The sequence below is a fragment of the Actinoplanes sp. GCM10030250 genome (assembly GCF_042666575.1).
Classification (GTDB): domain Bacteria; phylum Actinomycetota; class Actinomycetes; order Mycobacteriales; family Micromonosporaceae; genus Actinoplanes.
Map to the genome: position 1 here is coordinate 283,891 of NZ_JBHTDO010000002.1, position 57,671 is coordinate 341,561.

At 70.2% G+C, this 57,671-nt stretch carries 46 protein-coding genes and 1 pseudogene (1 of these 47 running past the window's edge); 21 read left to right on the plus strand and 26 right to left on the minus strand.

What is annotated here, in order from left to right:
* Positions 1-325 precede the first annotated feature (325 nt).
* The 3 genes from ACFQV6_RS04485 to ACFQV6_RS04495 all read right to left on the minus strand — a co-directional run bounded on the left by ACFQV6_RS04485 (position 326) and on the right by ACFQV6_RS04495 (position 4,126).
* The gene (locus ACFQV6_RS04485) at positions 326-1,096 is read right to left on the minus strand and encodes an isoprenyl transferase (RefSeq protein WP_378026017.1); all 771 of its coding nucleotides are present in this window, start codon (positions 1,094-1,096) and stop codon (positions 326-328) included.
* A gap of 32 nt (positions 1,097-1,128) precedes the next feature.
* The gene (locus ACFQV6_RS04490; protein ID WP_378026018.1) at positions 1,129-2,256 is read right to left on the minus strand and encodes a geranylgeranyl reductase family protein; all 1,128 of its coding nucleotides are present in this window, start codon (positions 2,254-2,256) and stop codon (positions 1,129-1,131) included.
* Positions 2,257-2,320: 64 nt separating this feature from the next.
* Entirely contained in the window at positions 2,321-4,126 is a 1,806-nt protein-coding gene (locus ACFQV6_RS04495) for a phosphoenolpyruvate carboxykinase (GTP) (protein ID WP_378026019.1), read from the minus strand.
* 309 nt (positions 4,127-4,435) lie between these two features.
* Here ACFQV6_RS04495 and ACFQV6_RS04500 point away from each other — a divergent pair, with 309 nt between their 5' ends.
* Genes ACFQV6_RS04500 through ACFQV6_RS04510 form a run of 3 tightly spaced genes read left to right on the plus strand, consistent with a single transcriptional unit; the run spans position 4,436 to position 6,393 of the window.
* Positions 4,436-5,200: a sigma-70 family RNA polymerase sigma factor gene (locus tag ACFQV6_RS04500; RefSeq protein WP_378026020.1), complete on the plus strand. Its 765-nt coding sequence runs from the start codon at positions 4,436-4,438 to the stop codon at positions 5,198-5,200.
* 25 nt (positions 5,201-5,225) lie between these two features.
* Positions 5,226-5,789 carry a GtrA family protein gene (locus ACFQV6_RS04505; protein ID WP_378026021.1) on the plus strand — a complete coding sequence of 188 codons (564 nt, stop codon included), beginning with the start codon at positions 5,226-5,228 and terminating at the stop codon, positions 5,787-5,789.
* Between the two features lie 37 nt (positions 5,790-5,826).
* Positions 5,827-6,393: a GtrA family protein gene (locus ACFQV6_RS04510; RefSeq protein ID WP_378026022.1), complete on the plus strand. Its 567-nt coding sequence runs from the start codon at positions 5,827-5,829 to the stop codon at positions 6,391-6,393.
* On the opposite strand, the gene ACFQV6_RS04515 is transcribed toward ACFQV6_RS04510, so the two are convergent.
* The 3 genes from ACFQV6_RS04515 to ACFQV6_RS04525 are packed head-to-tail and all read right to left on the minus strand — an operon-like array spanning position 6,383 to position 8,890.
* Complete coding sequence (locus ACFQV6_RS04515) at positions 6,383-6,937, minus strand: PH domain-containing protein (RefSeq protein WP_378026023.1); 555 nt, start codon at positions 6,935-6,937, stop codon at positions 6,383-6,385. The two genes, ACFQV6_RS04510 and ACFQV6_RS04515, sit on opposite strands and share 11 nt — an antisense overlap.
* A gap of 4 nt (positions 6,938-6,941) precedes the next feature.
* Complete coding sequence (locus ACFQV6_RS04520) at positions 6,942-7,850, minus strand: biotin--[acetyl-CoA-carboxylase] ligase (RefSeq protein WP_378026024.1); 909 nt, start codon at positions 7,848-7,850, stop codon at positions 6,942-6,944.
* Positions 7,851-7,876: 26 nt separating this feature from the next.
* Entirely contained in the window at positions 7,877-8,890 is a 1,014-nt protein-coding gene (locus ACFQV6_RS04525; protein WP_378026025.1) for a hypothetical protein, read from the minus strand.
* Between the two features lie 115 nt (positions 8,891-9,005).
* Between ACFQV6_RS04525 and ACFQV6_RS04530 the strand changes: the two genes are divergently transcribed.
* Positions 9,006-10,577 (plus strand): acyl-CoA carboxylase subunit beta, encoded by a 1,572-nt coding sequence (locus ACFQV6_RS04530; protein ID WP_378026026.1) that lies wholly within the window; start codon positions 9,006-9,008, stop codon positions 10,575-10,577.
* 128 nt (positions 10,578-10,705) lie between these two features.
* Here the strand turns inward: ACFQV6_RS04530 and ACFQV6_RS04535 are convergent, their stop codons facing one another.
* The 3 genes and pseudogenes from ACFQV6_RS04535 to ACFQV6_RS04545 all read right to left on the minus strand — a co-directional run.
* Positions 10,706-11,446, minus strand: a complete 741-nt coding sequence (locus ACFQV6_RS04535; protein ID WP_378026027.1) for a M50 family metallopeptidase — start codon at positions 11,444-11,446, stop codon at positions 10,706-10,708.
* 23 nt (positions 11,447-11,469) lie between these two features.
* Positions 11,470-11,685 carry a hypothetical protein gene (locus ACFQV6_RS04540; RefSeq protein ID WP_378026028.1) on the minus strand — a complete coding sequence of 72 codons (216 nt, stop codon included), beginning with the start codon at positions 11,683-11,685 and terminating at the stop codon, positions 11,470-11,472.
* Between the two features lie 2,109 nt (positions 11,686-13,794).
* A pseudogene (locus tag ACFQV6_RS04545) lies at positions 13,795-14,671 on the minus strand (serine/threonine-protein kinase); the annotation flags it as partial.
* A gap of 101 nt (positions 14,672-14,772) precedes the next feature.
* Between ACFQV6_RS04545 and ACFQV6_RS04550 the strand changes: the two are divergent.
* The 5 genes from ACFQV6_RS04550 (at position 14,773) to ACFQV6_RS04570 (ending at position 18,581) form a co-directional block, all read left to right on the plus strand.
* A complete protein-coding gene (locus ACFQV6_RS04550; RefSeq protein WP_378026029.1) occupies positions 14,773-14,970 on the plus strand; it encodes an acyl-CoA carboxylase subunit epsilon in 198 nt (65 codons plus the stop codon).
* 86 nt (positions 14,971-15,056) lie between these two features.
* Positions 15,057-15,479, plus strand: a complete 423-nt coding sequence (locus ACFQV6_RS04555; RefSeq protein WP_378026030.1) for a hypothetical protein — start codon at positions 15,057-15,059, stop codon at positions 15,477-15,479.
* Entirely contained in the window at positions 15,479-16,696 is a 1,218-nt protein-coding gene (locus ACFQV6_RS04560; protein WP_378026031.1) for a hypothetical protein, read from the plus strand. The genes ACFQV6_RS04555 and ACFQV6_RS04560 overlap by 1 nt, the downstream gene beginning before the upstream one ends.
* A complete protein-coding gene (locus ACFQV6_RS04565; protein WP_378026032.1) occupies positions 16,690-17,811 on the plus strand; it encodes a S8 family serine peptidase in 1,122 nt (373 codons plus the stop codon). The genes ACFQV6_RS04560 and ACFQV6_RS04565 overlap by 7 nt, the downstream gene beginning before the upstream one ends.
* A 155-nt stretch (positions 17,812-17,966) precedes the next feature.
* Positions 17,967-18,581 (plus strand): Maf family protein, encoded by a 615-nt coding sequence (locus ACFQV6_RS04570; protein WP_378026033.1) that lies wholly within the window; start codon positions 17,967-17,969, stop codon positions 18,579-18,581.
* 30 nt (positions 18,582-18,611) lie between these two features.
* Here the strand turns inward: ACFQV6_RS04570 and ACFQV6_RS04575 are convergent, their stop codons facing one another.
* The 3 genes from ACFQV6_RS04575 to ACFQV6_RS04585 form a co-directional block, all read right to left on the minus strand.
* Positions 18,612-19,400 (minus strand): ArsR/SmtB family transcription factor, encoded by a 789-nt coding sequence (locus tag ACFQV6_RS04575; protein WP_378026034.1) that lies wholly within the window; start codon positions 19,398-19,400, stop codon positions 18,612-18,614.
* 122 nt (positions 19,401-19,522) lie between these two features.
* Positions 19,523-20,278, minus strand: coding sequence for an ABC transporter permease (locus ACFQV6_RS04580; RefSeq protein WP_378026035.1), 756 nt, complete (start codon positions 20,276-20,278; stop codon positions 19,523-19,525).
* Positions 20,275-21,216 carry an ATP-binding cassette domain-containing protein gene (locus ACFQV6_RS04585; protein WP_378026036.1) on the minus strand — a complete coding sequence of 314 codons (942 nt, stop codon included), beginning with the start codon at positions 21,214-21,216 and terminating at the stop codon, positions 20,275-20,277. Before ACFQV6_RS04585 ends, ACFQV6_RS04580 begins: the two co-directional genes overlap by 4 nt.
* 104 nt (positions 21,217-21,320) lie before the next feature.
* Between ACFQV6_RS04585 and ACFQV6_RS04590 the strand changes: the two genes are divergently transcribed.
* Positions 21,321-23,075, plus strand: a complete 1,755-nt coding sequence (locus ACFQV6_RS04590; RefSeq protein WP_378026037.1) for an acetyl/propionyl/methylcrotonyl-CoA carboxylase subunit alpha — start codon at positions 21,321-21,323, stop codon at positions 23,073-23,075.
* 433 nt (positions 23,076-23,508) lie between these two features.
* A complete protein-coding gene (locus ACFQV6_RS04595) occupies positions 23,509-24,168 on the plus strand; it encodes a DedA family protein (protein ID WP_378026038.1) in 660 nt (219 codons plus the stop codon).
* On the opposite strand, the gene ACFQV6_RS04600 is transcribed toward ACFQV6_RS04595, so the two are convergent.
* On the minus strand, positions 24,146-25,546 hold the full coding sequence (locus ACFQV6_RS04600) for an NAD(P)H-quinone dehydrogenase (protein WP_378026039.1): 1,401 nt from the start codon (positions 25,544-25,546) through the stop codon (positions 24,146-24,148). The two genes, ACFQV6_RS04595 and ACFQV6_RS04600, sit on opposite strands and share 23 nt — an antisense overlap.
* An 85-nt stretch (positions 25,547-25,631) precedes the next feature.
* Between ACFQV6_RS04600 and ACFQV6_RS04605 the strand changes: the two genes are divergently transcribed.
* Positions 25,632-26,093 carry a gamma-glutamylcyclotransferase gene (locus tag ACFQV6_RS04605; RefSeq protein WP_378026040.1) on the plus strand — a complete coding sequence of 154 codons (462 nt, stop codon included), beginning with the start codon at positions 25,632-25,634 and terminating at the stop codon, positions 26,091-26,093.
* A 211-nt stretch (positions 26,094-26,304) separates the two neighbouring features.
* Here the strand turns inward: ACFQV6_RS04605 and ACFQV6_RS04610 are convergent, their stop codons facing one another.
* Both ACFQV6_RS04610 and ACFQV6_RS04615 read right to left on the minus strand, forming a co-directional pair.
* The gene (locus tag ACFQV6_RS04610; RefSeq protein WP_378026041.1) at positions 26,305-27,042 is read right to left on the minus strand and encodes a hypothetical protein; all 738 of its coding nucleotides are present in this window, start codon (positions 27,040-27,042) and stop codon (positions 26,305-26,307) included.
* A 177-nt stretch (positions 27,043-27,219) separates the two neighbouring features.
* Entirely contained in the window at positions 27,220-28,185 is a 966-nt protein-coding gene (locus ACFQV6_RS04615; RefSeq protein ID WP_378026042.1) for a hypothetical protein, read from the minus strand.
* 224 nt (positions 28,186-28,409) lie between these two features.
* Between ACFQV6_RS04615 and ACFQV6_RS04620 the strand changes: the two genes are divergently transcribed.
* Positions 28,410-29,396, plus strand: a complete 987-nt coding sequence (locus ACFQV6_RS04620) for a DUF4349 domain-containing protein (protein WP_378026043.1) — start codon at positions 28,410-28,412, stop codon at positions 29,394-29,396.
* 943 nt (positions 29,397-30,339) lie between these two features.
* Here the strand turns inward: ACFQV6_RS04620 and ACFQV6_RS04625 are convergent.
* Complete coding sequence (locus ACFQV6_RS04625; protein WP_378026044.1) at positions 30,340-31,596, minus strand: amidohydrolase; 1,257 nt, start codon at positions 31,594-31,596, stop codon at positions 30,340-30,342.
* A 261-nt stretch (positions 31,597-31,857) separates the two neighbouring features.
* Positions 31,858-33,423 (minus strand): methylmalonyl-CoA mutase, encoded by a 1,566-nt coding sequence (locus tag ACFQV6_RS04630; protein WP_378026045.1) that lies wholly within the window; start codon positions 33,421-33,423, stop codon positions 31,858-31,860.
* 206 nt (positions 33,424-33,629) lie between these two features.
* Between ACFQV6_RS04630 and ACFQV6_RS04635 the strand changes: the two genes are divergently transcribed.
* Both ACFQV6_RS04635 and ACFQV6_RS04640 read left to right on the plus strand, forming a co-directional pair.
* Positions 33,630-35,534 (plus strand): protein kinase, encoded by a 1,905-nt coding sequence (locus ACFQV6_RS04635; protein WP_378026046.1) that lies wholly within the window; start codon positions 33,630-33,632, stop codon positions 35,532-35,534.
* Positions 35,535-35,558: 24 nt separating this feature from the next.
* Positions 35,559-37,211, plus strand: a complete 1,653-nt coding sequence (locus ACFQV6_RS04640; protein WP_378026047.1) for a phospho-sugar mutase — start codon at positions 35,559-35,561, stop codon at positions 37,209-37,211.
* Between the two features lie 65 nt (positions 37,212-37,276).
* On the opposite strand, the gene ACFQV6_RS04645 is transcribed toward ACFQV6_RS04640, so the two are convergent.
* The 3 genes from ACFQV6_RS04645 to ACFQV6_RS04655 are packed head-to-tail and all read right to left on the minus strand — an operon-like array spanning position 37,277 to position 42,471.
* Complete coding sequence (locus ACFQV6_RS04645; protein WP_378026048.1) at positions 37,277-37,963, minus strand: GPP34 family phosphoprotein; 687 nt, start codon at positions 37,961-37,963, stop codon at positions 37,277-37,279.
* Between the two features lie 49 nt (positions 37,964-38,012).
* A complete protein-coding gene (locus ACFQV6_RS04650) occupies positions 38,013-38,936 on the minus strand; it encodes a GT-D fold domain-containing glycosyltransferase (RefSeq protein WP_378026049.1) in 924 nt (307 codons plus the stop codon).
* A 28-nt stretch (positions 38,937-38,964) separates the two neighbouring features.
* A complete protein-coding gene (locus ACFQV6_RS04655; RefSeq protein WP_378026050.1) occupies positions 38,965-42,471 on the minus strand; it encodes a CDP-glycerol glycerophosphotransferase family protein in 3,507 nt (1,168 codons plus the stop codon).
* 187 nt (positions 42,472-42,658) lie between these two features.
* On the opposite strand from ACFQV6_RS04655, the gene ACFQV6_RS04660 reads away from it, so the two are divergent.
* Positions 42,659-43,147 (plus strand): NUDIX domain-containing protein, encoded by a 489-nt coding sequence (locus tag ACFQV6_RS04660; protein WP_378026051.1) that lies wholly within the window; start codon positions 42,659-42,661, stop codon positions 43,145-43,147.
* A 541-nt stretch (positions 43,148-43,688) separates the two neighbouring features.
* On the opposite strand, the gene upp is transcribed toward ACFQV6_RS04660, so the two are convergent.
* On the minus strand, positions 43,689-44,321 hold the full coding sequence (upp, locus tag ACFQV6_RS04665) for a uracil phosphoribosyltransferase (protein WP_378026052.1): 633 nt from the start codon (positions 44,319-44,321) through the stop codon (positions 43,689-43,691).
* 59 nt (positions 44,322-44,380) lie between these two features.
* Here upp and deoC point away from each other — a divergent pair, with 59 nt between their 5' ends.
* The 5 genes from deoC (at position 44,381) to ACFQV6_RS04690 (ending at position 50,914) form a co-directional block, all read left to right on the plus strand.
* The gene (gene deoC / locus ACFQV6_RS04670) at positions 44,381-45,367 is read left to right on the plus strand and encodes a deoxyribose-phosphate aldolase (protein WP_378026053.1); all 987 of its coding nucleotides are present in this window, start codon (positions 44,381-44,383) and stop codon (positions 45,365-45,367) included.
* Positions 45,368-45,373: 6 nt separating this feature from the next.
* Positions 45,374-46,798, plus strand: coding sequence for an aldehyde dehydrogenase family protein (locus ACFQV6_RS04675; protein WP_378026054.1), 1,425 nt, complete (start codon positions 45,374-45,376; stop codon positions 46,796-46,798).
* The gene (locus tag ACFQV6_RS04680; protein WP_378026055.1) at positions 46,791-47,627 is read left to right on the plus strand and encodes an aldehyde dehydrogenase family protein; all 837 of its coding nucleotides are present in this window, start codon (positions 46,791-46,793) and stop codon (positions 47,625-47,627) included. The genes ACFQV6_RS04675 and ACFQV6_RS04680 overlap by 8 nt, the downstream gene beginning before the upstream one ends.
* Before the next feature lie 121 nt (positions 47,628-47,748).
* On the plus strand, positions 47,749-48,627 hold the full coding sequence (locus ACFQV6_RS04685; RefSeq protein WP_378026056.1) for a DNA primase: 879 nt from the start codon (positions 47,749-47,751) through the stop codon (positions 48,625-48,627).
* Between the two features lie 67 nt (positions 48,628-48,694).
* A complete protein-coding gene (locus ACFQV6_RS04690) occupies positions 48,695-50,914 on the plus strand; it encodes a transposase (protein WP_378026057.1) in 2,220 nt (739 codons plus the stop codon).
* Between the two features lie 453 nt (positions 50,915-51,367).
* On the opposite strand, the gene ACFQV6_RS04695 is transcribed toward ACFQV6_RS04690, so the two are convergent.
* The 5 genes from ACFQV6_RS04695 to ACFQV6_RS04715 all read right to left on the minus strand — a co-directional run.
* Positions 51,368-51,955 carry an ATP/GTP-binding protein gene (locus ACFQV6_RS04695; RefSeq protein ID WP_378026264.1) on the minus strand — a complete coding sequence of 196 codons (588 nt, stop codon included), beginning with the start codon at positions 51,953-51,955 and terminating at the stop codon, positions 51,368-51,370.
* Between the two features lies 1 nt (position 51,956).
* Positions 51,957-52,337, minus strand: coding sequence for a DUF742 domain-containing protein (locus ACFQV6_RS04700; protein WP_378026265.1), 381 nt, complete (start codon positions 52,335-52,337; stop codon positions 51,957-51,959).
* 131 nt (positions 52,338-52,468) lie between these two features.
* Positions 52,469-52,873: a roadblock/LC7 domain-containing protein gene (locus ACFQV6_RS04705; protein WP_067706828.1), complete on the minus strand. Its 405-nt coding sequence runs from the start codon at positions 52,871-52,873 to the stop codon at positions 52,469-52,471.
* The gene (locus tag ACFQV6_RS04710; RefSeq protein WP_378026058.1) at positions 52,870-56,397 is read right to left on the minus strand and encodes a nitrate- and nitrite sensing domain-containing protein; all 3,528 of its coding nucleotides are present in this window, start codon (positions 56,395-56,397) and stop codon (positions 52,870-52,872) included. The genes ACFQV6_RS04705 and ACFQV6_RS04710 overlap by 4 nt, the downstream gene beginning before the upstream one ends.
* A 449-nt stretch (positions 56,398-56,846) precedes the next feature.
* Positions 56,847-57,671: the 3' portion of an adenosine deaminase gene (locus ACFQV6_RS04715; protein ID WP_378026059.1), read on the minus strand. The gene runs 297 nt beyond the window's last position; only the last 825 of its 1,122 coding nucleotides appear in the window; the start codon falls outside the window, past its right edge — the gene reads right to left on this strand; its stop codon occupies positions 56,847-56,849.

Genomic DNA, 57,671 nt, shown 5'->3' on the forward strand with positions numbered 1-57,671 from the left:
GACCACCCGAGCAGCGCGACCACCCGAGCAGCGCGACCACCCGAGCAGCGCGACCACCCGAGCAGCGCGACCACCCGAGCAGCGCGACCACCCGCGATCTTGTGGAGGTGCACAGCAACGGGGCGCACCAAGTTCACAAGATCGCGGGAGCAACGCACGGCCGCCAGCAAGCAGCACGCGCGGACGCGAGGCTGGGCGGCGCGGAAGCAACGCACGGCCGCCAGCGAGCAGCACGCGCGGACGCGAGGCTGGGCAGCGCGGAAGCAACGCACGGCCGCCAGCAAGCAGCACGCGCGGACGCGGGGCTGGGGCGGCGGTCGAGCCGTCAGGCGCCGTAGCGGCGCTGGCGGGTGGCGTAGGAGCGGAGGGCGCGCAGGAAGTCGATGCGGCGGAAGTCGGGCCAGTTCGCGTCGTGGAAGTAGAACTCGGAGTGCGCCGACTGCCACAGCAGGAACCCGGACAACCGCTGCTCCCCGCTGGTGCGGATGACCAGGTCCGGGTCGGGTTGACCGCGCGTGTACAGATGTTCCGCGATGTGCTCCACGTCCAGGATCTCGGCGAGCTCCTCGAGGGTCCCCCCGGAAGCCGCGTGCTCGTAGAGCAGGGAGCGCACCGCGTCGGTGATCTCGCGCCGTCCCCCGTACCCGACAGCCATGTTGACCTCGACGCCGCCGCTGCGCTCCCGGGTACGTTCCTGGGCGGCCTTCAGGGTCGCCGACGTCGGGGCGGGCAGCAGGTCGAGCGCGCCGACCATGCGCAGCCGCCACGGGTTGCCGTCCTCGGACAGTTCCGTCGCGAGATCTTCGATGATCTTGACGAGCGGGTCGAGTTCGGCGGCCGGGCGGCGCAGGTTGTCGGTGGCCAGCAGGTAGAGGGTGACGTGTTCGATGCCGGCCTGGTCGCACCAGGTGAGCAGCTCCTTGACCCGGCTCGCGCCGACCCGGTGGCCGTCGTTGGGGTCGACGAAGCCCATCTCGCGGGCCCAGCGCCGGTTGCCGTCGCACATCACGCCGACGTGCCGGGGCACGGGCTTACCGGCCAGCTTGCCCGCCAGCCGCCGCTCGTAGAAGGAATAGACCAGGGAGCGCAGAGTCATCACCGCAAAGCGTAACCATCCCTGCCGCACGCTCAAGCGCCGACGGTCCGCCACGGCACCAACCGCGACGCGATGCGCCCGATCGTGCGAGCGTCGAGCAACCCGTCCGCGAGACCGAGATCCACCATCCGGGCGAAGACGTGTGGGTCGGCGGCGGCCGCGCCGACCGCGGCGTCGGCGACGCGTGGCCAGGTGGTGAGCCGGGCCGCGGCGGCGGAGTGCCGCAGGTGCCGTCCGAGGCGCCGGTGCAGCGCGTCGCGGTAGCGCCGGGCGACGTCGTGCGGGCCGCGGGCGGCGGCGGCGCCGGCCAGCGATCCGGAGAGCACGGCGTAGAAGATTCCCTCACCGGTGCACGGGTTGATCAGGGAGAGGGCGTCGCCGGCGAGCAGCAGGCGACCGCGGCCCGGCACCGGGCGGTGGGTGGACAACGGCAGGTGGTGCCCGCGCAGGCCGGTCGGTTCGGCGCCGGGCAGCAGATTTCGCAACCTCTCCATCAGGTACGACCGTGACAGCGCTGTCCCCCGGAGGAGTTCTCCGTACCCGACGTTGGCGGTGCCGTCGCCGATCGGGAACTCCCAGGCGTACGCCGGCCAGCGCTGCCGCGTGGTGATGATGACCTGTTCGCCGGTGTTGGTGGTGGGACGGTAGCCGCGGATCGCGATCGCCAGGTGCCCGGGCGGGTTGGCCTCTTCGCCGAGTGAGCGCCGCACCACCGATCCGGCACCGTCGGCCCCGATCACCACGTGGGCCCGGTAGGTGCCATCGATCACGACGGTGTGCTCCTCGCGTACCTCCCGGGTGGTGTGTCTGTGAAAAACGGCGCCGGCGGCGACGGCAGCCCGAACGAGACGCTCGTCGAAGACCCGGCGCGGCACGGTGTGTGCCGCCCGGGGCAACCGCCGGGCCGCCGCCGAACCGCCCGGCGCGACCAGCCGCAGGCGCTCGACCGGCGGATAGCCGGCGGTGACGTCCGGCACGCCGAGCGCGGTGAGTACGTCGACGGCCTCCGCCGCGATGCCGTCGCCGCACGTCTTGTCACGCGGGAAGTCCGCGCGGTCCAGCAGCAGCACCCGGGCGCCGGCCCGGCAGGCGGTTATCGCCGCCGCCGAACCGGCCGGTCCCGCACCGATCACCGCCACGTCGTAGGCATCGACTCCCATCAGAGAATCGTGCCTTACGGCGTGCTCGTCCCCTCTGCCGCGGGAGACGTGCCGGCGGAAGACGTCACGCCTTCTCGAGGCGGGCGCGCAGGGCGTCGAGTTCGGCCCACAGCACCGCCGGGAGCTTGTCGCCGAACTTCTCGAACCACTCGGTGACCTGCGGGATCTCCGCCAGCCACTCCTCGGTGTCGACCTTCAGCACGGCTTCGAGGTCGGCCGGGTCCAGGTCGAGGCCGGTGAGGTCGAGCGACTCCGGGGTGGGCACGTGCCCGATCGGGGTCTCCACCGCGTCGGCCTTGCCGTCGAGGCGCTCGGCGACCCATTTGAGCACCCGGCTGTTCTCGCCGAAGCCGGGCCAGAGGAAGCCGCCGTCGTCGCCGCGGCGGAACCAGTTGACGTAGAAGACCTTGGGCAGCTTGTCGGCGTCGCCCGAGGCTCCCTTGGCCATGTCGATCCAGTGCTGGAAGTAGTCGCCGGCGTGGTAGCCGATGAACGGCAGCATCGCCATCGGGTCGCGGCGCACCACGCCGACCTGCCCGACCGCGGCCGCGGTGGTCTCACTGGACAGGGTGGCACCGAGGTAGACGCCGTGTACCCAGTCGCGGGCCTCGCTGACCAGCGGGATCGTGGTCTTGCGCCGGCCGCCGAACAGGATCGCGTCGATCGGTACGCCGCGCGGGTCGTGATATTCGTCGGCGAGGATCGGGCACTGCTCGATCGGGGTGCAGAACCGGCTGTTCGGGTGGCTGGAGACGGCCTCGGAATCGGGCGTCCAGTCGTTGCCCTTCCAGTCGGTGAGGTGCGCGGGCGGCTCGCCCATGCCCTCCCACCAGATGTCGCCGTCGTCGGTCAGCGCCACGTTGGTGAAGACCGAGTTGCCCTTGGCCAGGGTGCGCATGGCGTTCGGGTTGGTGTGGAAGTCGGTGCCGGGCGCGACGCCGAAGAGCCCGAACTCGGGGTTGGTGGCCCAGAGCCGGCCGTCCTCGCCGAAACGCATCCAGGCGATGTCGTCGCCGACGGTCTCGACCTTCCACCCGGGCAGGGTGGGCTCGAGCATGGCGAGGTTGGTCTTGCCGCAGGCCGACGGGAAGGCGCCGGCGATGTAGCGGACCCGTCCCTCCGGCGATGTCAGCTTCATGATCAGCATGTGCTCGGCGAGCCAGCCCTCGTCGCGGGCGGCCACGCTGGCGATCCGCAGCGCGTAGCACTTCTTGCCGAGCAGCGAGTTGCCGCCGTAACCGGAGCCGAAGGACCAGATCTCCCGGGTCTCGGGGAAGTGCGAGATGTACTTGGTCTCGTTGCACGGCCACGCGACATCGCTCTGGCCGGGTTCGAGGGGTGCGCCGATCGAATGCAGCGCCGGCACGAAGTCGGCGTCGTCGCCCATCGCCTTCAGGACCCCGGCCCCCATCCGGGTCATGATGCGCATGCTGGCCACGACGTACGGGCTGTCGGTGAGCTCGACGCCGAACATCGGCTCGGGCGCGTCGAGCGGGCCCATGCAGAACGGGACGACGTACATCGTCCGGCCCTTCATGCAGCCCCGGTAGAGCCCGGTCATGAGCTGCTTCATCTCGGCCGGCGCCATCCAGTTGTTGGTGGGTCCGGCGTCGGCCTCGTCGACCGAGCAGATGAAGGTGCGTTCCTCGACCCGCGCCACGTCCGACGGGTCGGTGTGCGCCCAGAACGAGTTGGGTTTCTTCTTCTCATCAAGACGGACCAGCGCGCCGGACGCGACGAGCTCGTCGGTGAGGCCGGTCCACTCCTGCTCGGAACCGTCGCACCAGACGATCCGGTCGGGCGTTGTCAGGGCGGCGACCTCGTCGATCCACGCCAGCAGGCGGGGATGCGAGGTAGGGGGCTGAGACAAGATGAAGCTCCTTCGGTCGGCACTGACCAATGACGGATAGGCCGGAAGTCCGGCGTCTGTCATGGGAGTCACATCAGCGTAAGCCTGAGTGTGCGTTGAGTTCATCGGCCAAACCTGTGGACAACCGCACAATCTTTGGCTGCTTTGCGCGCAGACGATCGATTCTTCGTTGCTTGGTGCACGAGTGCGCACAGTCGCCGGATCCGGCCGCGCCGCACCGGCTGACACGACAACTTTCACAAAAGGGACTTAAGCCTTAAGCTTTCACCTAATCGGGCTTTCCTCGCAGTTCCGGCCACAGGAGGCGGAATGACGATCCCGGGCAACGACGCGGACTCGGACAACGACCTGCTGGGGGCCGTCCGGGCCGGCGACACCGCCGCTTTCGGGACGCTCTACGAGCGCCACCACGCGGCCGCTCGCCAGTTCGCGTACGGGCTGACCCGCGATCCCGCCGACGTCGACGACCTGGTCGCCGAGACGTTCGCCAAGGTGTTCGCGACCCTGCGCGCCGGGCGGGGGCCACTCGTGGCGTTCCGGGCGTACCTGCACACCACGATGCGCCACGTCTGCTACCACCGGGCCCGGCTGGACCGCCGCCTGGAGTTCACCGACGACCTGACCCGGTACGACCCGGGCGAGCCGTTCACCGACCCGGCACTGGACCGGCTGGAGCGCAGTTTCGCCGCGGCCGCGTTCCGGCAGCTGCCACCGCGCTGGCGCGACGTGCTCTGGCAGACCGAGGTCGAGGGCAGCACGCCCGCCGAGCTGGCACCGCGGATGGGCCTGACGCCGAACGCGGTCGCCGTACTGGCCCACCGCGCCCGGGAAGGGCTGCGCAGTCTCTATCTTCAGCAGCACGTGACCGCTGCCGATCACCCCGAGTGCCGCTGGGCGGGCGAACGGCTCGGCGGTCAGGTCCGCGGCCGGCTCGCACCGCGCGACTCCCATCGCATGGGTACACACCTCGCATGGTGCGGAGACTGCCGCAGCCGGCTCGCCGAGATCCGCGAGGTCGACGGCTTCCGTAACGCTCCGTACCGACAGCGTCACCATGTTGAGACGTCCGGTTAAGACTCGGCGGCGAAGGCCGCCGCCCGTGACCACCGCCGGTACCCTCGGACGCGTGCCGAACCCATCGCAGCCGACCGGCCTGCGCACACGGATCCGGGCGCTCGCCCGCGAGGTGGGCAAGTTCGGGCTGGTCGGCGGGATCGCGTTCGCGGTCGACCTGGCGATCTTCAACTACCTGCTGCAGTCGGGCAGCGAGACGCTCACGGCGAAGACCGCCTCGACAGTGGTGGCGACCACGCTCGCCTTTCTCGGCAACCGGTTCTGGACCTGGCGCGACGGTGATCACACCAACATGGCCCGTCAGTACACGATGTTCTTCGTGCTGAACGCGATCGGCCTCGGGATCGCCCTGACCTGCCTGGCGATCAGCCACTACGGTCTCGGGCAGATCTGGCCGGCACTCAAGAGCCCGGTCGCCGACAACATCGCGGGGCAGCTCGTCGGGACCGCTATGGGTACCATGTTCCGCTTCTGGTCATACCGCCGGTTTGTGTTCCGGGTCACCGACGCCCCGGGTAAGAACGACCCGGTGGCGGCCGGGCCGCACCGTACCGGGAGTATGACGTCGCCGTCATCCGCCTCCCCGTGACTCGGCGTAACAGCCCCCGTTCCCGTAAGGTTGCCCAATGCCCTCAGCCAGCTCGCTGACGGATCGCCTCCGCCGTCTCGCCCCGGAAGCCATTGCCTTCGGCATCATCGGCGCCGGCAACACCGCGCTCTACCTCGCCATCACCTGGGTCCTGCTGCCGATCGGCGCGGTCAAGGCGAGCATCGTGGGCACGCTGATCACGACGACCCTGGCCTACCTGGCGAATCGATACTGGACATACCGCCACCACACCCGGACGGCGATGCGCCGGGAGTACACGATGTTCTTCGGGTTCAACCTCGTCGGCATGGTGATCCAGTCCGGGACGATCGCGGTCGGCAAGTACGGGTTCGGCCTCACCGAGGAGCACGACGCGCTGCTCTTCATGAGCGTCACGGTGCTGGGCATCGGGATCGCGACGATCTTCCGGTTCTGGGCGTACCGCACGTTCGTCTTCCTCAAGCCGCCGGTCGACGGGCACGAGGGCGCCATCACCGAGATGGACGCCACCGCCGGTCTCGCCGAGCTGAGCGCGGCCGACCACCCGGGCAGCGCCGCGCGGCTGGACCTGCACCCGGAGCTGGACCCGCGCCCTAGTTCCTGAAGAGACGGCGGCGGGGAGCGGGTTCCTCCACCGCTTCCTCCTCTTCGTCCTCGTCGTCCGCCGGGGCGCGCTCGATCAGCTCGTAGAGCAGGGTCTGCACCTGCTGGGCGGCCGGCACACCGGCGAGCTTCGCGCTCTGCTCACCGATCGAGTCGACGGTGAGCGTGCCGCTGCCGAGGATCCGGTCCAGCAGCGACTGGGCCAGCGAGTGGTCGTTGACGCGGTTGAGCGGGAGGTCACGGCGCTCCCGGGTGAGGACACCCTGCTGCACCAGGATCCGCTCGTCGGTCAGCACGTAGTGGGTGCAGCGCCAGGCCACCAGCGGGGTGACGCCGTTGCGTACCGCGTACCAGAGCATGATCGTGGCGACCATCAGCAGCCCGATCCGGCCGCCCTCGGTCTCCGGCAGCATCACCCAGGCCAGGATGAACCCGGCCAGCGTCAGCAGCAGCACCAGGACCGGTGCGACCGCCGCCTTCCAATGCGGACGCAGGTGGAGGACCAGCTCCTCCTCGTCCGCGAGCACGTCGTCGGGGAACGCCACGCGCTCAGCGTACGTGCAGCACGTCACCGGCCGAGACCTGATGCCGGGCGCCGTCCTCCGTACGGATCACCAGCTGCCCGTCCCGGTCCACGGTGACCGCCTCGCCGGTCAGCTCGCCGCCACCCGGCAGCAGCACCCGGACCGTGCGGCCGATCGTGGCGCAGTGACGCTGGTACTCACCGAGCAGCCCGCACATCTCGGCGTCCCCGCCCGCCTCGCGCCAGCCGCCGTACCACCGGTCCAGGCCGCGCAGCAGCGCCCGCAACAGCGGATCCCGGTCGGTGTTCTCGGCGCCCGCAACGCGCAGCGAGGTAGCAGGCGCTCCGGTCGTCTCGGGCAGCTCCTCGGCGCGGGTGCTCACGTTCAGGCCGATCCCGATCACCACCGCGTCGCCGGTCACCTCGGCCAGGATCCCGGCGCACTTGCCCTTGCCTCCGGCCGTGCCCTCGCTCTCGCTGCCGGCCTTGCTCTCGCTTCCGGCCGTGCCTACCAGCAGATCGTTCGGCCACTTCAGAGCGGTTTCCACCTCGGCCACCCGGGCCACCGCCGCACGCAGTGCCACCCCGGCGAGCAGCGGCAGCCAGCCGAGGCTGCCGGACGGCACCGGCTTCCAGTCACGTTCCGGATCCGCGGCACCCGGGCGCAGCAGGACGCTGAGGGTCAGCCCGGCACGCGGCGGCGAGACCCACTGCCGGTCCCGGCGCCCCCGCCCGGCCACCTGGCTCTCGGCGACCACGACCAGGCCCTCCGGTGCTCCCTGCCGGGCCGCCTCGGCCGCGTCCGCGTTCGTCGAGCCGGTCTCGGTACGCACGTCGAGCCGCGACCACAGCCCACCGGGCACGACCAGGGCCCGGGTCAGCGCGCGGGCGGACAGCGGCGGGCGGTCGAGGTCGGAGTACGACGAAGGAGCCACCCCGGAAGCCTAGAGCGTGTCCCGAGTCAGCCGTGCGGACCCGCGGAGTGCCGGCTGACGTAGCCGGAGCCCGGCTCGGACCGCTCGACGGGCCTCGGCCGTGGCCGTGGCCGGGCCCGGTCGCCACGGCCGTGACGCGGTCCGGCCTCCGCCCTCTCGTCCCGGCCCGACCAGGATCGGGGCAGCCGGATGCGGCGGGCCTCCTCGTCCGGCGTCCAGGCAGTCACGAGCGCCGTCGGCTCCGCGGCCTGTACGGGTGTCAGGTCGAACCCGGTCGCCGGCTCGTAGTCGGGCACCGGTGGCAGCCGCTCCACCGGAACCGGCCAGCCGTAGGCACGGGCCGACGGCTCCGGGTCGGTGTAGAGGTCGTCCGGGACCGGGGTCCAGTAGTCACCGGCCGGCGGGCGGTCGTCCAGGTCCCGGTAGCTGGGGCGGACCCAGTCCTCGACCCGGTCGCCGTAGCCGCGGTCCGAGCGGTCGACCACCGGCCTCGGCTGCGGGAATCGGCCCTCGGCCCACGGGTCTTCGGCCGGCCGGGACTCGGCCGGCAGAGGCTCGGCCGGTGCGGGCCCGGCGGTCCTGCGGGCTTCCACATACGGCTCGTCGTAGCCGATGTCGTCGTCGTACTCGGGATCCTCCCGTTCACGCTCGCCGCTCTCGTCCGGCTCCTGGTCCTCGTACGCGAGCCGCACCCCGTCCGGCTCCTCCTCGTCGTCGGCGGCGAACCCGATCGAGGCCAGCCCACTGCGTTCGATCTCAGGGACGGCGGGCCCTCCGGTGAAGGCGCCGGCCTCGGGTTCGTGCAGGTCGAACTCCGCCGAGGGGAACTCGGCGGACTCCGGTTCCCGGATCGCGCGTACCGGCGGAGCGGTTTCGGGCGGTGCGGAGGTGATGGCCTTCGGTCGCCGGCGCCGGGCGGAGACGCCGGTCCGGGATGCGCGACGTGCCCCACCGCCGAAGATCACAGCACGAAAGCTGATCAGCGTGGCGAGGCCGCCTGCGATGAAGGCGAGCCCGGCCGCGGTCATCCAGTTCGTCACGAGGAGTGTAACGAATGGGGCATTGCGCGCGAAACGCACTCGTAGCGTCGCCCTCCCTGTGCGACGTCTACGATCGTCGCGAGTGCATCGAAGCCCTCCGAGCGTGGAGACCACCGTGACAACGCAGCCCGACATCCACACCACCGCCGGCAAGCTCGCCGATCTCACCCGCCGGACGGACGAGGCGGTGCACGCCGGTTCCGCACGCGCCATCGAGAAGCAGCACGCCCGCGGCAAGAAGACCGCCCGGGAGCGCATCGAGCTGCTGCTCGACAAGGACTCCTTCGTGGAGCTCGACGAGCTCGCCCGGCACCGGTCCACCGCCTTCGGGCTGGAGAAGAACCGGCCGTACGGCGACGGCGTCGTCACCGGCCACGGAACCGTCGACGGCCGGCAGGTGTGCGTCTTCTCCCAGGACTTCACGGTCTTCGGCGGCTCGCTCGGCGAGGTGTTCGGCGAGAAGATCGTCAAGGTGCTCGACCTGGCCATGAAGATCGGCTGCCCGATCATCGGGATCAACGACTCCGGCGGCGCCCGCATCCAGGAGGGCGTGGTCGCGCTCGGCCTCTACGCCGACATCTTCTTCCGCAACGTCCGGGCCAGCGGTGTCATCCCGCAGATCTCGCTGATCATGGGACCGTGCGCGGGCGGGGCGGTCTACTCCCCCGCGATCACCGACTTCACGGTCATGGTCGACCAGACCTCGCACATGTTCATCACCGGGCCGGACGTCATCAAGACGGTCACCGGTGAGGAGGTCGGGTTCGAGGAGCTGGGCGGCGCGCGGACGCACAACACCCGCAGCGGCAACGCGCACTACCTCGCGAGCGACGAGGAGGACGCGATCGACTACGTCCGGGCGCTCCTGTCGTACCTGCCCAGCAACAACCTCGACGAGCCGGTCCTCTACGACGCCGCGACGGACCTCGAGAGGACCGACGAGGACCGGGCGCTCGACACCCTGATCCCGGACTCGCCCAACCAGCCGTACGACATCAAGAAGGTCGTCGAGACCGTCGTCGACGAGTTCCTCGAGGTCCAGCCGCTCTACGCGCAGAACATCGTGGTCGGCTTCGGCCGGGTCGAGGGCCGGCCGGTGGGCGTGGTCGCCAACCAGCCGATCAGCCTGGCCGGGACGCTGGACATCGCGGCATCGGAGAAGGCGGCGCGCTTCGTGCGTACCTGTGACGCCTTCAATGTTCCGGTCCTGACCTTCGTCGACGTGCCGGGCTTCCTGCCGGGCACCGGGCAGGAGTGGGACGGCATCATCCGGCGCGGCGCCAAGCTGATCTACGCCTACGCGGAGGCCACCGTCCCCAAGGTCACGGTGATCACCCGCAAGGCGTACGGCGGGGCCTACGACGTGATGGGCTCCAAGCACCTCGGCGCCGATGTCAACTTCGCCTGGCCGACCGCGCAGATCGCGGTGATGGGTGCCCAGGGCGCGGTCAACATCCTGCACCGGGGTGAGCTCGCTGCGGCATCGGATCCGGTCCAGCGCCGGACGGAACTCATTCAGGAGTACGAGGACACGCTGGCGAACCCGTACATCGCGGCCGAGCGGGGTTACGTGGACGCGGTCATCCAGCCGTCACAGACCCGGGCGCAGGTCACCCGGGCGCTGCGGATGCTGCGCACCAAACGGGAGACCCTGCCGCCCAAGAAACACGGCAACATACCTCTGTGACATGGCTCCGCTTCGCTCCGCGGCAAAACGCCTTTTGAGCCGGTGAGCTGGCAGGCGATTTCCCGCCGTCCGCAAATCCCGCGGCCGTCGGCAAATCGCTTGCCAGCTCACCGGCGGCGTTTTGCGTGCTACGGGGTGCTGAGAGTGGGCAGCCACTGGCCGGCGAGGAGGAAGGCGCCGGCCAGCAGGGCGACCAGGTTCACCACGAGGAAGACGCCGACCCAGAACAGGGCGGGCAGGTGGGTGAGCCGGGCGAGCTGATCGGCGTCCGAGTCACGCATCCGGCCGCGCTTGCGCAGCGTCTGCAACTCGAAGACCGGACGAACACCACCGAAGAGCAAGAACCAGACTCCGGCGTACGCGAAAGCCGCCTGCACTTCCGGAGAGGCGTACCAGGACACCACGAAGACGATCGCGCCCGTGATCAGCAGCGAGATCACGCCGAACAGGTTCCTGATGTTGATCAGCATGAGTAGCAGCAGCGCCACCGCGAGCCAGAGCAGCAGCGTGATGCGGTTCCCGCCGAGCAGCCACGCACCGAGCACGCCGACCAGCGACGGCGCGATGTAGCCGCCGAGCAGGGTCAGGATCATGCCCGGACCGGTCGGGCGGCCCGCCGAGAGGGTGAGCCCGGACGTGTCGAACTCGAGCCGGATACCCCGCAGCTTGCGGCCGGTCAGCAGCGCGAACAGCGCGTGACCGCCCTCGTGCGCGATCGTGACGGCGTTACGGGCCACCCGCCAGATGGGGCGGACAACCACCGCTACGACACCCGCGACCGCGGTGAGCAGCACCAGCAGGCCGGGCGGATCCGGCTCGGCACCCAGAAGCTGGTCCCAGAGGTCAGTCACACCGTCGATCGACAACACGCCGGGGACTGTAGCCGATCACGCTATGCGCGTCGGCGTACCACTGCCTCCGCGGCCTCGGGCTCGCGCCGGGCGAGGGTCCGGGCGGCGAGAAAACCACCGCCCACCACCGTCAGGGTGGCGACAGCGAGCAGAACCATGAGCAGACCACCGGCGGCCACGACCAGCGCCACGTCGGCAACAGCGACGAGCATCCACAGGGCGATCGTGGGCTTACTGCCGTAGCGTCGGCAGTTCATGATGTACCTCCATCCGTGATACTGGATCAATACCCAGCCGTCCGGATCTCACTCCTGGAGGTGCGCCAGAGCCTGTCTCGACGCCCTAGCGCTTGGCAAACCCCTGGTAGATGACGTCGAGGTCCTTCTTCGACTCGTCCCAGACCTCGGGCGAGGTGTACCAGGAAAGCATGTAAGTCGTGCCGTCGATCGCGAAGGCCCGGCGCACCACGTGCTGCTCGTTCCCGCTGCCGGTCTTGTAGGTGAACTCCCAGTCCGCGGCTTTCCCGTGGTAGTCGACAGCGGTCACGCCGATCTTCTGGTAGCTGCGGTAGTGGCCGGTCTGCTGCTGCGCGATGAACTCCACCGGATCGCCGAGCGGGGAGTTGATCACGTCGACGCGGACCATCCGGTTGTCCCAGTTCAGGCTGAGACCGCTGCCGCCACCGCCACCCGAGACGCTGCCCGGTACCGGGAAACTGAAGCCGGACGCCTTGTAGGTACGCCAGCCGTCCGGGATCTTCCCGCTCGCACTGCTCGCCGGCGCCGGGGATTTCGGCTCCCCGCCGGTGTCGCCCTTCGCGGGAGTTGACTTGTCCGGTGCGGGCTTGCCGGTCGCCGCGGCCTTCGTGGTACCGGCGGTCGGCGTGCCCGAGTCGCCGGAGCCGAACGCCTGCACCAGGATGATCCCGACGAGCAGCACGAACGTGAGCACGATGCCGAGGCCGATGGCGGCCTGCCGCTTGGTCAGCGTGGTGCCGAGGATGGTGATCCCGTTGTTCCGGCGGTCGGCCGGGCGCAACTGCATCGGCGTCCAGGCGGGACGGCTCGGCGGGGCGAAGCCGGGACCCTGGCGGATCTCGCCGACCACGCGGGTCTGGTCCTCCGACTGTTGCCGGTTCCGCGGTTGCCTGACCCTGTTCTGGGGCTGCCTGTTCTGGGGCTGCCGCGCCTGCGGCGGGACGATTGCGGTGAGGTCGACGAAGGAGGTCTTGTCGGCGTCCGGTTCCTTCTTCTCCGAGCTCTTGTCGTCAGCTGCGGCCTCCGGCTCGGGCTGCTCGTCCCGAGTTTCCTGGCCGGTCTGAGCCTTTTGCGCTTCCTGATCCGTCGCCTTCTCGGCGTCCGTCCGGGAGTTCTTCGCCTCGGTCTCGGTGTCGGCTTCCGTCGCCTCAGCCTGATCGGGCGTGGACTCTACGGCCTGTTCGGCCTCCGGCTGAGCAGCTTCAGGCTGTTCCTCGGCCTCCGGCTCGTCGGTCTTCGGTGCGGCCTGCTCCGTCTCGGCTTTATCGGTGGCCTGCTCGGCTTTATCGGTGGCCTGCTCGGGCTTGTTGCCTGCCTGCTCCGCAGCCGTTTCGGCAACCTGCGCGGCGGGCTGCTCGGCCGCTTGCTCGGCGACCTTGTCAGCGGACGCTTCGGCGGCCTCGTCAGCGGTCGCCTCGGCGGCCTCGTCAGCGGTCGCCTCGACAGGCTGCTCGGTGGACCGTCCGGCGGGCGGGGCGTCGGGGGGCAGGACCGTGGTGGCGTCGGCGGTCGGCGCGGCGCCGCCAGGCATCACCGTGGTGGCCTCGGCGGTGGGCGCGGCGCCCGCGGGCATCACCGTGGTGGCCTGGGCGGAGTCCTGAGGGGTGGGCACGATCGGGTACGCCCCGGTTGCGGCGGCCAGCGACCGCTCGTGCTCCGGAGCGGCCTTCTTGCGCCGGTTGGCGGCCACGTCGGAAGCCGTGAAGCCGACCCGGGTGGGGCTCGCCGATGTCGCCGGGGGCTGCGCTCCGGGCTGGCGCCGGCTCGACGGCGGGACCTGTGCGGTCGCCCGTCCAGGTGCTCCCGGGTTGTTCGGGGGCGGATAGCCCGTACCGGGAAGATTTTTTGTCTCGTCCGGAACCGGCGGCGTGTCGAGCCGCGTCGCGTCGATGGGTTTGCTGCCCGGGCGCGGAGCGCGCGGCGGGGCGTCCGACGGCGCCGGACCACTGACCGGCGCCTTGCCCTGCGCGAACGTCGGCCGGCCGCCCGGCGGCGGACCCGCCGTGACCGGCGGCCGCGGACCCGGCACGACCGGCGCGGAACCGGTCGCATACCCGGCACCGGGCAGCACCGGCGGCCCGCCCGGACCGCTCGGCAGCGACGGGCGCTCACGGCCGACACCGGGCCGGCGCATGGTCGGGCTCATCGGGAAAGTGATCTTGGCGCGACGCCCGGCGGCACGAGCCAGCAGGCGCTCCGCCTCCTCGGCGTCGATGCGGTGGGCGGGATCCTTGCGCAGCAACCCGTTGAGTACGGCCTTGAGCGGTCCCGCGTTCCGCGACGGCGGTGGGTTCTCGGTCGCGAGCGCGGCCAGGGTGGCGATCGCCGACGGCCGCGCGAACGGTGACTGCCCCTCGACCGCGGCGAACAGGGTGGCGCCGAGCGACCAGAGGTCGGCCGCGGGACCCGCTGTGCCGTCACGCGCCCGCTCCGGAGCGATGTACGCCGGTGAACCCAGCACCAGGCCGGTCCGCGTCACGTTCGGGTCGCCGGGGACCGTCGCGAGACCGAAATCGGTCAGCACCACACGACCGTCGGCGCCCATCAGCACGTTGCCCGGCTTGACGTCGCGGTGCACCACGCCGGCCCGGTGGGCGGCACGCAGCGCGTTGAGCACACCGAGGCCGATCTCGGCGGCGCGGACCGGGTTGAAGGGCCCGTCGGCGGCGAGCGTGTCCTGCAGCGAGCGGGATGCCACGTACTCCATGACGATCCACGGGTCGGCGTCCGTACGCAGCACGTCGAAGACGCGAACCACGTTGACGTTGTTGAGCCGGGCGATCGCGCGAGCCTCACGCAGCGACCGCTCCCGCATCTCCTGCCGCTCGCCCGGGGTCAGCCCCGGCGGCGGCACGAGTTCCTTGATGGCCACGTCCCGGTGCAGGACGACATCGGTCGCCCGCCAGACACGCCCCATCCCGCCCTGACCGAGCGGCGCAACGAGCCGGTACCGATCAGCGACAACGAGTGGGGGAGAAGAAGACATCACGCAGAAAATACCTGGTTCTGTCGAGCGGCCGCGAATTGATCAGCCGAGTGTGGGACACGTGTCACCGGAACTCCGGCCACCCGTCGTACGCTCGGCTGATGAATGCGGAACCGCTGGTCAGCGTCGTACGAGGAAGCCTAGACGATCATGAGCTGGCCGCGCTGGCCGCCATCCTGACATCTCGATCCACATCGGTCAATTCCGGAACTCCTTCGCCGATCACCTCGGACTGGATCCGATCAGCCCGCCCCTCGACCTCCCCGCGCAGCTGGCGCGCCTCGGGCCTGCCCCGCTGAAGCGCTGTCCACAGGGGCCGTTTCCACACGCTGTAACCGGATAATCTCACAGAGGTTATTCAGTCGAGCGTCGATGGGCGGCCCCGATGATCCCTGACGAGGACCTCGGCCCGGCGTGGCTGCGCGATTACGGTCACACCGATTTCGGCGACATAGCCGCCGACATCCTCGCCATGGAGCACTTCGCCGCCAGGCTGAGGGCCGACGTCGAGGGTAACTACGCACCCCGCGCCCGCGCCGTGAGCGACACGCTGCTCACCAGCCTGCCGCCCGCCCATCCCCACTTCGGCGAGCTGGACCAGTTCCTGCGCGCGCACGAGCGGGCCCAGGACGTCGCCCTGCAGAACGTCTACAACTACGCCAACGGCACCTACGGCTTCGCCGCCGCCGCCCGCGAGGTCAGCGACAGATACCGCGGCAGCGACGCCTTCGCCCGCGCCCGGGTCACCGACGTGCACGCCGGCCTGCGCGCCGCGGGCATCCTCCCCACCGCTGAGGAGGACCCCTGATGCGCGCCGTACCCCCGGCCACCAGCTGGCACAACCTCCACGTCGGCGAGATGTGGTCGATGATCGAGACCCATGACGGGGTGGCACACCAGCAGCTGATCTCCGGGTGGAGGAGGTCGTTCGAGCTGGTGCTCCAGCACCTCTCCAGCGTCCAGCGCTACCGCGACAACCTCGCCGCCGCCTGGCCGCCGTCGAGGAGCCCGGCCGCCGCGGCGTACATGGAGCGGCTCGATGTGCTGATCGCCAGCCTCCGGGGCACGTATGAGGCCGCGGTGGAGAACCACCGGGCCCTCTCCGGCGCGACCGGTGCCCTGAACTCGGCGCGGCGCGAGATGGAGCCCATCCAGCGGGAGTGGGCAGCCAACGAGGTGCGGCTCGCCGAGTTCAGGGCGGAGATGCGTCTCCATCACCTGGTGGGCGGCAAGGCCAGAGGAATCCCGCCCCGGTCCCCGATCCCCACCGGCCGCCAGGCCCACCTGGAGGAACGCGCCCGCCGAGTCATGTCGTCGCTCAGCGCGGAGCTGGCGACTGCCCAGGTCTCCCTGGTCACACCGGAGCTCTACAAGGTGCCCCGGAGCACGGACATCGGGAACAGAAGGTTCTCGGCGCCCGCCTTCCCGCTATCGCAGACGGCACCCTCGTTCGCATCGGATGCACGATCGGGAGGGGATCCGCCGCAGGAACGGGCCGGAGCACGGAACAGTTCCGGAGCAGGCCGCGCAACGACGGGCTTCTCGCCCGGTCCCGCCTTGAGTGGAGTCAGCTCTCCCACCGCCATCACACCGCCCGGTCAGTCCGCGCCTGCCGTCGAGCTGCCGGGGATGGGGAGCCTGCCACCCGGTGGTGTCCTGGGCGTTCCTGAGCGGCGTTCGCCGGCTCTCGCTCCAGGAACATCGCGGCTCAACGCGCCACCTTCACCTGTCGCTGAATCGCCGCTCGGCAACCTGATTCCACCCTCCGGTGCCGTCATCGGCGCGATTCCGGCGGCCGGGACATCCCTGAATTCACGGGCACCTCTGCGGGTCAATCCGGTTGGCGGAATCATCGGTCAACCGCCGCCCATTGCACATCCGAGCCGGCGGAGTCCCGGCACCCATCGGGGCCTTGAGCGCGACACCCACTGGGACGTGGCCGGGGGAACGGATCCGGTCATCGAACCTCCTCGGGAGAGGAAGATCGACCCCGGACCGGTAATCGGAATCGGCCAGCCATGCTGAACTCGGTCGCGGTCGCGGGAAAGATCGTCGCTGTCCTGACCATCGCATCGATCAACATCGGCGCTGGTCACCGGGCCGACTCGACCTCCGCCGGCGTACGGTCCGCGCAGTGGTTCCTGTCCTATCTCCACGTCGACGAGGCCCACTCGACGAGCCAGGGCTCGGGGGTGATCGTCGGAATTCCCGACAGCGGCGTCAGCATCCACCCCGACCTGCGGGGAAGCGTGCTGGCCGGCGCCGACATGGTCGACGGCGGCGACGGGAGCGGGCACACCGACCAGATCGGGCACGGCACCCAGATGGCCGGGCTGATCGCCGCGCACGGCAGGAACGGCGACGGGGCGCTCGGCATCGCCCCGTCGGCTCAGCTGCTTCCGATCAAGATTTTCGGCTCGGCGGATCAGGACGTCGACCTGCCCGCCGGCATCACCTGGGCGGCCGAGAACGGCGCGAAAGTCATCAGCGTCTCCTCGGTGGCGGCGCCGTCACGGCAATTGAGCGCCTCCTTGAAGTCGGCACGTGCCCATGACGCACTCGTCGTCGCAGCGGCCGGCAACCGTTCCGAGCACCTTTTCCCGCAACTTCCCGCCGCGGTTCCCGAGGTTCTGGCAGTGGGCGCCGTCAATCGGAGCGGAGCCCATGCGCGCTATTCGGTCACCGGCGGGGAGCTGGACATCTGCGCTCCGGGAACGGAGATTGTGACGACCGGCCTCAGCGAGAGTTATCGCATCACGGACGGGACCTCGGCGGCGGCGGCAATCGTTGCGGGGGCGGCTGCTCTTGTTCGGTCCGAGTTTCCGGAGCTTTCCGCGCAGGAGGTCGTTCATCGGCTGACGGCCACCGCGACGGACATCGGGCCGCCGGGGCGCGATGACGAGTGCGGGTTCGGGGTGCTCAACATCGTCAAAGCGCTCACCGCTGATGTGCCTCCGCTCGCTTCGAGCTCCACACCGGCTTCGGAGACCAACGGCTCGGAGACGACGGGCCCGGCCGCGGCGCCAGATTCGACTCCCGCCCGGGCAACTGCGGCTGCCGTCGTGGGGATAGTCGCGGCAATTGTCGCGATCAGCACTCTCGTCGCTTTCCTCGCAGTGCGCAGGCGCCGCCGGTCCTGATAGGCGATGGGGGCCAGAGGCAAGACCGGAATTGAATACCGGCGGCGCCCACACAGGTCGACGAGCCGGGAGCCCGGGGTTTTGTCCGCGTTCTCGACTGAAACATGGCGCTTGCGGGCACTTTCGCACCCCTGAGGCTTGTAGTCTCCTTTTTCGTGCAGACCGACATCGTGTACCGCTTGATTCTCGCCTCGGCCAGCCCCGCGCGCCGGGCGCTGCTCACCGGGGCCGGGATTGACGCCGAGGTCATCGTCAGCGGGGTGGACGAGAGCGTCGTGGACGCGGACGACGCGTATACGACGAGCCTCGCCCTCGCGCGGATGAAAGCGCGGACGGTGGCGGCCAACCTCCCGGCCGACCCGGGAGCGCTGGTGCTCGGCTGTGACTCGGTGCTCGCCTTCGAGGACGAGGTGTTCGGGAAGCCCGCCAATGCCGACGAGGCGATCAAGCGCTGGATGGCCATGCGCGGCAGGTCGGGGGTGCTGCACACCGGGCATCACCTGACCGGGCTGGTCAGCGGGTTGCAGGCGGAGGCGGTCGGCACCACCGTTGTGCATTTCGCGGATGTGAGCGACGCCGAGATCGAGGCTTACGTGGCCTCGGGTGAGCCGCTACAGGTGGCGGGTGCGTTCACGCTCGACGGGCGGGGCGGGGCGTTCGTGGACCGGATCGAAGGGGATCCGGGCAACGTGATCGGGCTGTCGCTGCCGCTGCTGCGGAACCTTCTCGGTGAGATGGGCGTGCCGATCACGACACTCTGGCGCCGCTGAGGGGAAACGCTGCGACAGCCGCCCGCAGGCTCACACCGGGACGGGAGCAGGCAGCGGCTCCCCGGTCTCCAGCAGCGTCTTCAGGCTCGACAACAGCGGCACCCACCCCTCGGCCAGCCCCTGGAACGCCACGTTCGCCGGGTCGAAGTCGTCATGCGTGACGGTCAGCTTCACCACCGACCCCTGCGGCTCGATGTCGAAGACCACCTTCGACCGGCTTCCCACCGTGGCCGCCGCGAGCCAGTCCGCGTCGAATCCGTGCGCGGCGGCGAACTCCGGCGTGAAGGTGTGCCACGTGTACGCCAACCGCCGCCCCGGATCAGCCTCGAGCACCACCTGCTCCGGGTCCTCGATCGTCACCCCGTTCTCCGTCCAGGTCATCGCCGAGCCGGGCTTCCAGTCGGTGGTGAACTCCGCACCCCAGTACTGCCTGGTGAACGCGGGATCGGTCAGCGCCTCCCACAGCTTCTCCGGCGTCGTCGCGATGTACGTCGTATAGCTGAAACCCATTGTCGAACCCTCCAGCGAGCTCTTGAGGCCGGCGAGCGTCTGCACCCGCGAGCGGTGATAGCGGCTGATCCAGCGGTCGGCGATGGCGTTCACCGGCTCGGCGTTGAGGTAGTGCAACTTCTCCCGCCCCTGCCGGACAGCGGTGACCAGCCCGGCGGCCTCCAGCACCGCCAGGTGCTTGCTCACCGACTGACGGGCCATCCCCATGCCGTCGCAGAGCTCCCGCAGCGTCTGGCCGCTCGTCCGGTTGAGGCTGTCGAGCAGGTGCCGCCGCCCGGGATCCGCGAGCGCCTTGAACACCGCATCCACGACACCAGAATAGGCAGCCAGACGGCTGCCTATCAAGAGGCTCACCTAACGCTGCGAGAAAACGCCCGCCCACCGCGAGAGGGCTCGCCGAACGCTACGAGAAACGCCCGCCGCGAGCGGGCTCAGCGAACGCTGCGAGAAAACTCCCGCGCCGCCCATCCCACCGCCGCCGCGGCCAGCACCGCCGTGATCGCCAGTCCCTGCCAGACCTCCGGCGCACCGAGGTCACCCCGGAACAGCGCCCGCGTCCCGTCCACCGCCCACGAGAACGGGTTCCACTCGGCGACCCGCTGCAGCCATGCCGGCGCGAAGGTCAGCGGCAGCAGGATCCCGGAGAGCAGCAGCAACGGCTGCGCCACCGTGTTCATCAGCGGCGCCAGCGCGTCCTCACTGCGCACCCGCAGCGCCACCCCGTAGCTGAGCGCCGAGGTCATCAGCGCGATCAGGGCGAGCATCACGTACGCGAGGAGGATGTTCCCCAGGAACACCCGCAGGTCGAACAGGACCGCGAGCAGCGTGATGATGACCGCCTGCGCGATGAGCGACACCACGTCCCGCAGCGTCCGGCCGAGCAGCAGCGCGAGCCGGCTGACCGGGGTGACCCGGGAGCGCTCGATGACGCCGGCCCGGAGCTCGGCGATGAGGCCGAAGCCCTGGAAGAGGCCGCCGAAGATGGCGAGCATGACGAGCATGCCGGGCACGAAGATCTCGTACGCCTCGGCGTCGGTGGCCACCTGCAGTGCCGGCCGCAGCAGCGGCGCGAAGAGCAGCAGGTACATCACCGGCTGGAAGATCCCGACCAGCACCCAGACCGGGTTGCGCAGCAGCAGGCGCATCTGGTTCTCGAAGATCAGCCAGGTGTCACGCGCGAACTTCATGCCGCACTCTCCCGCAGGGATCGGCCGGTCTTGGTGAGGAAGACGTCGTCGAGGCTGGGCCGGTGCAACTCGATCCCGGTCAGCGGCACCGAGGCGGCGTCCAGCAGGCGCAGGATGTCGGGGATCGCGGTGGCGCCGTCGTCGACGTGCAGCCGGATGCCGTCCGGGAACGGGTCGGACTTGTAGGCGGACAGCACGGTGGAGGCCGCGGAGACCGAGCCCGGTGGCAGGCCGACGAAGACGACCTCACCGGCGATGGAGCGCTTCAGCTCCGACGGCGTCCCGGAGGCCACGATCTGCCCGTGGTCCATGATGGCGATCCGGTCGCAGAGCGCGTCCGCCTCCTCCAGGTAGTGCGTGGTGATGAAGACCGTCATCCCCTCGTCGCGCAGCCGGCGGATCTCGTCCCACATGTGCGCGCGGCTCTGCGGGTCCAGCCCGGTGGTCGGCTCGTCCAGGAACAGCAGACTCGGCTCGTGGATGATCCCGAGCGCGATGTCGACCCGGCGGCGCTGGCCACCCGAATAGGTCTTCGCCTTGCGATCCGCGTACTCGGAGAGCTGGAAGGCGGAGAGAACCCGGCCGGCGCGGACGCGGGCGTCGGGTCGGGAGACTCCGTAGAGGCGGGCCTGCAGCACCAGCTCCTCGACCGCTGTGGAGTCGTCCCAGGTGGAGCCGCCCTGTGCCACGTAGCCGATGCGGCGGCGCACCTCGCCGGGCTCGCGCAGCAGGTCGGCGCCGGCGATCGTGGCGGTGCCGCCGTCCGGGACGATGAGGGTGGCAAGCATCCGCAGCGTGGTGGTCTTGCCGGCACCGTTCGGACCCAGGAAGCCGAAGATCTCGCCCTTGGCGACGTCCAGGTCGATGCCGCGGACGGCCTCCACCGCGGGACCGCGGCGGGCCTTGAAACTCTTGCGCAATCCGCGAGTCTCAATCATGCCGTCGAACCTAGCCCGCACCGCCGATCCACGTCGTCCCAATAAACGCGCCGTCCTCAAATGCCCAGCACACTGAAAGCCGAACGGCCGTTAGGCTCTTGGTCGTGCGGAAGATATTGATCGCCAACCGTGGCGAGATCGCCGTCCGGGTCATCCGGGCCTGCAAAGACGCCGGCCTCACCAGCGTCGCCGTCTACGCCGACAGCGACCGGGACGCGCCGCACGCGCGCCTGGCCGACGAGGCCTACGCGCTCGACGGCGAGACCGCCGCCGACACCTACCTCCGGATCGACAAGCTGCTCGACGTCGCCGCACGCAGCGGAGCCGACGCGGTGCACCCGGGCTACGGATTCCTGTCCGAGAACGCCGAGTTCGCTTCCGCCGTACAGGAGAAGGGTTTGATCTGGATCGGTCCGTCGCCGCAGGCGATCCGCGATCTCGGTGACAAGGTCACCGCGCGGCACATCGCGCAGCGGGCCGGTGCGCCACTGGTGCCCGGCACATCCGAGCCGGTCGCGGACGCCACCGAGATCGTCGCGTTCGCGCAGGAACACGGCCTGCCGGTGGCGATCAAAGCCGCGTTCGGCGGCGGTGGCCGAGGGTTGAAGGTGGCCCGCACCATCGACGAGATCCCGGCCCTCTTCGAGAGCGCGACCCGGGAAGCAGTGGCCGCTTTCGGTCGTGGCGAGTGCTTCGTCGAGCGCTACCTGGACCGGCCGAGGCACGTCGAGGCGCAGGTCCTGGCCGACACGCACGGCAACGTCGTCGTGGTCGGCACCCGCGACTGCTCGCTGCAGCGCCGCCACCAGAAGCTGGTCGAGGAGGCGCCCGCGCCGTTCCTCAGCGCCGAGCAGCGGCAGAAGATCCACGAGAGCGCGAAGGCGATCTGCCGGGAGGCCGGCTACCACGGCGCCGGCACCGTCGAATACCTGGTCGGCCAGGACGGGACCATCTCGTTCCTCGAGGTCAACACCCGTCTCCAGGTGGAGCACCCGGTCAGCGAGGAAACCACCGGCATCGATCTGGTGCGCGAGCAGTTCCGGATCGCGGCGGGCGAGCCGCTGCCCTTCACCGAGGATCCGGCGCCGCGCGGGCACGCCATCGAATTCCGTGTCAACGGTGAGGACGCGGGCCGCAACTTCCTGCCCGCACCCGGCACGGTCACCGAGCTGACCTGGCCGTCCGGTCCGGGCGTGCGGGTCGACTCCGGCGTCGAGAAGGGCGGCGTGATCGGCGGCAACTTCGACTCGATGCTCGCGAAGATCATCGTGACCGGTGCGACCCGGGCCGAGGCGCTGGAGCGCTCCCGCCGGGTGCTGGACGAGACGGTCATCGAGGGCATCGCCACCGTGCTGCCGTTCCACCGCGCGGTCGTCCGCGACGAGGCGTTCACCGGCGAGCCGTTCACCGTGCACACCCGCTGGATCGAGACCGAGTGGGCGGGCGGCGTCGAGCCGTTCAGCGCCACCGCGGCGGCCGGCGGCGAGGCCGAGGAGCGCGAGACCGTCGTGGTCGAGGTGGGCGGGCGGCGCATCGAGGTGCGTCTTCCCAAGACCCTTTTCTCCGGTACGACCGGGAGCGTGCCCAAACGAGGATCCTCCCGTTCCCGTTCCCGGTCCGGGGCCGGTGCGGCCGCCACGGTCAGCGGCGGCGGACTGACCGCACCGATGCAGGGCACGATCGTCAAGGTCGCCGTGCAGAACGGTGACGAGGTCGCCGAGGGCGACACGATCGTGGTCGTCGAGGCGATGAAGATGGAGCAGCCGCTGCAGGCCCACAAGGCGGGAACCGTCGCCGGTCTCGCCGTCGAGGTCGGCGCCACCATCACGGCCGGCACGGTGATCTGCACCATCGACTGATCCGCTCCCCGGCCGGAGCGGGCGGAGCCGGACCGTGCGCCGGCTTGAGCTGGGCTGTGCGCCGGCTTGAGCTGGGCTGTGCGCCGGCTTGAGCTGGGCTGTGCGCCGGCTTGAGCCGGGCTGTGCGCGGGCTTGAGCCGGGCTGTGCGCCGGCTTGAGCCGGGCTGAGCAGGGGCGGGCCGCCGATACGGGACCTACCGGCGGCCCGCGACCGCGGCGCCGGGGACTCTTCAGGCCCCGGTGGCGCGGGCAGTCTCACGGTACGCCCGAGGGCCCGGCGCCACGAAAAGGAGGCGCGCGCGGGGGACCCGCGCCCGTAGCGTGTCCGGCATCACGGCGGTGACATCCCGGTCGGAGAGCATGCTGAACACAGCGCACTCTCAGCTACGCCCACGGACAATGCCGTGAGTCCCGAAGCGAGGTGACCCCACCGATGACCGAACTGCTGACCGTGCTGGCGACGCCCGCGTGGGCGTACCTGGCCCTGTTCGGATTCCTCGCGGTGGACGCCCTGGTGCCGGTCGTGCCGATCCAGGCCATCATGATCACTTCGGGTGCGCTCACCGTCTACGGCAATCTTGATCTGGCCATGGTCATTGCGGTAGGGGCCATCGGCATGTTCACCGGCGACACGATCGCCTTCGTGCTGGGCCGATCTACCGGAGCCCAGCTCAGCGCCCTGCGTGCCAGGTTCGCCCCGAAGAACGAGGACGGTGACCCGTCCAAGACCCGGCGCGCGGCGGAACGGTTCACCCGCGGTCTGCGCCGGCCCGGCCCGCTGGTGATGCTGCTCTGCCGGTTCGTGCCGGGCGGCCGGATGGCCTCCGGCTACCACGCCGGCCGCACCGGATATCCGGTCAAACTGTTCGTCGCCTACGACGGTCTGGCCTCACTCAGCTGGGCCTGTTACGGCGGGCTGGTCGGGCACCTGGGCGGCACCGCGATCACCCAATCCGCGTGGCGGCTGTTCGCCGTCGCGGCCGCCGCCGCAGTGATATTCGGCACAGCCGGTTGGATCCTGGCCCTCTTCGGCGGGAAATCCGCCGAAGAGGACGCGCAGAGCGAACCCGCTACTGAATCTCGTGCTGCATGAGCTGACGGGCCGCCTCGGCGATCGAGCCCGACAGCGACGGGTAGATCGTGATGGTGTGCGCCAGCTGGTCCACCGTCAGGTTGTTCTCGATCGCCATGGTGATCGGCAGGATCAGCTCGCTGGCCTTCGGCGCCACCACGACACCGCCGATGATCTGGCCGGTCGCCAGCCGGCAGAAGAGCTTGACGAACCCGTCCTGCAGGCCGGCCATCTTCGCCCGGGCGTTGCCGGTCAGCGGGAGCATCACCTGGCGGGCCGGCGTACGCCCGGAGTCCACCTCGTTCTGCGAGACACCGACGGTGGCCAGCTCCGGGTCGGTGAAGACGTTCGCCGAGACGGTCCGCAGCCGCAGCGGCGCCACCGCCTCACCCATGGCGTGCCAGATCGCGATCCGGCCCTGCATCGCGGCGACACTGGCGAGCGGCAGCACACCGGTGCAGTCACCGGCGGCGTAGATGCCCGGCACGTTGGTCCGCGAGACCCGGTCCACTGTCACGTAACCACCGTCGCCGACCGCCACGCCGTACTCAGCGAGGCCCAGGTCGCCGGTGTTCGGGATGGCGCCGACAGCGATCAGCGCGTGTGAGGCGTCGATCACCCGGCCGTCGGAGAGGGTGACCTGCACGCCGTCACCGGTGTTCACCACCGAGTTGCCGCGGGCCTGGCTGAGGATCGTCATGCCGCGGTCCCGGAAGACCCGCTCGATCGCCATCGCGGCGTCGGCGTCCTCGTGCGGCATGACCCGCTCCCGGCTGGAGACGAGGGTCACCTTCACGCCCATGGCGAGGTACGCGCTGGCGAACTCGGCACCCGTCACACCGGAGCCGATGACCACCAGGTGCTCGGGAAGCTCGGTCAGGTCGTACACCTGACGCCAGTCCAGAATCCGCTCACCGTCCGGACGGGCGGTCGGAAGCACCCGGGGGGTGGCTCCGGTAGCGATGAGGACCGTGGTGGCCTCCACCGCGTACTCAGGGCCGTCCTCGGGGGTGATGAGGACCTGGTGCGTGTGGCCGAGCCGGTCCTCGCCGAGCCGAGCCCGGCCGCGGACCACGTCCACCCCGGCCTTGACCAGCTTGGTCTGGATGTCACCCGACTGGGCCAGGGCGAGGCGCTTGACCCGCTCGTTCACCGCCACCGCGTCGACGCTCACACCCTCGAGACCCGCCGACCGGATGCCGAAGCCCTCGTTGTGGCGGTAACCGGTCATCACCTCGGAACTGGCGATGAAGGTTTTGGACGGAACACAGTCGGTCAGGACGCAGGCGCCCCCGGGACCGTCCGCCTCGACGAGCGTGACCTCCGCGCCGAGTTGAGCGGCCACGAGGGCGGCCTCGTACCCACCCGGCCCTCCACCGACGATGACAATCCGGCTCACGACTCAAGACCTCCAAAGAGAGCAACTGTGCCGACACGCACGTCTCATATTCTCACCACCGGCCGCTACGACTATCGTCGTCGCCGTGCGTCACTACGCCGCGTATGGCTCGAACCTGGATCCCGCCCGCATGCGGGCCTACTGTCCGCACTCGCCGATGATCGGCGTGGGGTGGATCGAAGGCTGGCGCCTCACCTTTGCCGGTGAGGGAGAAATGGGCTGGGAGGGAGCGGTCACCACGATTGTCGAATCACCCGGCGATCGGGTCTTCGTCTCCCTCTACGACGTGCATCCGTGGGATGCGTCACAGCTCGACGAGGTTGAGGGGGTGACAGCTGAGGCGTACCAGAAAGTCACCGTGCGTGTATCGACGCTTGACGGTGAAGTGTCCGCCTGGGTGTATGTCTTCACCGGCTACGAGGGGGGCATGCCGACCGCGTGGTACCTCTCGGAGATAGCCACCGCGGCGGAGAAGGCGGGCGCGCCCGACGACTACGTCGAGGAGCTGCGCCGGCGGCCCACCCGTGAAGAGCTTCCGGAGCTCTAGGGCCGTTAGCTGTGCCTCGTCGCTGTGCCTCGTCTCGGTGACGGGGCGCGGTGGAGCGCGTCCATGCCGGCCTTGTCCGTGTCGGCCCTGAAGTAGAGGCGTGCGGGCGTCGGCCGGGTCAGCCGAATCGACGCCCGCCCTCGCGGCGTGGCCCGGCCATCCGCCGGAGCAGGCCCTGGCCGGCCATCCGCCGGAGCAGGCCGTGGGTGGGTCAGCGCGTCAGGCGGTGGCTCAGCGATTCCAGCAGCCCGGCGAACTCCACCCGCTCGGCGCGATCCAGTGCCGCGTACGCCTGCCCCGCCAGCGAATTCGCCACCGCTTCCGCCCACATCAGGCGCCGGACCAGCGGCCCGGCAGGTGGGTAGGGCGGCTGCCACCCGAACGCCACGGCACCCGTCTCCCCGTCCGGGCCGGCGATGATCGCCTCGATCGGGGTCAGCCCACCGGCCCGCACCGCGATCACGTGCACCCCCTGCCGGTGCTCGTGCAGCAGGTGCAGCAGCACGGCCGCCCGCGCACCCGCACCCGGGTCCGGCACCGGCATCGCCCGCCACGCCGCGAACAGCGGCAGCCCCGCCGGGTCCACCGCGTCCGCCACCCGGCCGCCGAGCTCGAGCAGCCGGGCCAGCCGCGGGAAACCGCCGAGCTGCTCGGAACCCCAGGTGCAGAGCTCGTGCTGGTGCCAGGTGGCGACCTCGCCCGGTGCGGAGGTCTTCACCGTGGCCTCCCAGCCGTCGGTCACCGCTTCCGGCGCTATGAAGGCCAGGACGGCGGCGACCGTCTCGGGCCGGACCTCACCGAGCGCTCCGGCCCGTGCCGACACGTGATAGGCCCAGCCGGACAGACCCAGCAGGCGGGCACGGCGCAGCGTCTGCGGTGATTCCGCGAACGCGCCGATGATCGTGGCGAGTCCCGCTTTGGCGTTCGCTGCTGCCTGTTCCGGCGTCACCTGCCCGATTCTGCTCTCCTTGCGCGGTGAAAGAAAACGCTCGCCGGGCGTGACTGTCCGATTTACTCAGTCGGATTCCCCGGCTCCGCTCGGTCAGACTCCCGGCTCTGCCCAGTCCGGCTCCCGGCTCTGCCCAGCCCGGCTCCCGGCTCTGCCCAGTCCGGCTCCCGGCTCTGCTCAGCCGGACTCACCGGCGGCGAGATCATCGAGTGCGGCCTGTACGTCACCGACCTGCCGCCGGGCTGCCGCGGCCTCCCGTTCGGCGGTGCGCCGCGCCAGCTTGCGCCGGGCCACGTCGGCCACCGCCTCGGTACGCCGGCGCTCCAGCTCGGCCAGCTCGGCGTCGAGATCCTCCACCAGGTGACCGGCGTCCCGCTCGGCGGTCTCGGCCCGCACCAGCTGGTCGTCGGCCCGCCGCTCGGCCGCCATCGCGGTGGCCAGCTGACGGTCCAGCTCCCGGCGCTTGCGCTCGGACTCCCGGCGGCGGTGCTCCGACTCGCGGCGGCGCTGCTCAGCCGCTGCCCTGTCCTGCGCGGAACCCTTCCGCGGGCCGTCATCCTGATTCGAGTCATCGTCATCCGAGTCAACCTCGTCCGAGTTGTCCGCATCGGGAGAGGGCAGGACCGGGGAGTCGTCCGTGACCAGGCGCAGCCGTGGCCGCGGCACCTCGCCGAACCCCGCGTACGTCGCCGCCCGGATCAACCGCCCGGTCCGCACCTGCTCGGCGATCTCCGGCTCGGCCAGCGCCGCGGTGAGCGTCGCCTCCACCTCGGCCAGCGGCAGCCGCTCGGACGGCGCACCGGCCGCGACGGCGAGCTTGCGGGCGGCCACGACCATGGCCGACACGAACTGCCGCCGCTGCGTGGACAGCTCCCGCAGCTGGTCTCCGTGCAGGTCGCGCTGTGCGGCGCGGAGTGCGGTGGAGAGCTCGACCAGCTCCCCGATCAGCTCCGGTCGTTTGAGCGCGAGCAGGTTGACCACCCAGGCGGCCACTGTCGGCTTCTTCAGGGCGGCGAGCTGCTTGGCCGTCTCCCGGTCGCCGCCGCGCCGAGCCTCCTCGACGGCGGCCGCCCGGGTGGCCACGAAACCCTCCGGCGGTTCCTCGTAGAGCCGCCGCACGATGCTGTCGGTCCTGCTCGGCACGTCAGTCGAGCACCGGGCCGTGCTGGTCCTCGGCGCCGGATCGGCTCTCCAGGTGCCTGCCGTGCTCAGGGGTGCCGAGCCCCCGTAGGCCGGAATGCGTGAACTTCGTGACGCGCACGGGACCCCTCCGCAGCTGAATCGTGACCGGTCATCTCGCAGTCTGCCGGAACCGGAACGTGTGTGCCGAACGTCCCACCGCTCAAATCCGCGAAGATCGGAGCGTCATGCATAAACGGGGAACCATCAAGCTGATCGCCGCCGCCCTGCTCACCGGAGCACTCCTGGCCGGGTGCGGCGCCGGTGCCGAGGACAACGCCGCCTCACAGGCAGCACCCGAACGGGCCACCGGCGGCGGCATGGCCGACCAGGGTGCTCCAGCCGAGGACAAAGCCGCGCCGGGCGCCGGTCAGGACGCCGGCCAGGGCGTCGATCAGGGCAAGAACGCCACCGCGCAGGCACCGGACCTCCGCGTCGACCAGCGTTCGATCATCTACACCGGCTCGATCACGGTCCGGGTCGACGACGTCACCGCCGCGGCCGCCCAGGCCACCGGCATCGCCTCGGCATCGGGCGGCTTCGTCGGCGCCGACGAGCGGCACACCGGCGCCACCTCGGACACCGCCAACCTCACCCTGCGGATCCCGGCCGCCAAGTTCAACTCCGTCGTCGACCAGCTCGCCAAGCTCGGCAAGGAGGAGCTCCGCGGTATCAACACCGAGGACGTCACCGAGGCGATCGTCGACCTGGACGCCCGGATCTCCGTGCAGAAGGCCCGCGTCGAGAGCGGCAAGCAGCTCCTCAGCAAAGCCGCCAACCTCGACGACCTGGTGATGCTCGAGCGCGAGGTGGCCACCCGCGAGTCGGACCTGGCCTCCCTGGAGGCGAAGAAACGCCGCCTCGCCGACCTGACCGCACTCTCCACGATCACCGTCGTCCTCCTCGACCCGGACGCCACCCAGGCCGCCGACCCCGACGACGAACCGCCCGGCTTCCTGGCCGGCCTCTCCGGCGGCTGGAACGCCCTGACCGCCTCCCTCGCCGTCCTGATGACCGTCCTCGGCGCCCTGCTCCCCTGGCTCATCGCCATCGGCCTCCCGGCCTGGGCCATCCTCTACGCCCTCCGCCGCTACCGCCGCCGCCAGCCCGCCGCCGACTCCTCCCCCCACCCCTTAACCCCCGCCGCCACCGCCGACTCGTCCCCCACCCCTTAACCCCGCCGCCAACGTTTGCCGCTCCACCCAACCGCTCTAAGCCCTGCCGCCTAAGCCCTGCCGCCTAAGCCCTGCCGCCTAAGCCCTGCCGCCTAAGCCCTGCCGCCTCAACCCTCTGCCGGGCGACGCGACCCAAGACGCCAGCCCACTCTCCCCACCAAAATGCCGACGTACGCCCGACGCAAAGCTCTCCACTGTCCACGCGACCACCTGCCCACTCCCGGCCGCAGCGCGCCCGCCGGGCGTGAGCGGGTGGTCGCCCTCACCCCAACCCCAACCCCACTCCCGCCCAGCCCAGCCCCCTGCATCGCCTCCCACACCCAGCCGACCCAACCAGCTGGCACTCAGCGGTGCCCCGAGCGCCGAAACCCCCCGCTGAGCGCCAGCCGACCCGGCCAGCTGGCACTCAGCGGTGCCCCAGGCGCCGAAAACCCCCGCTGAGCGCCAGCCGACCCCACCAGCTGGCACTCAGCGGTGCCCCGAGCGCCGAAAACCCCCGCTCACGCCCAGCTGACCCGGCCAGCTGGCGCTCAGCGGTGCCTCGGACGGCAGGAAGTACCGCTCACGTCCAGCTGGCCGTCGGCGAGGGGGGTGCGGCGGGGCAGGCGAAGAGGGCCTGCTGGCGACGAGAGGGGGCCGGCGGTGCGAGCAAGCGGCTGGCGGCGGGGAGGTGCGGCCAGCGGCGAGGAGGGCGGCCGGCGGCGAGGAGGGCGGCCAGCGGCGAGGAGGGCGGCCGGCGGCGAGGGGGGCGGCCGGCGGCGAGGGGGCGCGGCCGGCGGCGAGGGGGTGGGGAGCGGGAGGAGTGGGGTTGGGGTGAGGGTGAGCGACCGCTCACGCCCGGCGGGCGCGCTGCGGCCGGGAGTGGGCAGGTGGTCGCGTGGGCGGTGGAGAGCTTTGCGTCCGGCGTACGTCTGAAGTTGCAGTTGCCGTTGTGGTTGTGGTTTTAGAAAGCGCCCGTCGAGAGCGCCGCCAGCGCGGTGTGGACCAGGACCCGGACGCCGTAGCCGATGCTGCGTTCGTCGACGTCGAAGTCGCCCTGGTGGAGGTCGTGGCGTACGTCGGAGCCGGGCTGGGCGGTGCCGAGGCGGATCATCGCGCCGGGGACGTGTTCGAGGTAGAAGGAGAAGTCTTCGCCGCCCATGCTGAGTTCGGCTTCGACGACGCGTTCGGGGCCGAGGGCGGCGCCCGCCGCGCCGGCGATGACGGCTGAGGCCATGCGGTCGTTGATGACCGGTGGGACGCCGCGGGTGTAGGTGATGTCGGCTTCGGCGCCGGTTGCGGCGACCACGTCGCGGATCAGCTTGGTGATCAGCTCGGGGGCTTCGCGCCAGGCGTCGCGGTTGAGGATGCGGACGGTGCCGAGGACCTCGCCGGAGCCGGGGATGGCGTTGAACGCCTGGCCGGCGTGGACGGCGCCCCAGACGAGGGAGACGCCGGCGCGCGGGTCGACGCGGCGGTCGAGCAGGGACGGCACGTCGACGATGATCCGGCCGAGGGCGTGCACCAGGTCGGCGGTGAGGTGCGGGCGCGCGGTGTGGCCGCCGGGGCCGCTGAGCGCGACCTTGACGGTGTCGGCGGCGGCGGTGAACGGGCCGGAGCGCACGCCGACCAGGCCGGCGGGCAGCTGCGGGTAGCAGTGCAGCGCGTAGATCGCGGCGACGTCCTTGAGCGCGCCGGCGGCGATCACCTCGGGTGCGCCGGAGGGGATGGCCTCCTCGCCGGGCTGGAAGATCAGCCGGACCCGGCCGGGCAGCTCGCCCTGCTTGTCGAGCTGCGCCAGGGCCAGGGCCAGGCCGAGCACGATCGTGGTGTGCACGTCGTGGCCGCAGGCGTGGGCGAGGTTGTCGACGGTGCTGCGGTACGGCACGTCCTTGAGGTCCTGCAGCGGCAGCGCGTCGATGTCGGCCCGGAAGGCGATGACCCGGTCACCCTCGCCGATGTCGCAGACGACACCGTTGCCGCGGGGCAGCATGCGGGGCGTGAGGCCGGCGACGGTCAGCTCGCGAGCGATCAGAGCGGCGGTCTCGAACTCGGAGTGTGACGGCTCGGGGTGGGCGTGAATGTGCCGACGAATCGTTACCAGCTCGGCACCCCGCGCGGCGAGCCAGCGGTCGAGCTGGCCGGGCAGGGGATCGGCCCCGGGCGGCGGCCCGGGCCATGCCTTCTCGGCGCCCTCGGGCGCCGTCAGAGCTGCAGTCACGTCGACTTCCGTCTTCAATCTCGAGGTTTTGTCGGGTTTCGCAACGCGCGACAGCCTAATCCTATTTCGATTACGCTATGTAACGCTCGGGTTAAGATCCCGCCGAGCCCGCCGTGCGGTGTCGCGGCTGAGGTCAAACGGCCAAGGTCCGGCAGGCACACGGGTCGGGCGGGCACACGGGAGGTCGTCCCGGCCCGCCACCTCCTCAACTGGTAGTGGATCGCGGAGGTGACGCGACACACTACGAGTACGCTCCGCGGTTCAGAAGCGTTCGACCGGGCGGTGGACACCCCAGACGCCGCGCAACGTGTGGCAAACCTCCCCCACGGTCGCACGGAGCCGCAACGCCTCCTTCATCAACGGTAGGACGTTCACACTTCCGGCGGCGCCCTTCGCCAGATCTGCCAGTGCGGACTGCACGGCCGGGTCGTCGCGGCCGGCCCGGAGTTCAGCGAGCCGGCCCACCTGGGCAGCCTCGATCGCCGGGTCGACCCGGAGCGGCTCGTACTTCTCCTCGGACTCGGCGGCGAATCGGTTGACGCCGACGACCACCCGCTCCCCCGCGTCGATCTCGGTGGCGATCCGGTACGCGGACTGCTCGATCTCGCTCTTCTGGAAGCCCTGTTCGATCGCGTCGACCGCCGAGCCGTACTCGAAGACGCGGTCGATCAGCGCGGTCGCTTCCTTCTCCACCTCGTCGGTGAGCGCCTCCACCGCGTACGACCCGGCGAAGGGGTCGACGGTGCCGGTGAGGCCGCTCTCGTACGCGAGCACCTGCTGTGTCCGCAGGGCCAGCCGGGCGGACTTCTCCGTCGGCAGGGCGAGCGCCTCGTCGTACGCGTTGGTGTGCAGCGACTGCGTGCCGCCGGCGATGGCACCCAGCGCCTGGATCGCCACCCGGATGAGGTTGACCTCGGGCTGCTGGGCGGTGAGCTGCACGCCGGCCGTCTGGGTGTGGAACCGCAGCATCATCGACTTCGGGTTCTTCGCGCCGAAGTCGTCGCGCATGATCCGGGCCCACATCCGCCGCGCCGCGCGGAACTTGGCGATCTCCTCCAGCAGGGTGGTCCGCGCCACGAAGAAGAACGAGAGCCGGGGCGCGAAGTCGTCGACCTCGAGACCGGCGGCGATGGCGGCACGCACGTACTCGATGCCGTTGGCGAGGGTGAACGCGATCTCCTGCGCGGGCGACGCACCGGCCTCCGCCATGTGGTAGCCGGAGATCGAGATGGTGTTCCACTTGGGGATCTCGGTACGGCAGTAGGCGAACGTGTCGGCCACCAGCCGCAGCGACGGCTTGGGCGGGAAGATGTACGTACCGCGGGCGATGTACTCCTTCAGGATGTCGTTCTGGATCGTGCCCTGAAGGGCCGCACCGGGCACGCCCTGCTCCTCCGCGACCAGTTGGTAGAGCAGGAGCAGCACCGAGCCCGGCGCGTTGATCGTCATCGACGTGGAGACCTGGTCCAGCGGGATGTCGTGGAAGAGCCGCCGCATGTCGTCGATCGAGTCGATCGCCACACCGACCTTGCCGACCTCGCCGTGCGCGATCGGGTCGTCGGAGTCGTAGCCCATCTGGGTGGGCAGGTCGAACGCGACCGACAGGCCCATCGTCCCGGCGGCGAGCAGCTGGTGATAGCGGGCGTTGGACTCGGCGGCGGTGCCGAAGCCCGCGTACTGCCGCATGGTCCACGGGCGTTTCGTGTACATCGTCGGGTAGACGCCACGGGTGTACGGATATTCGCCGGGCTGATCCGCTCCGGTTTCCGCGGGCACGTCGCCGGGTCCGTAAACCGGCTTGATCTCAAACCCCGACTCTGCGTTCACACGGGTGATCCTAAGGCTCGTTCAAGCCGCCGACAGTGAGGGATTTGGCACCGTGAGTTCCGTCGGGTGCACCCTCGGCCACGTTCCCGCTACCCACTGTCGAAGTGTGATTAACACTCCGGCCGCGACTTTTGTTGTGAGGCCAACAGCGGGCAAGATAGCGGGGTTGGTCGACAGCCCCCTATACCCCCTCGGTGGCATCCTCAGTGACTCAGATTCCGACGTGGAGCGGCGGCAACAGCGCTCCCCCCAGCGGACGTGCAGCCCCGGGCACGCTCATCGGCGGGCGGTACACGCTGCGCGCTGCGGTCGGTCACGGCGGCATGGGCACGGTCTGGCGCGCGGCGGACACGCTGCTGCGCCGCGACGTGGCGATCAAAGAGGTCATCCTCCCGCCCGGCCTCGCGCCGAGTGACCGGGACTCGATGTATGAGCGGACCATGCGCGAGGCCCGCGCCGCCGCCGCCCTCCAGCACCCCGCCGTCGTCCAGGTCTACGACGTGGTCCACGAGAACGGCCGGCCATGGATCGTGATGGAGCTGCTGGACGCCCGCAGCCTCGCCGACATGGTGATCGAGGACGGCCCGGTCTCGCCGCGGGTGGTGGCCAAGATCGGCATCGCCCTGCTCGGCGCGCTCGAGGTGGCCCACGCGCACGGTGTGCTGCACCGCGACGTGAAGCCGGCGAACGTGCTGATCTGTCAGGACGGCCGGTGCGTGCTGACCGACTTCGGCGTCGCCCGGATGCCCACCGACGTGCAGCTGACCACGCCCGGCATGGTGCTCGGCTCGCCGCACTTCATCTCGCCGGAACGAGCGATGGGCCACGAGTTCGGCCCGCCGAGTGACCTCTTCTCGCTCGGCGTCACGCTCTACACCGCGATCGAGGGCCGCCCGCCGTTCGACAAGGGTGACCCGATCGAGACCATGCACGCGGTGGTCGAGGACCCGCCCGCCCCGGTGGTGCGGGCCGGCTCGCTGACCCCGGTGCTGATGGGCCTGCTGGAGAAGAACCCGGCGCAGCGGATGGACGTGCAGACCGCCCGGACCATGCTGCGCCAGCAGCTCGCCGGGCCGCTGGCCAGCAAGAGCCCGCCGCACATGATGACCGACCCCTACTCGGTGGTGTCCGGGCCGCGGCCGGTCAGCCCGGCACCGGCCGAGACCCAGCAGATCCCGCCGCAGCCGAGCGGCCAGATCGGCGGCCGGGCCATGCTCGCGCCCGGCGAGTCGCTCACCGACCACCTGGCCAAGCTGGAGCAGCAGAACGCGCCCGCTCCCGGACGGCGCCGTGCACCGGAACCGCCCGGCTCGGCGGCGTACCCGACCGGCACCCTGCCCGCGCACCAGATCCCCTCGGCGGACCCGACAAGCGTCATCCCGCCGCAGAACTCGTGGAACCCGGCCGGCCGGCCGGGCACGGTCGTGGCCAGCCCGGCGGCCAAGCGCCGCCAGGCGTTCGAGAACGTGACACGGACCGCCCGGGAGACCACCGGGAAGGCGGTCAGCACGTTCAAGTCGTGGCCGCGCAACAAGCAGATGATCTCCGCGGGCGCGGCCGGTGCGGTGGTGCTGATCCTGGTGCTGCTCGTCGCGCTCACCGGCGGCGAGGATCCGAAGACGCCGGAGCCGGTCGCCCAGCCCGAGTCGAGCGCACCGGCGGCCGCCGACTTCGAGACCCAGGACTACAAGGGCAGCGCCGCGGTCAGCGTCAAGGTCCCGGCCGGCTGGACCCGGACCGCCGGTGGCGTCTACGTCGACTACATCGACCCGGACAACAGCCTGCGCAAGGTCCGCGTCCTGGTGGAGAAGGGCAAGATCAGTCCCACCCGGTTCGTCTCCGAGACGGCGCCGGCCGGGCTGAAGAAGGCCAAGAGCTGCCCGGCGCCGTTCAAGTCGATCGCCACCGAGGAGGTGGAGGTCTCCGGCAACCCGGGCGCCCAGCTCGAGTACACGTGCGGCAGCGGCGACGACATGCGGCACGGCATCTGGCGGATGACCACGGTCAACAACAAGATGTACTCGTTCTTCCTCTCCACCCCGGACGGCGAGTTCGAGGAGAGCCGGAAGTACTTCGACGCGATGGCGAACAGCTTCCAGCTGAAGCTGTGAGTGGCCCTGTGCTATCAATCCCTGATGGCACCCGACGTTGACATCGACCTTGAGGCCCGGGCCGAGGCCTGGCTCGCCGACGATCCCGATCCGGCGAGCCGGGCCGAGCTGCGCGAGCTGATCGACGGCCTGCCGGGCACCGCGGCCGAGCTGCGGGACCGGTTCGCCGGCCCGCTCACCTTCGGCACCGCGGGGCTGCGCGGCCGGCTCCGCGCCGGGCCCAACGGCATGAACCTCGCGGTGGTCACCCAGGCGGCGGCCGGTCTGGTCGCCTGGCTCGGCGCGCAGGGCGGGCACGGCCCGCTGGTCATCGGGTACGACGCACGGCACGGTTCCCGCGAGTTCGCCGAGCAGACCGCCCGGGTCGCCACCGGCGCCGGCCGCCCGGCCCTGCTGATGCCGGGCACGCTGCCGACACCCGTCCTGGCCTATGCGGTGCGTGCCCTCGACGCGGTCGCCGGTGTGATGGTCACCGCCAGCCACAACCCGCCCCAGGACAACGGCTACAAGGTCTACCTGGGCCGGCAGCTGGGCGGGCCGGCCGGTGACGGTGCGCAGATCGTGCCGCCGGCGGACACCGGCATCGAGGCCGCGATCCGGGCGGCGGGCAGCCTGGCGGCGGTACCGCTGGGCGATCCCGGCACGCTTCTGGACGAGAAGATCGTCGAGGGGTACGTCCGAAGTGCGGCCGCCGTCCTGTCGGAGGGCAGTTCCCGCGCCCTGAGCGTCGCGTACACGCCGTTGCACGGTGTCGGTGGGTACACGGTGGCCGCCGCGTTCGCCGCGGCCGGATTCGGCGTACCGGCGATGGTGGCGGAGCAGGCAGAGCCGGACCCCGAGTTCCCGACCGTGGCGTTCCCCAACCCGGAGGAGCCCGGCGCCATGGACCTGCTGCTGGCTCTCGCCGAGGCGAGCGGTGCCGATCTGGCCATCGCCAACGACCCGGACGCGGACCGGTGCGCGGTGGCGATCCCCGGGCCGGGCGGCACGTGGCGCCCGCTGCGTGGTGACGAGCTCGGCGTGCTGCTCGCCGATCACCTGATCCGGCGCGGCACCCCCGGCACGTACGCCACCACGATCGTCTCGTCGTCGCTGCTGGGCCGCCTCTGCGCCGCCCGTGGCGTGCCGTACGCGGAAACCCTCACCGGCTTCAAGTGGATCGTCCGGGCCGCGGCGGACCTGGCGTTCGGCTACGAGGAGGCGCTCGGTTACTGCGTCGCCCCGGCGCTGGTCCGCGACAAGGACGGCATCACCGCCGCGCTGACCGTCGCCGAGCTCGCCGCCGGATTGAAGGCCGAGGGCCGCACGCTCGGCGACCGCCTCGACGAGCTGGCGATCGAGTTCGGTGTGCACGCCACCGATCAGCTGTCGGTACGGGTCGACGACCTCGCCGAGATCGGCCGGGCGATGACCCTGGCCCGGCGGAACCCGCCACCGGCCCTGCTCGGCGCACCGGTGACCGAGGTGGCCGACCTGCTGCCGGACAACGACGTGCTCACGTTCCGCACCGCCGGTACCCGCGTGGTGATCCGGCCGTCCGGAACGGAACCGAAGCTCAAGGCGTACCTCGAAGTGGTCGAACCGGTCACTCAGGGTGACCTCGACGCGGCCCGGAATCGCGCGGCGGCCGGCCTGTCCGCCCTGCGCGGCGAGATAGCGGCAGTGCTGGGCGTCTGAGGGGGAGAGCGGCAGTGCTGGGCGTCTGAGGAGGGAGAGCGGCAGCAACCGCTCTCCCGTCACCGTCAGATCGGCTTCGGCGTGCCCAGCGCGGCCTGGATCGCCTTGCCCAGAGTGGCCACCACCAGCGCGACGCTCGGCCGCACGATGGAGTCCTCCAGGCTGACGTCGCCGACGAAGCCGGCGTTGCTGGCGATCTCCTGCAGCCGCTCGTGCGCCCGGTCGGTCTCCTCCGGCGGCAGCTTCAGCGCCGGCTCCATCCGGGCCGCCACCAGCAGCGTGGCGAGCGCGGCCGTGCGCTCGTCCGGCATCGTGGTGCCGATGAGCGCGGCCGCCAGCCGCTGCCGGATCTCGGCCTCGTAGGCGTGGTCGGTGGTCGGGTAGCGGTGCACGTGGATGACGCCCAGCTGGGTCTCGTCCACGTCCTGCACCACGCCACGGGCGCACAGATCGTCCAGCACCCGGATGCGCAGGCGGTGCCTCAGCCGCTGCAGCCACTGCGCCGGGGTGTGTGGCTCGTCCGCCGCCACCTTCTCCAGGACAGCGTCGGCCACCGGGTCGCCGAGCGGTGTGGCGTCGACCACCTTCAGGTAGCCGTCAGCCGCATAGGCGACCCGGTTCGCCAGCGCCAGGTCGATCAGCACGGCCGCGGCCATGCCCAGGTCGAGCCCGATGCGGGAACCGGTCGCCTTACCGGTCTGGTCGTCATACGCGAGGAGGAGAAGTTCCTCGGCGAGCGGGATGGGGGTCATATCTCGCAACGATAGTGCTCCCGGTCACTCATGCAGATCCGCAGGTCGGTCACTTCCGGTTGACACCCAGCGACTCCGGCCAGGCCCCACCGTCGAAGACGTTGTTCCAGCTGTCACTGATGTGCCCGACATCGATGGCCCACCGCCCCATCCGGGACAGCCAGGCGCTCACCAGCGTGCCGGCCGGGCCGAGCGAGAGCAGGTACAACTTGCCCGGATCCTCGTCCTCGAGAACCTTCATCAGGCGGGGCAGGTCGGCGTACGCGTTGACCGGCGTCGAATAGACGTACGAGGTGCTCTTGACGTTGTCGAAGAGCTGCGGCGTCAGGCTGAACCGGGAGTTCTCACCGGTGATGATGCAGATGTCCTGGTCCTCCCAGACCTGACGCCACATGTCGGCGCCGCGCTGGCCCATCTGCTGGAAGAAGATCGGCCGGGAGACGTGGCTGTTGCCGTACTTCATGTCGGTACGCAGCAGCGGCCGCACCTCGTGCCAGATGTCCACCCAGACACCCGACCAGTGCAGGTTCCGGTACGGGTACGGGAACCCGAGCATCAGCCGGTCCTGCTCGAACCCCTCGAAACGCAGCACCTCACGCAGCGCCGAGGCGAGACCCGGCGACCACGGCTGGAACTTCAGGTTGAAGTCCGAGCGCAGCATCGTCTTGAACTCGCCGTCGCCGAAGCGGGCGAAGCTCACCCGGTCCTTGATGATCCGCTGGAGGGTGTCCTCGAAGGTCAGCTGGTGCTCGCCGGTGAAAGCCGTCACCTCGGTGATGACGTCCTTGGTGAGCAGGGTCCGGAAGACCTCGAGGTACTTGCGCTGCTCCTGAAGCTCCCAGCGGATGTCACTGAGAATCTTGCGATCCTCGGTCTGCCGCTTGCGCTCCTCGGTCTTGCGCTTCTCCGCGGCCTTGCGCTTCTCCTCGGCGGCCTTTAGCTCAGCCTCGGACTTGAAGACCTCACGAAACACTGCTCGTCCCTAGCGATAGTCGATGGAGTTAACGATTGGTGCGGCCGGCCTCGAGCATCGCGTCGGCGAGCCGCGCGGCGGCGTGACCGTCGTCGAGGTCGCTGGCCCGTTCGGTGAAAGCCTTGTACTGGGTGGCGTACTGCTCACGGACCTGGTCAGCGTCCCGGATCGCGTCGATGACCTCGCCGGAGGTGGCGAGCAGCGGGCCCGGCGCCTCCGCCTCGAAATCGAAGTAGAAGCCGCGCAGGTTGTCCCGGTAGTTCTCCAGGTCGTACGTGAAGAACACCATCGGCCGGCCGGTGCTGGCGAAGTCGAACATCACCGAGGAGTAGTCGGTGATCAGGACGTCGGTGATCGCCAGCAGATCGGCCATGTCCGGGTAGGTCGACACGTCGTAGACGAACCCGTTGCCGGCGCCGCGGATCTCGTCGACGACGTTCGGGTGGCGGCGGATGAGCAGCACGTGGTCGTCACCGAGCCGCTCGCGGGCCGCCTCCAGGTCCAGCATCATCGTGATCTTGTACTGCCCGCCGGCGTAGAACTCGTCGTCACGCCAGGTCGGCGCGTAGAGCACGACCTTCTTGCCGTCCGGCAGGCCGATCCGGCCGCGGACGTCGGCGACGATCGCGTCCCGCTCGGCGCCCTCGGCGAAGAGGACGTCGTTACGCGGGTAGCCGATCTCCAGCATCTCGCCCTTGTAGCGGAACGCCCGCCGCAGGATCGGGGTGCTGAACCTGTTCGGCGAGACCAGGTGACTCCAGTTCTGCGCCTCCGCCTCGAGCTTCTCGAAGTACTGCTTGTCGGCGAACTGGAGGTCCTCGATGTCGAAGCCGATCCGCTTGAGCGGGGTGCCGTGCCAGGTCTGGATGACGACCTGACCGGGGCGGCGCTCGAACCAGCCGGGTAGGTGCTGGTTGGTGACGATGTAGCGGCTGGTGGCCAGGGCCTCGTACCACTCGTGGCGCCAGAGCGCGACCGCCTTGGCACTCTCCGGCACCGCGGCCTGGCCGTCGGTGATCACCCAGAGGTGGCCCAGCGGCAGGCCCCGGGCCACCAGCTCCTCGTGCACGGCGCGGGGGCTGTCCGAATACTGCCGTCCGGTGAAGCTGTTGTAGAGCACCACGTCACGCAGCGGTGTCTTGCGCATCCGCGGGTAGAACTCGGTACGGCTGCGGTGGCCGTTCGCCTTGCCGCGCTCCTCGTCGGTCAGCGCGGTCCGGACCCGGACGACGGCGCGCTGGTCGGTGAGCCACTCCAGCGTGACCCGCTGCGGGTCGGCCGGGTGCGGCAGCGGCAGTGTCTCCAGGCCGCTCGCGGAGAGCGGTAGCGGCCGGATCGGGCCGTCACCGAGCCGGTAGAAGATGTTCCAGGTGCCGGCGCGCAGCCGGACGTCCCAGCCGAAGCTCGGCACCCGCAGCGGGTCGACGTCGATGGTCCAGCTGTCGCCGTCGATCTCCACCGGGAAGGTACGGGTCTCCCGGGCGTTCGATATCCGGGCCACCACCCGCATCTCGCTCCAGTCGCCGTCCGGCGGCAGGGTGCCGGACAGCCGGAACCCGAAGCTGCCGGAGGTGATGCCGGTGATCGACGGTCCCTGCGGCAGCGCCGTCAGCACCGGGTGGCCCTTGAAGTCCGGCAGCAGGCTGATCATCCGGCCGTCCAGGTGGAGCGGCGACCAGGAGAACGACTCGTGCACGGCGAGACGGATCGGCGCGCTGTGCTCGTCGCCCGGCGCCAGCTCCACGTCCCAGCGCTCGCCCGGCTCGCCCGGCAGCAGCTGCGGGTATTCCGCGCCCGGCTCGCGCAGGTGGCTGACCGGCACCCGGAAGACGAACTCGTCGTCCCGGATGTCGACCGGGTAGCTGCGCCAGACGATCCCCGACGTCCGCGACAGCCGGGCGGTGGCCGGCCGGCGGTTCGCGCCGGTCACCTCACCGCGGATCTCCAGGGTGTCGCCGGTCAGGGCGCCACCGGTGATCCGGGCGCCGACGTGCTCGACGTAGAGCTGGAACTTGCCGTTGGTGACCACCGGGGTGACCCGGACGTCCTTGTCCACATACATGCTGGTCAGCCGGATCGGGTTGGCGTGCTCGCCGACCGTCAGCGGACCCTTGCTCTTCTGCGCCACCCCGAGGACGCCGACGACGACGGTCCAGATGCCGTCGTGCCACTGGCCGTCCTCGCCGCGCAGCGCCTGCACGTCGATCTCGGCCTCGAAGCCGGACCAGTCGTACGAGATGGTCGGGCTGCCGTGCACGGCGGTGGCGTCGATGCACTTGTGGTTGACCAGCGGCTGCCGCCGGGTCCGGCGGCCCTCCTCGTCACGCAGCCACAGCAGCCGGGTCGTCGACCAGGCGTGCGCCGCGCCCTGACCGGGGATGAACGCGTGCCCGCGCAGGCAGAGCTTGTCGCCGCGCCACTGCGCGTCGTGCAGCCGGGTCCGCGGGCGGGGGATGCCGGCCAGGAACAGCGTCCGAGGCACGTTCGGCAGGCGCTCCTCGAGGAACATCAGCTTGTGATAGCGCCGCAGGCCCTTGCGGACGATGCGGTGCCGCGCCCGGACCGTCGGGATCATCTCGAGCAGCTCGGCCAGCATCCGGTTGCGGACCAGGCGCCACAGCACCCGCTGCGCGGCCGGCAGCTCGTCATAGACCCGAGCGTCGACGTTGTCCAGGTAGCGGTTGCAGCCGTCCAGGAAGATCTTGCGGTACTCGTCGTTGACCTTGGGCAGCTCCCGCATGAAGATCATGAGGTCGCCCTGGAGCACCGAGCTGTCGTAGATCCGCTTGATCTTGTGCTGCTTGTGTTTCGCCAGGAACCTGCTGACCTGCTCCACACCGGCGAGCCGGTCCACGAACCCGCGGACCTCGTCACGCCGCTGGGTGATCGACTTGTCCTGGCCCTCGCGCTCACGCCAGTAATAGACCGGCACGTCGAGCACGTCCACCGTCTTGGCCAGCACGTGCGCCGGGACGATGACCGGGGTGTCCTCGTAGAGCACGCCCTCCGGGAAGGCCAGCTTGTGCTTGTCCCAGAACGAGCGGCGGAAGACCTTGTTCCACGCGGTCCGGTCGTCCATCAGCGACGACTGCTTGCTCACGTGGGTGCGCAGCGCCGTCGTCGCGAACGCCGCCCGGTGCAGGCCGGACTGGTGCACACCACGGCTGGTCAGCCGCATGACGTTGCCGGAGGCGAAATCGGAGCCGGTCTCGGTGATCGAGGCGATCAGCAGCTCGGTCGCGGCCGGCGGAATGACGTCGTCGCTGTCGACGAACATCAGGAACTCACCGGTGGAATGCTCCACACCGGTGTTGCGCGCCGCGCCCAGACCCGCGTTGGCCTTGGTCACCAACTTGAACCGAGAGTCACGCTCCGCGAACGCCGCGGCCATCGCGCCGCTCTCGTCGGTCGACCCGTCGTCGACCATGATCACTTCAAGGGAGGTGTAGTACTGAGCGGCGATCGACTCGAGGCACTCATCCAGATATGGCGCCACGTTGTAGATCGGCACAACGACGCTCAGCACGGAATCCATCCCGTGACCCTCCTGTTTCAATGCCCGGGACCGACGACTGGCGCGGGGGTGCTCCGGCGCAACCTGTGCGCGCCGGTTGTTCGGCGAACGTTAGCAGACCAGCAAACGGTGACGTGAGGACTGTTCATCACCCTATGTCACCCCTGCAGGGCTTATGTCACCCTCGTCATGGTCTATGGTTGGCTCGGTGCAAGCCATTGTCGCCACGCTGGGCTACGTTTTCTCCCCCGATCGTCGCAACATCCTGATGATCCGCAGAGACACCCGCCCGGACGACATCCACTACGGCTACTACAACGGCCTCGGCGGCAAACTCGAACCCGGCGAAGACGTCGTCACCGGCATCCGCCGCGAGATCCACGAAGAGGCCGGCCTCGACTGCACCACCGTCGACCTCGCCGGCACCATCTCCTGGCCCGGCTTCGGCCGCAACGGCGAGAATTGGCTCGGCTTCCTCTTCCGCGTCACCGGGTGGACCGGCACGCCCCACTCCGGCAACGACGAGGGCTCCCTGCACTGGGTCCCGATCTCCGAGGTCCTGGCCGGCCGCGTGCCGATGTGGGAGTCCGACCGGCACTTCCTTCCCCTGGTCTTCGCCGAGAACCCCGCCGTCTTCCACGGCGTCATGCCCTTCGCCGCCGGTCGAGCGTTGTCCTGGGCCTACACCACAACCTGAGGTCAAACCCTTCCAACCGCAGATGTACGACCCAAGCGTCCCCAAAACCGGCTACACCGCCCCGAACTACACCGCGACCCACCGACAGCTCCAGGCCGTAGCGCGCCCGCCCGGCCACCTGCCCACTCCAGGCCGACGGCCCCGCCCAGCCGGACCCCCGCCACTCCCCGCCCAGCCGGCCGCCCCCCTCCGCCCAGCCGGGCCACCGCCGCACCCCGCCCACCCCCGGCGATCTTGTGGACTTTTGCAGCAACGGTGCACCCGAAGTCCTCAACGTCGCCAGACTGGCATACCCCGCGCCGGCCACGCCCGCCCCGGGCAAGCCCCACGCGCTGCCCACCCGCCATCGCCGCGACCTTGTGGACTTGCACAGCAACGGTGCACCCGAAGTCCCCAACATCGCCGCGCGGGCGGCGACCGGCAGCGCGGGCCGCGACCGGCAGCGCGGGCCGCGACCGGCAGCGCGGGCCGCGACCGGCAGCGCGGGGGAGAGCGGCAGCGCGGGGGAGAGCGGCAGCGCGGGGGAGAGCGGATGCCGGCGTCAGAAGCGGCGCATGCCGCCGAACTGGCGGTCGCCGGCGTCACCGAGGCCCGGCACGATGTACGCCTTCTCGTTCAGCCCCTGGTCGATCGAGGCAGTCACCAGCCGCAACGGCAACCCGGACGCCGCCAGCCGCTCGATCCCCTCAGGAGCGGCCAGCACGCAGCAGATGATGATGTCGGTGCATCCCCGGTCGGCCAGGAGCTTGCAGCAGTGCAGCAGTGAGCCACCCGTAGCCAGCATCGGGTCGAGCACCAGCACGGGTTGATCAGCAAGATCCGCCGGCAGCGACTCCATGTAGGCCCGCGGCTCGTAGGTCTTCTCATCCCGGGCCAGCCCGACGAAGCCCATCGACGACTCCGGCAGCAGCCCGAGGGCGGCATCCGCCATGCCGAGCCCCGCGCGCAACACCGGGACGATGAGCGGCGGGTTGGCCAGGCGGGTGCCCTCGGTGGGCGCGACGGGCGTCTCGATGGGGTAGGTCTCGACGGCGAAGAGGCGGGCCGCCTCGTAGACGACCATGGTGGTGAGCTCGTGCAGCGAGGCACGGAAGACGCCGGAGTCGGTGTCGGTGCGGCGCATAGCGGTGAGCCGGGTCTGGGCCAGCGGGTGATCTACGACAAGGACGTCCACGCGCTCAACCTACCGGTCAACCAAGATCAACTGGCAACGGCCCGCGTAGAATCGTTCTCATGACTGTGACAGCAGCCACAGAGCTGTCCGATCTCCGCTCTTTCCTGCACGGATTGCCCGGGGTCGACAAGGTTGGCGTCGAGGCGAGGGCGGCTGCTCTCGCCACCCGATCGGTGAAGACGACCGCCAAAGCGCACGCGATCGACCTGGCCATCCGCATGATCGATCTGACCACGCTCGAGGGCGCGGACACGCCGGGCAAGGTGCGCGCACTCTGCGCCAAGGCGGTGCGGCCGGATCCGGCCGACCCGAGTTGCCCGCACGTCGGGGCGATCTGCGTCTACCCGGCAATGGTCCCGATCGCCGCGGCAGCGCTGGCCGGCTCCTACGCCCATGATTCGGCCTCGGCGCCGGCAGAGGGCACTCCGGGCCGCGTGAAGGGTGGGGTCCACCTGGCGAGCGTCGCGACGGCCTTCCCGGCCGGGCAGGCGCCGCTGGAGGTGAAGCTGGCCGACACGCGCAGCGCCGTCGACGCCGGCGCCGACGAGATCGACATGGTGATCAGCCGGGGCGCGTTCCTGGCCGGCGACTACCGCAAGGTGTTCGACGAGATCGTCGCGATCAAGGAGGCCTGTGGTGGCGCCCATCTCAAGGTCATCCTGGAGACCGGTGAGCTAGCCACCTACGACAACGTGCGCCGCGCCTCCTGGCTGGCCATGCTCGCCGGTGCGGACTTCATCAAGACCTCCACCGGCAAGGTCGCGGTGAACGCGACGCTCCCGATCACCCTGGTCATGCTCGAGGCCGTCCGGGACTTCCGGGACCGGCACGGACGGCAGGTGGGCGTGAAGCCGGCCGGCGGGATCAAGACCACCAAGGATGCGATCAAGTATCTGGTGATGATCAACGAGACGGTCGGCGACGACTGGCTCGATCCGGCCTGGTTCCGGTTCGGCGCCTCCTCGCTGCTCAACGATCTGCTCATGCAGCGCACCAAGCTCACCACCGGCCACTACGCCGGCCCGGACTACTTCACCCTGGACTGAGGGGCCATGTTCGAGTACGCACCGGCACCGGAATCCCGCTCCGTAGTAGAGATAGCCTCCTCCTACGGCCTCTTCATCGACGGCTCGTTCGAACCGGCCAAGGACGGCAACGTCTTCAAGACGGTGAACCCGGCCTCCGAGGAGGTCCTCGCCGAGGTCGCCTCGGCCGGCGCGGAGGACGTCGACCGGGCGGTGGCCGCCGCCCGCCGGGCCTTCGTGTCCTGGTCGTCGCTGCCCGGCGCCGAGCGCGCCAAGTACCTGTTCCGGATCGCCCGGATCATCCAGGAGCGCTCCCGGGAACTGGCCGTGCTGGAGTCCCTGGACAACGGCAAGCCGATCAAGGAGTCGCGCGACGTCGACCTTCCGCTCGTCGCGGCACACTTCTTCTACTACGCGGGCTGGGCCGACAAGCTGGCGTATGCGGGGTTCGGCCCCGATCCGCGTCCGCTGGGCGTCGCCGGTCAGGTCATCCCGTGGAACTTCCCGCTGCTGATGCTGGCGTGGAAGATCGCCCCGGCGCTGGCCACCGGCAACACCGTGGTGCTCAAGCCGGCCGAGACGACCCCGCTCTCGGCGCTCTTCTTCGCCGACGTCTGCCGCCAGGCCGAGTTGCCGGCCGGTGTGGTGAACATCGTGACCGGCGCCGGCGACACCGGCGCCTACCTCGTGCAGCACCCCAACGTGAACAAGGTGGCCTTCACCGGCTCGACCGACGTGGGCCGTGAGATCGCCCGCTCGGTCGCCGGCACCGGTAAACGGCTGACCCTGGAACTCGGCGGCAAGGCGGCGAACATCGTGTTCGACGACGCCCCGATCGACCAGGCGGTCGAGGGCATCGTGAACGGCATCTTCTTCAACCAGGGTCACGTCTGCTGTGCGGGTTCGCGGCTGCTGGTGCAGGAGTCGATCGCCGAGGAGCTGCTCACCTCGTTGAAGCGCCGGATGTCGACGCTGCGGGTCGGTGACCCGCTGGACAAGAACACCGACGTGGGTGCCATCAATTCGGCGGCACAGTTGGCGCGTATTACTGAATTGTCGGAAATCGGGGCGACGGAGGGCGCGGAACGCTGGTCGCCGGCCTGCGAGTTGCCCGACCGCGGCTTCTGGTTCGCCCCGACGATCTTCACCGGAGTGACCCAGGCCCACCGGATCGCCCGGGAGGAGATCTTCGGACCGGTCCTCTCGGTGTTGACCTTCCGGACTCCGGCCGAGGCCGTCGAGAAGGCCAACAACACACCGTACGGACTCTCGGCCGGCATCTGGTCGGAGAAGGGCTCGCGGATCCTGGCGGTGGCCGACAAGCTCCGGGCCGGCGTGGTGTGGGCCAACACGTTCAACAAGTTCGACCCGGCGTCGCCGTTCGGCGGCTACAAGGAGTCCGGTTACGGCCGCGAGGGTGGCCGGCACGGCCTGGAGGCGTACCTTGCCTAAGTCATCTGCTTCCCCCGCCGCTACCCGGCTCTCCGTGCGGAAGACCTACAAGCTCTACATCGGGGGCAAGTTCCCGCGCAGCGAGTCAGGACGGACCTCGGTGGTGAACGGCGACAACGTGGCCCTCGCCTCTCGCAAGGACGCCCGGGACGCGGTGCTGGCGGCCCGCGCCGCCCAGCCGAAATGGGCCGGCGCCACGGCGTACAACCGGGGGCAGGTGCTCTACCGGGTCGCCGAGATGCTGGAGGCCCGGCGCGCCGAGTTCAAGGCCCTGGGGGTCGCGGGCAGTGAGGTGGACGCCGCGATCGACCGCTGGGTCTGGTACGCGGGGTGGTCAGACAAGATCGCCCAGGTCGCCGGCGGCGCCAACCCGGTGGCCGGGCCGTTCTTCAACATCTCGGCACCGGAGCCCACAGGTGTCGTCGCCGTGGTCGCGCCCGGTTCCCTGCTCGGCCTGGTCAGCGTCATCGCGCCGGCCGTGGTGACCGGCAACACCGTCGTTGTCCTCGCGGCCGGCCCACAGGTCGCGATCACGCTGGCCGAGGTCCTGGCCACCTCCGACGTGCCGGGCGGCGTGGTGAACATCCTCACCGGCCGGTACGCGGAGACGGCTCCCTGGCTGGCCTCGCACGCCGACGTCAATGCCCTGGACCTGACCGGCGTCGAGCACCCCGACCTGGCCGCCGAGCTGGAACGGGCCGCCGCCGGAACCCTCAAGCGGGTAGTCCGGCCGGTGACCGGCGGCACCGATTTCACCGCCGACCCCGGACTGCGCCCGATGACCGCGCTCCTCGAGACGAAAACGGTGTGGCACCCGAAGGGCTACTGAGATTTCCCGGAGCGGGAGGCTCCGACACCGGGGACGGGGCGTTTGTCACCCAGAGTTGCCGACTAGGGTGTGTGCCCAGAGTCACCCGTCCCGCCACCCCCAGATCACCCGGAGGTCAACCGTGACCAGCCAGTCCGACGAGCCCGAGGCGTCCGCGCCGGTGGCCGAGAAGTCCTCGACCGATGGCGGTTCCGGACGGGACCTCTGGGAGAGCGTCCGCATCCGGCCGGTGGAGATGGCTCTGCCCGGCGGTGTGGGCCTGACTCTGCGGGCGTACCGGAAGGCTTCGGAGCTGACGCCGACCGAGATCGAGGTCGACGAGGACGACCCGTTCGAGAACCGCAAGCGCGCCGCTGCCGTCGACGACGAGGAAGAGGTCATCGTCGACGACGAGTTCCAGGCGCTGCTCGCCGAGGGCGACGCGGACGAGAAGGGCACCGAACGGGCGGACGGCGAGCCCGACCCGGCCGACTTCGAGGACGGACCGGAGGAGTCCTCGTCCCAGGCGGATGACGAGGAAGTACCCATGTTCCTCAGCCACAAGGGCCGGCTGCTCGCCTTCAAGAGCGCCGAGTCGCTGGTCTCCTTCCTTCGTTCGGGTGCTCCCCACGATCTCGCACAATTGGACACCTGGGGCACCGTTGCGGAGCGGGTACAGTCGAGCGACATCGACCCGCTGCCGGATGATCGCTACGAGCTTGACCTCGTGGTGGAGAACCTGCGTGGCGGGCACGACACGTGGGATCTGCCCCTGCTCATCGCCGCCGGTGAAGTGGCCCGAGACCTGGGTTATGCACTTCGTATCAAGCCGGTGATCCTGGCACTGTCGCCCGGCTCGCCACTCGACGACCTGGACGAGTCCCTCCGATCCGCTGAGAATGGCGGAATGGGTGGATTCTTCGGTCGTCGGCGACTGAAGAAAATCGGGGCGCAGCAGGCGAGTCTGGGCTGGCGCTCCGTCATCGGCAAGATCTCTGCCGCTGTGGACTGGCGTGACTGACCGATTACCAGGGAACATCAGTCCTTGGCCACAGAGAAGCAGCAGTCCCGGGGAGGAGGACGACGCCGTGGCGCTCGTGCGCGTGTACTGCGGTCTGGCGTCGGCTGATGATTCGGTGCGTTCGGCTTCGGCCGCGCCGCTGACCATCGCCGTGGTGGACGACGCAGGCCGGTTGCTCGGCGTCCATGAGATCAGCGACGACCCTGCCGGTTACGCCAAGCTGGGTGCGCTGCTCGTGGAACGGACGACGGGCTTCAGCGACGCGGCGGTCGCCGCCGACAGCGACGATCACGTCGTCACCTCGCTGCTGACAGCGGCCGGCCGGCCGCTGGTGGTGGTCGACGACGACGACGCGGACGACTTCGCCGAGCGGTTCTCCGACGACGAGTCGCCCGAGGAGATCCAGGCGCCCGCCGCCGCCCGCCGCGCGGTCGGCCTGGCCCGGGCGCTGCAGGCCGGCGCCATCGCCGCGGTGAACCTTGCCACCCCCCGGGACCTGGTCAGCTACAAGCCGGTCCTGGCCGCGCACGTCGCGATGCTGAACGGCCGGCACTCGGCTGCCGCCTCCCTGCGCGAGGTGCTGCGCGAGCTCTACCCGGCCGCTCTCCGGGCCTATCCGGATCCGGCGCACCACCTGGCCCTCGCCGTTCTCGACGCGGTCCCCGAGCCCGGCCGCCTGACCGGCCGCGGTGACCCGGGCGAGACCGCCCGCGAGGTCGCCGCCGAGCTGGCCCGGGCCGGCGCCGGCTCCCACGAGCAGGTCATTGCCGCTGTCACCGCCCTGCAGGTGGCGATCAGCGAGTCGCCGCGGCGGGGCGGGGTCAACAAGTCGCTGGCCCCCGCGGCCGCCGAGGCGGTCCGCCAGTCGATCGCGGCCGTCCGTTCCTGCGACGCCGCCTGTACCGCGCTCGTCGGAACTCTCAGCGCCCGGGCGATGCCGCAGACCAGCAATCCGAACGTGGGCCGTCGTGCCGCGCGCCGGGCCGCCGACCCGGTGCTCGCGCCCGTGCCGAACAACGACAGCTCGCGCTTCGGCCGCCGCGGCCGTCCGGAACCGGCGACGACCGGCAGCGGACCGGCCACCCCGCGGCCGATGACCGCCCCGCCTGTCGCTCCCGAACCGATCGGCCCGCCCCCGATGGCGCCCGCCGCGGCCAACGGCCTGCCCACCCGGACCGGCAACCCGGGCAACCGTCCGGTTTCGGTGCCGCCGCCTCCGCCGGGCATGACCCCGATCACCCCGGGTACCCGTCCGGTGCCGTCCACGCGTACCCCTGGTGCGCCTTCGTCGGTGCAGCCCGCAGCCCGGAGCACCCCGGCCGACGCTGGTGAGCCGTTCCGGCCGACGCTCACCAACGCCGAGATCACCCGGTCCCGCGCCGAGCGCCAGCGCACGGTCATCCCGGCCCGGCCGAACACCCGGCAGCCGGCGGCCCCCGCCAACGGGGCAGCTTCCGCGAGCCCGACCGACTACAGCCTGCCGATGCCCACGCAGCGGCCCGCCCAGGAGACGCCCGAGCCGGGTTCGCGAGCCAACTGGCCGCTTTTGAATCCCGGTGACGACGCCGCCTCGACACCGCCGGCTCCGGCCGCCGCGTCGGTCAGCTCGCCGCCCGCCACCGGCCGGGTGAGGCCACCGTGGCAGGACATGCCCAAGGAGCCGCCGTCCCTGCGCCTGGTGGATGCCCAGCTCAACGGGCGTGGCGCCGGCTCCGGGCTGGACCCGATGGGCGGTCCTCCGCCGCTGCGCCTGGTCGACGGCGACCCTCGCAGCCTGGGCGCGAACGCGAACAAGCTGACCGCTCTGGATCGCAGCACCTCCCCGCCCGTTCCGGCCGACGGCAGCGACGGTGACCTGCTGATCTTCGCCGCCGCTCGCTCCGCCTGGTTCACCGGGCACGAGGAGCCGGAGCGCCCGGACTGGGCCAACCCGAACGACAGCGGCTGGCGTGCGGCGGAGAAGGCATCCACCCCGGCCGTTGCCGCCGAGACCTCCGCGGGCCTGCCGAAGCGGGTTCCCCAGGCCAACCTGGTGCCGGGTTCCCCGCTGCGCGACGAGCGCCCGCTGCGGATCGTCCGGGACGCCGCGTCGATCGCCGCGCACACCACGGGTTATTTCCGTGGCTGGCGGCGCGGTCAGGAGATCGGCGGGTTCGCCATGGGTGGCCGTCCCGGGCGGGAAGCCGCCGGCGGATGGGACTTCACCCGCGACGGGCAGCCCGCAGACGACTACCGCAACAACAACGGCAACACGAACGGCAACAACGCCGGCTACGGCAACCGCTGACACAGACGAGGAAGGCCGCGACCCGATGGGTCGCGGCCCTCTTTCATGTCTGACGCTTGCGGCATGTGAGGCAACATCATGTCTGACGCTTGCGGCATGTGGGGCAACATCTTGATTTTTCGGTACGGTCACCGACTCGAACCCAGATGTGAAGCCGAACCGGACACGGCCCCTCCCGCCGAACCCACCGTGCGAGCACTGAGAGCGCCTGTCAGCCGCGTTGAGGCGCTCAGCCGACCCGACAACGAGCTCCCGCCGCCGAACACCTTCTGAAGCCTCTGAGCGACCGCCGAGTCGAGTCCGGAAGCGCTACGTCCGACAACCCCAGCGGGCTGCCGGCACAGCTGCCCGAGCGGCTGATCAAGCCCCGCCGGCACCGCCGACGATCAAGTAATCGATTTTGGACGCGGAGAAGCCCCGCTCCGGCTATCGGAGCGGGGCTTCAACCGTTCGTCAGGCGGGCGCTACCGCGCGCGTGCGACGCATCGTCAACACATACTCAACGAGCGAGATGAGGACGTTCTTCGTCGATTCACGGTTGCGGGCGTCACAGCTCACGACGGGCACGTCGCTCGAGATCGCGAGAGCGTCCCGAACGTCCTGCGCATTGTGATACTGCATGCCGTCGAAGCAGTTGATCGCCACCAGGTACGGGAGGCGACGGTGCTCGAAGAAGTCGATGGCGGCGAAGCAGTCGGCGAGCCGACGCGTATCCACCATGACGACAGCACCGATAGCACCACGTACGAGTTCGTCCCACATGAACCAGAAACGTGTCTGGCCCGGTGTCCCGAACAGGTAGAGGATCAGATCACGGTCGATGCTGATCCGGCCGAAGTCCATGGCCACAGTCGTGGTCATCTTGCCCGGCATCTGTCGATTGTCATCGACACCCACACCGGCCGAGGTCATGATCGCCTCGGTGGTCAGCGGGGTGATCTCCGAGACCGAACCCACGAGCGTCGTCTTACCGACGCCGAAGCCACCGGCGATGACAATCTTCGCCGATGTCACGCGTCCCGCAGCGGGACGGTGCGACATGTCAGAGCCTGCGAAGTCCACTCAGCACCCTTTCCAGCAGTTCCGTGCCTACCGCGTCGGTCTCATCGTCTAGCGAGGTGGGCTCGTAGACCGCGACGAGGCCGTCAGTAGCCATGTCGGCGACGATCACACGCGCCACACCGAGCGGCAGTTGCATGCGTGCGGCGATCTCGGCGAGGGACTGAACACGTCCCCCGTCGCACAACTCCGCGATGTACTGATGCTCGCTTCCACCCTGCCCGCCCCGGCTGATTCCGGAGCGGCCGCGCACGGTTGTCTCGACCAGCGCTTCCAGCGCTATCTCAAGTTTCGGCCGGGTCCGACCGCGGGTCACGGCATACGGCCTGACCAGCGCGCCGGTCGGCTCATCGCGTTCAGACATCGTCACCGTCAACCCCTCCCTCGGCCCCTCGAAGTGTATTGGTTATCAACGTTGTTGCCAGTAGCCGACTGAGCGTACCCGGGGTGCAAAACCGCAGACAAACCCCTGGATGGCGCCGGCTCCCTGTCCGTTCAGCCCAGCACCCCGGCCGCGGAGCGCGGTGCGGGGGTAAGGGCCTCACCGACACGGTCGACCAGGAGAGCCATTTCGTAGCCCACCTGCCCGACGTCGCAGCTGCGAGCCGCCAGAACCGCGAAGGAGGAGCCGTCACTGATGGACATCAGGAACAGGAACCCGTTGTCCATCTCGACAACCGTCTGGAGAACGGCGCCGCCCTCGAAGCATCGCGCGGCGCCCTGGGTCAGGCTGACCAGGCCGGACGCGATGGCCGCCAGCTGATCGGCACGGTCCCGCGGAAGGTCCCGCGAGGACGCGAGGAGCAGCCCATCGGCGGAGACCGCGATCGCGTGCGCAACCCCGGGTACGCGGTCGGCGAAGTTGGCCAGGAGCCAACCGAGATCCTGCGTAGATGTCATGCCTCATGCTCCTTGCCAGCCTGCGAGGGCTGCTGCCCTCCCGGAGTCTCCTCCAGGTTGGTCGATTGTTCCTTGGTGCGACCGCGCTGCACACCCCTGTGGTACGCGGAAAGCAGACCGCGGACCCCCTCAGGCGTACGGCGCTGGACGGACGTACCGCCCCGGTCAACACCGCCGGGGACGAGTTGCGCCATCGGCGTGCGCTTCGGCAGGCCCGCCGTGGTGGTGGTGTCGACCGGCGCCTCGGCAGCCTTGCGGGCCGCCTGCCAGCCGTCGTCAGCTGCGGTTTGCCACGGGTTCGACGCCGCAGCACCGTTGCCGTTGCTGTAGGAGGACGCTGCGCCCGCCGCCGCCGGAGCACCGACCGGAGCCGGGTCGCGGGTCTCGGGAGAGGCAGCCTGCTGCGGGACACCGGCCATCCGGGCCGGCTCCCCGTTGGAGATCCGAGTCGGCTCCCCGGTCGGGATCCGCTGCGAGACGACCGATTCGTCGCCCGCTCCGGAGACCGTGGTGCGAGGTGCCGCACCGCCGCCCGCTGTGGTGGTGAACCAGGCCGACTCGAGCTCCCGGAAGATCGGCAGCTCCATCGTCTCGTCGGCGAACGGAACGGCGCCTTCCTGATGTGCCGAGGCCTGCGCCGCGGCGATCTGGGCGGCGGCCGCGGCCTGAGCCTCCTGAGCGGCGGCGACGTCCGCCCCGGACGGGACCGGCGGGGCCGAGGCCGGCACCGGAGCCATCTGCGGGTTGGTCGGGCGAGCCACCTGCGGCTGAGGTTCGTAGTTGTCCGGCCGGTAGCGCGGGAGCTCGGCGGTCATGTCGAGCGCCGCGGCCAGGTTCTCCGGGACGTGCGGGGTGTTGGCCGTCTCCCGCTCGGCGGAGACCGGCGGCCACGCGGGCGGTGCCGAGGCGAACGGGCTGCGCTGCTCGGCCGGCGGAGCCGACATCGGGGCGGCGGAGACCGGCGCGGACGGCATCGAGGAGATCGGCGCACCGGACACCGGCGGAGCCGACGACATCGGCGGAGCCGAGATCGGCGGAACCGGAGGAGCGGACACCGGCGGCATCAACGGGGGACGCCCGTTCTCCGGGTTGGCCGGCAGCTGGCGCGGAATCGTCGCACCGTAGCCGTTGGTCTCACCGTCGGGACGCGAGAACTCACCGTTGCGGCGCTGCGCGAGCTCGTCGAGACCGGCGAAGCCCTGCGGGCCGGACGGCAGCGGAGGAATGATCTCGTTGCTGCGCGGGCCGTGGAAGCCGTTCGCCGAGCCGTTGGTGCCGCCGCCGTTCAGACCGCCACCGAATCCGGGAGGCGCTGCGCCGGTCAGGTCGGACCAGGCCGGCACGGAACCGTTGCTGCCGCCGTTGGACGGGGCGAACGGCTGACCGCCGCCACCGGGGAAGCCACCGCCGCCGCCGGGGAAGCCGCCGCGGCCGCTCTCCAGCGCCAGGGGCTCACCGTAGGCGGGGATCGCCGAGGTCTGTGTGGGGTCGCCGTATCCGCCGTTCACCCGGGCGGAAGCCGCCGCGGCCAGGACGGAGACGGGCAGACCAACCTCGGCGACGGTGCCGCGCTCACGGTCGGCCGGCCGCAGCTCGACGCGGACGCCGTGCCGGTTGGCCAGCCGGGCGACCACGACCAGGCCCATCATGCGGGAGACTGCGACGTCCACCGTCGGCGGGTTGGCGAGACGCTCGTTGAGGTCGCGGAGCTGCTCACGGCTGATGCCGATGCCATGGTCCTCGACGGTGAGCATCGCGTTGTCGCCCATCCGCCGGGCCTCGACGAGAACGTGCGAGTTCGGCGGGGAGAACGCTGTCGCGTTGTCGAAGAGCTCGGCGACCAGGTGGACCATGTCGTTGACGGCGTGCGCCGCGACCTCGATCTCCCGGTCGATCATGCCGAACTCGATGCGGGTGTAGTGCTCGACCTCGGACTGCGCGGCGCGCAGCACGTCGATCAGAGCGGCCGGCTCCCGCTGCACACGGGTCGAGTCGGCACCCGCGAGAACCAGGAGGTTCTCGTCGTTACGCCGCATTCGGGTGGCCAGGTGGTCGAGCTGGAAGAGCTCGGCCAGACGGTCCGGGTCCTCCTCGCCGCGCTCCAGCCGGTCCAGGTGACCGATGAGCCGGTCGACCAGGATCTGCGAACGGCGGGCCAGGTTGACGAACATCGTCGCGACGGAGGCACGGAGTGCGGCCTGCTCGGCCGCGGTCCGCACGGCCTCGAGGTGAACCGCGTTGAACGCCTCGGTCACCTGCCCGAACTCGTCACGGCTGCGGACCGGCAGTGGCTCGGCGATCTGGTCGGCCACCTGGGCCGGGGTGAGCGACGCGGAGAGCGCCGGGTCACGCAGCCGGCTCACCGCGTGCGGCAGGCCGAACTGGGCGACCGCGAGGGCACCCTGACGCAGCTCCCGCAGCGAGCGGGCCATCGAGCGGGCGACCAGCCAGGCGAAGAGGATCGCCAGCAGCAGCATGCCGAGCAGCACGCTGGTCTCCAGGAAGACCTGCTGGTTGGTCTCGTCGCGCAGGTCGGTGGCGTCGGCCACGATCTGCGCGTCGAACTTCGACTCGACGTCGCGGAAGAGCTCGTTGTAGCCCCGCATCGACTCTTCCCACCCGTTGGTGTTCAGGAAGTCGAGGCGGCTGGTGTTGCCCTGCTGGAGAGCCGTGAGCGGGCCGGTCAGGTTGGTCGCGGCACGTTCTTTCGGACCCTGCACCGTGTCGGCGAACGCCTGCTTCTCGGCGTCGGTCCCGACGGCCTGGAGCGTGTCCTGTGCCAGCGTGTAACCGGCCTGGGTCCGCAGGAAGGCCTGCCGGAGACCCGGGTCGAAGTCCTTCTTGTTGATGACCTCGTGCCCGATGTAGCGCTGCTGCGCCACGAAGTCCTTGGACCGGGCGACGGCGGCCACCACGCGCAGGTGGTCGCTCAGCTCCGGGTCGGTGGCGAGCTGGGCCGAGATGTCGCGAACCTGGAGCAGGTCGTCGATCAGCGCGGTGTAGGTGGTCTTGACGGTGGCCGCATCCGGCTCGACGCCGTCGCCGTTACCCACCTTGCTGCGGAAGGACGGCAGGTCCACGAGGTTGCGGTCGAGGCGCAGGAGCAGGATGCGGACGTTCTCCGGAACCTCTTCCAGCGCGCCCTTCTGCTGCACATACGGGGCCTTGGCCTCGTCGACGTCACCGTGCTCGTCGTTGTACAGCTTCTCGGCGGAGCCGGCGGCGCCGGTGTCCTTCGAGCGCTTGGCGAGCGTCAGCATCATGCCGTAGGTCCGCTCGGCCTGGAGATGGTCGACGAGACCACCGGCCGTTTGGGACAGCACCGACAGGGTGCGAGCGCGCTCCGCGTTGCTGGCCTCGTCGATGTGGTCCACGAGACCGGTGACGCCAACGATGATCGTCGCCACGGTAGGGACCAACATGATCAAGCCAAGCTTCGACCAGATTGGTAGGTCACGCAGTCGACCAGCCGGTCGACGCAGACGCGACATGACGCCGTTCGCCGTGTCGGGGCGCTTGCTCACGTCACCGTCCTCCTGATTCGGGCCCGGCATTCGGCTCGCCGGGCACCGCGCACGGCCGACTCGCCGGGTCGGGCCCCCGAGATTCCATCACGACAAGTGTCAAAGAGAAAGGGCACGCGGACACGGACCGGTTGTGTGACGCGATGTTGCAACATCGAAGTTGGACATCGCCGGTCCAATATCACTGCCCGTAGAGCTATACATCTCTTAAGGTCACTCACTCGGTCAGCACGGCGTGGGGGGTGGATGCCGGCCGACCGGGTCCCGATCGTAGTCGATCGCGTCAGATACGACGATGGCTCGTGTTCCGGCGATCGGCAAGGCGAGATGCCGGATTCTGCCGACTCTGCAGGCGGCAGTGTAGCCGAACGGCCGAGCCCGTAAGCCTGACCGTCGATTTCTTTTGACGTACGTTCGTCCGTATCCCAAAAAAGGGGAAAATCCGGACTTCACCCCACCAGCTTGGCGTACGCCGGCTTGATCACCTCGTTGATCAGCACCAATCGCTCGTCGTACGGGATGAATGCCGACTTCATCGCGTTGATCGTCAGCCACTGCAATTCCATCCAGCCCCATCCGAACGCCTCGGTGAGCAGCGACATCTCCCGGGACATCGACGTACCGCTCATCAGGCGGTTGTCGGTGTTGACCGTGACGCGGAAGCGGAGATCGTGCAGCAGCTTGATCGGATGCTCGCTGATCGACGGCGTGGCACCGGTCTGCACGTTCGACGACGGACAGAGCTCGAGCGGGATCCGCTTGTCCCGCACATACGCCGCGAGACGCCCCAGCACCGGCGGTGCCGACTGGGTCCCACCGGTGAGCGTGGCCGCGCTCGGCCCGTCCGGGTTGGCATTGATGTCGTCGATGATGCGCACCCCGTGACCGAGCCGGTCCGCGCCGCACCACTGGATGGCCTGCCAGATCGACGGCAGTCCGAACGCCTCGCCGGCGTGGATGGTGAAGTGGAAGTTCTCCCGCTGGAGGTATTCGAAGGCGTCCAGGTGCCGGGTGGGCGGGAAACCGGCCTCGGCGCCGGCGATGTCGAAGCCGACCACCCCGGAGTCGCGGAACCGGACCGACAACTCGGCGATCTCCTGCGACCGGGCGGCGTGCCGCATCGCCGTCAGCAGCGTGCCGATCCGGATCGGGTTGCCCTGCGCCGCCGCTTCCGCGCAGCCCTCCCGGAAACCGGCGTGCACGGCCTCGACCACCTCGTCCAGGCTCAGACCGCGCTCCAGGTGCTGCTCCGGCGCGTAGCGGACCTCCGCGTA

Excerpts from the sequence above, each read along its gene's own strand:
- ACFQV6_RS04700 (WP_378026265.1), bottom strand. The coding sequence starts at position 52,337 with ATGTCTGAACGCGATGAGCCGACCGGCGCGCTGGTCAGGCCGTATGCC.
- ACFQV6_RS04550 (WP_378026029.1), top strand. The coding sequence starts at position 14,773 with ATGAATGCGGAACCGCTGGTCAGCGTCGTACGAGGAAGCCTAGACGAT.
- deoC (WP_378026053.1), top strand. The coding sequence starts at position 44,381 with ATGACTGTGACAGCAGCCACAGAGCTGTCCGATCTCCGCTCTTTCCTG.
- ACFQV6_RS04490 (WP_378026018.1), bottom strand. The coding sequence starts at position 2,256 with ATGGGAGTCGATGCCTACGACGTGGCGGTGATCGGTGCGGGACCGGCC.
- ACFQV6_RS04675 (WP_378026054.1), top strand. The coding sequence starts at position 45,374 with ATGTTCGAGTACGCACCGGCACCGGAATCCCGCTCCGTAGTAGAGATA.
- ACFQV6_RS04655 (WP_378026050.1), bottom strand. The coding sequence starts at position 42,471 with ATGGATTCCGTGCTGAGCGTCGTTGTGCCGATCTACAACGTGGCGCCA.
- ACFQV6_RS04645 (WP_378026048.1), bottom strand. The coding sequence starts at position 37,963 with ATGACCCCCATCCCGCTCGCCGAGGAACTTCTCCTCCTCGCGTATGAC.
- ACFQV6_RS04640 (WP_378026047.1), top strand. The coding sequence starts at position 35,559 with ATGGCACCCGACGTTGACATCGACCTTGAGGCCCGGGCCGAGGCCTGG.
- ACFQV6_RS04555 (WP_378026030.1), top strand. The coding sequence starts at position 15,057 with ATGATCCCTGACGAGGACCTCGGCCCGGCGTGGCTGCGCGATTACGGT.
- ACFQV6_RS04580 (WP_378026035.1), bottom strand. The coding sequence starts at position 20,278 with ATGAAGTTCGCGCGTGACACCTGGCTGATCTTCGAGAACCAGATGCGC.
- ACFQV6_RS04500 (WP_378026020.1), top strand. The coding sequence starts at position 4,436 with ATGACGATCCCGGGCAACGACGCGGACTCGGACAACGACCTGCTGGGG.
- ACFQV6_RS04585 (WP_378026036.1), bottom strand. The coding sequence starts at position 21,216 with ATGATTGAGACTCGCGGATTGCGCAAGAGTTTCAAGGCCCGCCGCGGT.
- ACFQV6_RS04705 (WP_067706828.1), bottom strand. The coding sequence starts at position 52,873 with ATGACATCTACGCAGGATCTCGGTTGGCTCCTGGCCAACTTCGCCGAC.
- ACFQV6_RS04620 (WP_378026043.1), top strand. The coding sequence starts at position 28,410 with ATGCATAAACGGGGAACCATCAAGCTGATCGCCGCCGCCCTGCTCACC.
- ACFQV6_RS04595 (WP_378026038.1), top strand. The coding sequence starts at position 23,509 with ATGACCGAACTGCTGACCGTGCTGGCGACGCCCGCGTGGGCGTACCTG.
- ACFQV6_RS04540 (WP_378026028.1), bottom strand. The coding sequence starts at position 11,685 with ATGAACTGCCGACGCTACGGCAGTAAGCCCACGATCGCCCTGTGGATG.
- ACFQV6_RS04695 (WP_378026264.1), bottom strand. The coding sequence starts at position 51,955 with ATGTCGCACCGTCCCGCTGCGGGACGCGTGACATCGGCGAAGATTGTC.
- ACFQV6_RS04485 (WP_378026017.1), bottom strand. The coding sequence starts at position 1,096 with ATGACTCTGCGCTCCCTGGTCTATTCCTTCTACGAGCGGCGGCTGGCG.
- ACFQV6_RS04565 (WP_378026032.1), top strand. The coding sequence starts at position 16,690 with ATGCTGAACTCGGTCGCGGTCGCGGGAAAGATCGTCGCTGTCCTGACC.
- ACFQV6_RS04510 (WP_378026022.1), top strand. The coding sequence starts at position 5,827 with ATGCCCTCAGCCAGCTCGCTGACGGATCGCCTCCGCCGTCTCGCCCCG.
- ACFQV6_RS04560 (WP_378026031.1), top strand. The coding sequence starts at position 15,479 with ATGCGCGCCGTACCCCCGGCCACCAGCTGGCACAACCTCCACGTCGGC.